The sequence below is a fragment of the Pseudomonas sp. P1.31 genome (assembly GCF_001269815.1).
Classification (GTDB): domain Bacteria; phylum Pseudomonadota; class Gammaproteobacteria; order Pseudomonadales; family Pseudomonadaceae; genus Aquipseudomonas; species Aquipseudomonas rustica.
In genome coordinates this window covers 1-57,671 of sequence record NZ_LHVN01000032.1, presented here as the reverse complement: position 1 = coordinate 57,671, position 57,671 = coordinate 1, and the positions used below count along the sequence as shown (strand labels likewise).

49 protein-coding genes (1 of these 49 running past the window's edge) are annotated in these 57,671 nt (G+C 57.4%); 36 read left to right on the top strand and 13 right to left on the bottom strand.

Annotated elements, in window-relative coordinates:
• On the top strand, positions 1–305 hold the 3' end of the coding sequence (locus tag AD669_RS18935; protein WP_053122512.1) for an LTA synthase family protein. It extends 1,789 nt beyond the left edge of the window; 305 of the gene's 2,094 nt are visible here — the last part of the coding sequence; its start codon lies beyond the left edge, outside the window; it ends in the stop codon at positions 303–305.
• 74 nt (positions 306–379) lie between these two features.
• Here AD669_RS18935 and AD669_RS28205 read toward each other — a convergent pair whose 3' ends face one another.
• A complete protein-coding gene (locus AD669_RS28205) occupies positions 380–538 on the bottom strand; it encodes a DUF3309 family protein (protein ID WP_169432680.1) in 159 nt (52 codons plus the stop codon).
• A gap of 324 nt (positions 539–862) precedes the next feature.
• Here AD669_RS28205 and AD669_RS18930 point away from each other — a divergent pair, with 324 nt between their 5' ends.
• From AD669_RS18930 to csrA, 3 genes are all read left to right on the top strand, one after another.
• The gene (locus AD669_RS18930; RefSeq protein WP_053122510.1) at positions 863–1,678 is read left to right on the top strand and encodes an SDR family oxidoreductase; all 816 of its coding nucleotides are present in this window, start codon (positions 863–865) and stop codon (positions 1,676–1,678) included.
• 63 nt (positions 1,679–1,741) lie between these two features.
• Positions 1,742–2,074, top strand: a complete 333-nt coding sequence (locus AD669_RS18925) for a YnfA family protein (RefSeq protein WP_053122508.1) — start codon at positions 1,742–1,744, stop codon at positions 2,072–2,074.
• A gap of 138 nt (positions 2,075–2,212) precedes the next feature.
• The gene (gene csrA / locus AD669_RS18920) at positions 2,213–2,398 is read left to right on the top strand and encodes a carbon storage regulator CsrA (protein ID WP_053122506.1); all 186 of its coding nucleotides are present in this window, start codon (positions 2,213–2,215) and stop codon (positions 2,396–2,398) included.
• A 5-nt stretch (positions 2,399–2,403) separates the two neighbouring features.
• Here csrA and AD669_RS18915 read toward each other — a convergent pair whose 3' ends face one another.
• The 4 genes from AD669_RS18915 to AD669_RS18900 all read right to left on the bottom strand — a co-directional run bounded on the left by AD669_RS18915 (position 2,404) and on the right by AD669_RS18900 (position 7,647).
• On the bottom strand, positions 2,404–2,631 hold the full coding sequence (locus AD669_RS18915) for a YheU family protein (protein WP_003192759.1): 228 nt from the start codon (positions 2,629–2,631) through the stop codon (positions 2,404–2,406).
• A 164-nt stretch (positions 2,632–2,795) separates the two neighbouring features.
• Positions 2,796–3,986, bottom strand: coding sequence for an osmoprotectant NAGGN system M42 family peptidase (locus AD669_RS18910; protein WP_053122504.1), 1,191 nt, complete (start codon positions 3,984–3,986; stop codon positions 2,796–2,798).
• Between the two features lie 139 nt (positions 3,987–4,125).
• Positions 4,126–5,871, bottom strand: coding sequence for an N-acetylglutaminylglutamine synthetase (gene ngg / locus AD669_RS18905; RefSeq protein WP_053122502.1), 1,746 nt, complete (start codon positions 5,869–5,871; stop codon positions 4,126–4,128).
• 3 nt (positions 5,872–5,874) lie between these two features.
• Positions 5,875–7,647 carry an N-acetylglutaminylglutamine amidotransferase gene (locus AD669_RS18900; protein ID WP_053122500.1) on the bottom strand — a complete coding sequence of 591 codons (1,773 nt, stop codon included), beginning with the start codon at positions 7,645–7,647 and terminating at the stop codon, positions 5,875–5,877.
• A gap of 315 nt (positions 7,648–7,962) precedes the next feature.
• On the opposite strand from AD669_RS18900, the gene AD669_RS18895 reads away from it, so the two are divergent.
• Complete coding sequence (locus AD669_RS18895) at positions 7,963–12,783, top strand: NEL-type E3 ubiquitin ligase domain-containing protein (protein WP_053122498.1); 4,821 nt, start codon at positions 7,963–7,965, stop codon at positions 12,781–12,783.
• Positions 12,784–12,786: 3 nt separating this feature from the next.
• On the opposite strand, the gene mnmC is transcribed toward AD669_RS18895, so the two are convergent.
• Complete coding sequence (gene mnmC, locus AD669_RS18890) at positions 12,787–14,766, bottom strand: bifunctional tRNA (5-methylaminomethyl-2-thiouridine)(34)-methyltransferase MnmD/FAD-dependent 5-carboxymethylaminomethyl-2-thiouridine(34) oxidoreductase MnmC (protein WP_053122496.1); 1,980 nt, start codon at positions 14,764–14,766, stop codon at positions 12,787–12,789.
• 227 nt (positions 14,767–14,993) lie between these two features.
• Between mnmC and pap the strand changes: the two genes are divergently transcribed.
• Entirely contained in the window at positions 14,994–16,508 is a 1,515-nt protein-coding gene (gene pap / locus AD669_RS18885; protein ID WP_053122494.1) for a polyphosphate:AMP phosphotransferase, read from the top strand.
• 102 nt (positions 16,509–16,610) lie between these two features.
• Entirely contained in the window at positions 16,611–17,795 is a 1,185-nt protein-coding gene (locus AD669_RS18880) for a thiolase family protein (RefSeq protein ID WP_053122493.1), read from the top strand.
• A 138-nt stretch (positions 17,796–17,933) separates the two neighbouring features.
• On the opposite strand, the gene AD669_RS18875 is transcribed toward AD669_RS18880, so the two are convergent.
• Complete coding sequence (locus AD669_RS18875; RefSeq protein WP_053122491.1) at positions 17,934–18,128, bottom strand: DUF6316 family protein; 195 nt, start codon at positions 18,126–18,128, stop codon at positions 17,934–17,936.
• Between the two features lie 211 nt (positions 18,129–18,339).
• Between AD669_RS18875 and AD669_RS18870 the strand changes: the two genes are divergently transcribed.
• Positions 18,340–19,293 carry a DMT family transporter gene (locus AD669_RS18870; RefSeq protein ID WP_053122489.1) on the top strand — a complete coding sequence of 318 codons (954 nt, stop codon included), beginning with the start codon at positions 18,340–18,342 and terminating at the stop codon, positions 19,291–19,293.
• Positions 19,294–19,377: 84 nt separating this feature from the next.
• Here AD669_RS18870 and AD669_RS18865 read toward each other — a convergent pair whose 3' ends face one another.
• Complete coding sequence (locus tag AD669_RS18865) at positions 19,378–20,772, bottom strand: class II fumarate hydratase (protein WP_053122487.1); 1,395 nt, start codon at positions 20,770–20,772, stop codon at positions 19,378–19,380.
• Between the two features lie 194 nt (positions 20,773–20,966).
• On the opposite strand from AD669_RS18865, the gene AD669_RS18860 reads away from it, so the two are divergent.
• The 7 genes from AD669_RS18860 (at position 20,967) to AD669_RS18830 (ending at position 28,890) form a co-directional block, all read left to right on the top strand.
• Positions 20,967–21,488, top strand: coding sequence for a DUF2059 domain-containing protein (locus tag AD669_RS18860; RefSeq protein WP_053122485.1), 522 nt, complete (start codon positions 20,967–20,969; stop codon positions 21,486–21,488).
• 12 nt (positions 21,489–21,500) lie between these two features.
• Positions 21,501–21,800: a BolA family transcriptional regulator gene (locus AD669_RS18855; protein ID WP_008079766.1), complete on the top strand. Its 300-nt coding sequence runs from the start codon at positions 21,501–21,503 to the stop codon at positions 21,798–21,800.
• Between the two features lie 296 nt (positions 21,801–22,096).
• Entirely contained in the window at positions 22,097–23,038 is a 942-nt protein-coding gene (locus tag AD669_RS18850; RefSeq protein ID WP_053122483.1) for a rhodanese-related sulfurtransferase, read from the top strand.
• Positions 23,039–23,073: 35 nt separating this feature from the next.
• Entirely contained in the window at positions 23,074–23,676 is a 603-nt protein-coding gene (locus AD669_RS18845; RefSeq protein ID WP_172680145.1) for a DsbA family protein, read from the top strand.
• On the top strand, positions 23,669–25,486 hold the full coding sequence (locus tag AD669_RS18840; protein ID WP_053122479.1) for an ABC transporter ATP-binding protein: 1,818 nt from the start codon (positions 23,669–23,671) through the stop codon (positions 25,484–25,486). Before AD669_RS18845 ends, AD669_RS18840 begins: the two co-directional genes overlap by 8 nt.
• 103 nt (positions 25,487–25,589) lie before the next feature.
• Positions 25,590–28,049, top strand: coding sequence for an EAL domain-containing protein (locus AD669_RS18835; protein WP_053122477.1), 2,460 nt, complete (start codon positions 25,590–25,592; stop codon positions 28,047–28,049).
• Between the two features lie 79 nt (positions 28,050–28,128).
• The gene (locus AD669_RS18830) at positions 28,129–28,890 is read left to right on the top strand and encodes a TenA family transcriptional regulator (RefSeq protein ID WP_218959131.1); all 762 of its coding nucleotides are present in this window, start codon (positions 28,129–28,131) and stop codon (positions 28,888–28,890) included.
• A gap of 166 nt (positions 28,891–29,056) precedes the next feature.
• Here AD669_RS18830 and AD669_RS18825 read toward each other — a convergent pair whose 3' ends face one another.
• The 5 genes from AD669_RS18825 to AD669_RS18805 all read right to left on the bottom strand — a co-directional run bounded on the left by AD669_RS18825 (position 29,057) and on the right by AD669_RS18805 (position 33,958).
• Positions 29,057–29,983: a GGDEF domain-containing protein gene (locus tag AD669_RS18825; RefSeq protein WP_053122473.1), complete on the bottom strand. Its 927-nt coding sequence runs from the start codon at positions 29,981–29,983 to the stop codon at positions 29,057–29,059.
• 360 nt (positions 29,984–30,343) lie between these two features.
• Positions 30,344–31,084, bottom strand: coding sequence for a YciK family oxidoreductase (locus AD669_RS18820; protein WP_053122471.1), 741 nt, complete (start codon positions 31,082–31,084; stop codon positions 30,344–30,346).
• Between the two features lie 108 nt (positions 31,085–31,192).
• Positions 31,193–31,864 carry an N-acetylmuramic acid 6-phosphate phosphatase MupP gene (gene mupP, locus AD669_RS18815; RefSeq protein WP_038364376.1) on the bottom strand — a complete coding sequence of 224 codons (672 nt, stop codon included), beginning with the start codon at positions 31,862–31,864 and terminating at the stop codon, positions 31,193–31,195.
• A gap of 4 nt (positions 31,865–31,868) precedes the next feature.
• Complete coding sequence (ubiG, locus tag AD669_RS18810) at positions 31,869–32,567, bottom strand: bifunctional 2-polyprenyl-6-hydroxyphenol methylase/3-demethylubiquinol 3-O-methyltransferase UbiG (RefSeq protein ID WP_008079776.1); 699 nt, start codon at positions 32,565–32,567, stop codon at positions 31,869–31,871.
• 56 nt (positions 32,568–32,623) lie between these two features.
• Positions 32,624–33,958 carry a TRZ/ATZ family hydrolase gene (locus AD669_RS18805; protein WP_053122469.1) on the bottom strand — a complete coding sequence of 445 codons (1,335 nt, stop codon included), beginning with the start codon at positions 33,956–33,958 and terminating at the stop codon, positions 32,624–32,626.
• A 108-nt stretch (positions 33,959–34,066) separates the two neighbouring features.
• Between AD669_RS18805 and mtnA the strand changes: the two genes are divergently transcribed.
• From mtnA to AD669_RS18700, 21 genes are all read left to right on the top strand, one after another.
• On the top strand, positions 34,067–35,143 hold the full coding sequence (gene mtnA / locus AD669_RS18800) for an S-methyl-5-thioribose-1-phosphate isomerase (protein WP_053122467.1): 1,077 nt from the start codon (positions 34,067–34,069) through the stop codon (positions 35,141–35,143).
• 434 nt (positions 35,144–35,577) lie between these two features.
• Positions 35,578–38,352, top strand: a complete 2,775-nt coding sequence (gene gyrA, locus AD669_RS18795; RefSeq protein ID WP_053122466.1) for a DNA gyrase subunit A — start codon at positions 35,578–35,580, stop codon at positions 38,350–38,352.
• A 229-nt stretch (positions 38,353–38,581) separates the two neighbouring features.
• Positions 38,582–39,667 carry a 3-phosphoserine/phosphohydroxythreonine transaminase gene (gene serC / locus AD669_RS18790; protein WP_053122464.1) on the top strand — a complete coding sequence of 362 codons (1,086 nt, stop codon included), beginning with the start codon at positions 38,582–38,584 and terminating at the stop codon, positions 39,665–39,667.
• On the top strand, positions 39,667–40,761 hold the full coding sequence (pheA, locus tag AD669_RS18785; RefSeq protein ID WP_007908404.1) for a prephenate dehydratase: 1,095 nt from the start codon (positions 39,667–39,669) through the stop codon (positions 40,759–40,761). The genes serC and pheA overlap by 1 nt, the downstream gene beginning before the upstream one ends.
• Before the next feature lie 13 nt (positions 40,762–40,774).
• A complete protein-coding gene (gene hisC, locus AD669_RS18780) occupies positions 40,775–41,887 on the top strand; it encodes a histidinol-phosphate transaminase (RefSeq protein ID WP_053122462.1) in 1,113 nt (370 codons plus the stop codon).
• Positions 41,888–41,915: 28 nt separating this feature from the next.
• On the top strand, positions 41,916–44,123 hold the full coding sequence (locus AD669_RS18775; protein ID WP_053123303.1) for a bifunctional prephenate dehydrogenase/3-phosphoshikimate 1-carboxyvinyltransferase: 2,208 nt from the start codon (positions 41,916–41,918) through the stop codon (positions 44,121–44,123).
• Complete coding sequence (gene cmk / locus AD669_RS18770) at positions 44,120–44,809, top strand: (d)CMP kinase (protein ID WP_053122460.1); 690 nt, start codon at positions 44,120–44,122, stop codon at positions 44,807–44,809. Before AD669_RS18775 ends, cmk begins: the two co-directional genes overlap by 4 nt.
• A gap of 119 nt (positions 44,810–44,928) precedes the next feature.
• Positions 44,929–46,611, top strand: a complete 1,683-nt coding sequence (gene rpsA, locus AD669_RS18765) for a 30S ribosomal protein S1 (protein ID WP_053122458.1) — start codon at positions 44,929–44,931, stop codon at positions 46,609–46,611.
• 197 nt (positions 46,612–46,808) lie between these two features.
• Positions 46,809–47,087, top strand: a complete 279-nt coding sequence (locus AD669_RS18760) for a hypothetical protein (protein ID WP_053122456.1) — start codon at positions 46,809–46,811, stop codon at positions 47,085–47,087.
• A 145-nt stretch (positions 47,088–47,232) separates the two neighbouring features.
• A complete protein-coding gene (gene ihfB, locus AD669_RS18755) occupies positions 47,233–47,529 on the top strand; it encodes an integration host factor subunit beta (protein WP_003189779.1) in 297 nt (98 codons plus the stop codon).
• A gap of 31 nt (positions 47,530–47,560) precedes the next feature.
• Positions 47,561–47,788, top strand: coding sequence for a lipopolysaccharide assembly protein LapA domain-containing protein (locus AD669_RS18750; RefSeq protein ID WP_053122455.1), 228 nt, complete (start codon positions 47,561–47,563; stop codon positions 47,786–47,788).
• 227 nt (positions 47,789–48,015) lie between these two features.
• Positions 48,016–49,098: an LPS O-antigen chain length determinant protein WzzB gene (locus tag AD669_RS18745; protein ID WP_053122453.1), complete on the top strand. Its 1,083-nt coding sequence runs from the start codon at positions 48,016–48,018 to the stop codon at positions 49,096–49,098.
• A gap of 285 nt (positions 49,099–49,383) precedes the next feature.
• Positions 49,384–50,448: a dTDP-glucose 4,6-dehydratase gene (rfbB, locus tag AD669_RS18740; RefSeq protein WP_082341485.1), complete on the top strand. Its 1,065-nt coding sequence runs from the start codon at positions 49,384–49,386 to the stop codon at positions 50,446–50,448.
• Positions 50,449–50,454: 6 nt separating this feature from the next.
• On the top strand, positions 50,455–51,348 hold the full coding sequence (rfbD, locus tag AD669_RS18735; RefSeq protein ID WP_053122449.1) for a dTDP-4-dehydrorhamnose reductase: 894 nt from the start codon (positions 50,455–50,457) through the stop codon (positions 51,346–51,348).
• Complete coding sequence (gene rfbA, locus AD669_RS18730; protein ID WP_053122448.1) at positions 51,345–52,238, top strand: glucose-1-phosphate thymidylyltransferase RfbA; 894 nt, start codon at positions 51,345–51,347, stop codon at positions 52,236–52,238. Before rfbD ends, rfbA begins: the two co-directional genes overlap by 4 nt.
• Positions 52,235–52,798, top strand: coding sequence for a dTDP-4-dehydrorhamnose 3,5-epimerase (gene rfbC, locus AD669_RS18725; RefSeq protein WP_053122447.1), 564 nt, complete (start codon positions 52,235–52,237; stop codon positions 52,796–52,798). Before rfbA ends, rfbC begins: the two co-directional genes overlap by 4 nt.
• Positions 52,798–53,202: an FdtA/QdtA family cupin domain-containing protein gene (locus AD669_RS18720; protein ID WP_082341467.1), complete on the top strand. Its 405-nt coding sequence runs from the start codon at positions 52,798–52,800 to the stop codon at positions 53,200–53,202. Before rfbC ends, AD669_RS18720 begins: the two co-directional genes overlap by 1 nt.
• The gene (locus AD669_RS18715; RefSeq protein ID WP_053122446.1) at positions 53,195–53,659 is read left to right on the top strand and encodes an acyltransferase; all 465 of its coding nucleotides are present in this window, start codon (positions 53,195–53,197) and stop codon (positions 53,657–53,659) included. The genes AD669_RS18720 and AD669_RS18715 overlap by 8 nt, the downstream gene beginning before the upstream one ends.
• On the top strand, positions 53,656–54,783 hold the full coding sequence (locus tag AD669_RS18710; protein ID WP_053122445.1) for a DegT/DnrJ/EryC1/StrS aminotransferase family protein: 1,128 nt from the start codon (positions 53,656–53,658) through the stop codon (positions 54,781–54,783). The genes AD669_RS18715 and AD669_RS18710 overlap by 4 nt, the downstream gene beginning before the upstream one ends.
• Positions 54,780–56,057 carry an O-antigen translocase gene (locus AD669_RS18705; RefSeq protein ID WP_053122443.1) on the top strand — a complete coding sequence of 426 codons (1,278 nt, stop codon included), beginning with the start codon at positions 54,780–54,782 and terminating at the stop codon, positions 56,055–56,057. Before AD669_RS18710 ends, AD669_RS18705 begins: the two co-directional genes overlap by 4 nt.
• Complete coding sequence (locus AD669_RS18700) at positions 56,054–57,499, top strand: hypothetical protein (protein ID WP_053122441.1); 1,446 nt, start codon at positions 56,054–56,056, stop codon at positions 57,497–57,499. The genes AD669_RS18705 and AD669_RS18700 overlap by 4 nt, the downstream gene beginning before the upstream one ends.
• Positions 57,500–57,671: the final 172 nt, after the last annotated feature.

Sequence of the window (57,671 nt, the reverse complement as noted above, 5' to 3'; positions counted from 1 at the left end):
AGTGCTGGGGCCGTGACCTGCTCAACCTGCCGGAAGGCGACACCGGTTTCGGTGTGATCAAACCGTCGGGCAGCGAGCAGACTACTGCCATCGTCACCGCAGACCAGATTCTGGTACTGCCGAAAGACAAGGACATGTCGGCGAAGGTCTATCAGTACCAACTGGGCGCCACCCCAAGTGCCGAGGTTATTCCGGATGCACCACGCGCTGCCGAGTTGAAACACAAACTCGAAGCGTTCCTGCAAACGGCGACCAAGAGCCTGATGGACAACACCGCCGGTGTGATTAACGGCAAGCCGGACTAAGCGCTGTAAAGTAAAAGTCCGCGCAATAAAAAAGAGGCCCTGAAAAGGGCCTCTTTTTTTTGCCGGCTAGAGGGTTATATCCGACCCAGTAGCAACAGCACCAACAGCACGACCAGCACCACACCGATGATGCCCGACGGACCATAACCCCAACTTCTGGAGTGCGGGAAGACCGGCAGACCACCGATCAGCAACAGGATCAGGATAATGATAAGAATTGTGCCCATGTCGATTTCCTTGTTGAGAGAGTTCGAGAAGTCTTGGTGTTCAAGGGGCGACTGGAGACTAAGTAATTCCAGACGGCTTACAAAATCCGACTGGTGCGAATGAAAGAAAATTCAATGTTTTTTTAATGTATTTGGATTAGTGGCTTATTTCCTTTGACGCAAAAAGATCGCAGCCTCGTTTCACTCGACAGCTCCTACACAAATCCATGTAGGAGCTGCCGAAGGCTGCGATCTTTTGACCTTGTATTCAGCAACTTGATGGAGCGTGGGCGCACACACAACCTTCGCTACACTCCGCGCATCTTCCCCAGAACAACAAGGCTGTCTGCTATGCAAAATCGCATGATGATCACTGGCGCGGGCTCAGGCCTGGGTCGCGAAATCGCGCTGCGCTGGGCGCGTGAAGGCTGGCAACTGGCCTTGTCCGACGTCAGCGAACCCGGCCTGCAGGAAACCCTGAAAATGGTGCGCGAGGCGGGCGGCGACGGCTTCATCCAGCGCTGCGATGTGCGTGATTACAGCCAACTCACAGCCTTCGCACAGGCTTGCGAAGAAAAACTTGGCGGCATCGACATCATCGTTAATAACGCCGGCGTCGCGTCAGGCGGTTTCTTCAGCGAACTGTCGCTGGAAGACTGGGACTGGCAGATCGCGATCAACCTGATGGGTGTGGTCAAGGGCTGCAAAGCGTTCCTGCCGCTGCTCGAACAAAGCAAAGGCAAGATCATCAACATTGCCTCGATGGCCGCGCTGATGCAGGGCCCGGCAATGAGCAACTACAACGTCGCCAAGGCTGGTGTCGTGGCGCTTTCGGAAAGTCTGTTGATTGAACTGGCGCAACAGGAAGTCGGCGTGCATGTGGTCTGTCCATCGTTCTTTCAGACCAACTTGCTTGATTCTTTCCGTGGCCCGACCCCGGCAATGAAGGCGGCGGTCGGCAAGTTGCTAGAGAGTTCGCCGATTACCGCCGCGGACATTGCCGATTACATTTACCAGCAAGTCGCTGCCGGCGAATTCATGATCCTGCCTCACGAACAAGGGCGCATGGCGTGGGCGATCAAGCAGAAAAACCCGCAACTGCTCTACAACGAAATGACCTCGATGGCGGAGAAAATGCGCGCCAAGGCCAAACAGAACAACGGCTGACCTTGCCCGTAGCGGATTGCGTCGTTAGGGTGGCCGCAATGGTCACCCTGTCGAGACGCGTCAATGCTCAATTACTTGTGGTTCTTCCTCGCGGCGCTGTTTGAAATCGCCGGTTGCTACGCTTTCTTCATGTGGCTGCGTCAGGGCAAAAGTGCGTTGTGGGTGATCCCGGCGTTGCTCAGCCTGACGTTGTTCGCATTGTTGTTGACCCGTGTTGAAGCCAACTATGCCGGTCGCGCCTACGCCGCTTATGGCGGGATCTACATCGTCGCGTCGATTGGCTGGCTGATGGTGGTCGAGCGCGTGCGCCCGTTGGGTTCGGACTGGATCGGCGTGGCGCTGTGCGTGATCGGCGCCAGCGTGATTCTGTTCGGGCCGCGGTTTTCGGCTGCCTGAATCATCGATTTGTCGGAAGCGTCTGACAGCCAAGGGCTTGCCAAGCTGTAGGGCAAGACTGAATTGCCGGCCACACATTGTGGCGCGCCGGCAAGCCGCGCATCTTCAGGGTTTGCCACCCCCTGAAGGACGAACCTCATGCTTGTACTCAGCCGTGTTGTCGGTGAGTTGATTTCCATCGGCGACGATATTTCCCTGCGCGTGCTGTCCGTCAACGGCTCCAGCGTGCGCTTTGGCGTCGAAGCGCCGAAGAAGGTCAATGTGCACCGCGCCGAGGTCTATGAACGAATCCAGCGCAAGCAGGCCCGCGAAGGGGCCCGCTGAGGATTTCAGTCGAATAGATGCTTGGGCACATCGTGCTTGAGCATCAACTGGCACTGCTCGCTTTCCGGGTCGAAGACGATCAACGCCTGGCCTTTGGTCAGCGCCTGACGCACGCGCAGCACGCGGGTTTCCAGCGGCGTGTCATCGCCGTTGTCGGTGCCGTCGCGGGTGACGAAATCTTCGATGAGGCGGGTGAGGGTGTCGACTTCAAGAGCGTCGTAAGGGATGAGCATGGGCACCTCGGCTGAATCAATGTCGGGATGCTACGGCGATTGCCGGTTGGCTGCCAGTTTTGTGTAGTCAGTACCGGCCTCATCGCGAGCAAGCTCAGCTCCTACAGGAAACGCGGTCAACTGTAGGAGCCGAGCTTGCTCGCGAAGGCGGCCTAATGGTCACATTAATTGTCGGAACGCTGCCCCACCAGGCTATCCACCGGCGGCACCCGCGTTTCGCTCTCCATCTGCGTGTCATGTTCAATCTGATGACTGAAGCGATCCAGCGAAGCATTCGCCGGCGCCGCATCACTGGCAAACACCGGCGGGCTCAAAATGTACGCGCCCAACAATCGGCTCAGCGCGGCCAGACTGTCGATGTGCGTACGCTCATAACCATGGGTCGCATCGCAACCAAACGCCAGCAGCGCGGTACGAATATCGTGCCCGGCCGTCACCGCCGAATGCGCATCGCTGAAGTAATAACGGAACAGATCACGGCGCACCGGCAGCTCGTTTTCAGCGGCCAGCCGCAGCAAATGCCGCGACAGATGATAGTCATACGGCCCGCCGGAATCCTGCATCGCCACACTCACTGCGTGTTCGCTGGAATGCTGTCCCGGCGCGACCGGCGCAATGTCGATGCCGACAAATTCACTGACGTCCCACGGCAATGCCGCCGCCGCGCCACTGCCGGTTTCTTCGGTGATGGTGAACAGCGGATGGCAATCGATCATCAGTTCCTGACCGCTGTCGACGATGGCTTTCAGCGACGCCAGAAGCGCAGCAACGCCAGCCTTGTCATCGAGGTGACGGGCGCTGATGTGGCCACTTTCGGTGAACTCCGGCAGCGGGTCAAACGCCACCACGTCGCCGACGCTGATACCCAGCGAATCGCAATCGGCCTTGGTCGCGCAGTAGGCGTCCAGACGCAATTCGACGTGATCCCAACTGATCGGCATCTCATCCACCGCGGTGTTGAACGCATGCCCGGACGCCATCAACGGCAACACGCTGCCGCGAATCACGCCGTTGTCGGTGAACAGGCTGACACGGCTGCCCTCGGCAAAACGGCTCGACCAGCAACCAACCGGGGCGAGGGTCAGACGACCGTTGTCTTTCACCGCGCGGACGGCGGCGCCGATGGTGTCGAGGTGCGCCGAAACCGCGCGGTCAGGGCTGTTTTTCTTGCCCTTGAGCGTGGCGCGAATGGTGCCGCGTCGGGTCATTTCGAACGGGATGCCGAGTTCTTCAAGGCGCTCGGCGACGTAACGCACGATGGTGTCGGTGAAGCCGGTCGGGCTGGGAATGGCGAGCATTTCCAGGAGGACTTTTTGCAGGTAGTTGAGATCCGGTTCGGGGATTTGTGGGGTCATGGAAACTCCTGATGGGTTGAGCACTGATCGTTCCCACGCTCTGCGTGGGAATGCAGCCCGGGACGCTCTGCGTCCCAAATGGACGCGGAGCGTCCGGTGAGGCGTTCCCACGCAGAGCGTGGGAACGATCAGGAAGGGGTTATATGGCCGGCTGACTGTGCGGAAACAACAAATCAACAAACCGCTCAGCCGTCGGCTGCGGTTCATGATTGGCCAACCCGGCGCGCTCGTTGGCCTCGATAAACACGTACTCCGGCTGATCCGCCGCCGGCACCATCAAATCGAGGCCAACCATGGGAATGTCCAGCGCCCGCGCCGCACGCACCGCCGCGTCGACCAGCGTCGGATGCAGAATCGCCGTCACATCCTCCAGCGTGCCACCGGTGTGCAGATTCGCGGTACGGCGCACAAACAAATGCTCACCCGCCGGCAGAATGCTGCTGTAGTCATACCCGGCCGCATGCAAGGTGCGCTGGGTTTCGTGATCCAGCGGAATTTTGCTCTCGCCACTGGTGGCCGCTTGCCGGCGTCGACTTTGCGCCTCAATCAACGCGCCAATCGAATGCTGACCATCGCCAACCACTTCCGCCGGCTTACGAATCGCTGCTGCGACCACTTCAAAACCGATCACCAGAATTCGCAGATCAAGGCCTTCGTGGAAGCTCTCCAACAGCACTCGGCTATCAAATTGTTTCGCCGCTTCGATGGCCTGCTGCAGCTCTTCGATGTTCTGCAGATCCACGGCCACGCCTTGACCCTGTTCACCGTCGAGCGGCTTGACCACCACCCGTTGATGCTCATCGAGAAAGGCCAGATTGTCGTCGGCATTGCCCGCCAGTTGCTGCGACGGCAGATTCAGACCGGCCGCTTTCAGTACTTTGTGCGTCAGGCTTTTGTCCTGACACAGGCTCATGCTGATCGCGCTGGTCAGGTCGCTCAGCGATTCACGGCAACGCACGCGACGGCCGCCATGGCTGAGCGTAAACAACCCGGCGTCGGCGTCGTCGACCTGCACGTCAATGCCGCGCCGATGCGCCTCTTCAACGATGATCCGCGCATACGGATTGAACTGCGCTTCCGGGCCCGGGCCAAGAAACAGCGGCTGATTGATGCCGTTTTTGCGCTTGATCGCGAAGGTCGACAGGTTGCGAAAACCGAGCTTGGCGTAGAGGTTTTTCGCCTGACGGTTGTCGTGCAACACCGACAGATCGAGATAGCTCAACCCGCGACTCATAAAATGCTCGACCAGATGACGCACCAGCACTTCGCCGACACCCGGCCGCGAGCACTGCGGATCAACCGCCAGGCACCACAGGCTGCTGCCGTTTTCCGGGTCGTTGAACGCTTTGTGATGATTAAGGCCCATGACGCTGCCGATCACCGCGCCGCTGTCCTCATCCTCGGCCAGCCAATACACCGGGCCGCCCTGATGGTGCGGGGTGAGCAGGGTGGAGTCGATCGGCAACATGCCGCGCGCCTGATACAACAGATTGATCGCCTGCCAGTCCGCCTCGTTCTGCGCGCGGCGAATGCGGAAGCCGCGAAACACGCGGGTGGCCTGACGGTAATCGCTGAACCACAAACGCAACGTGTCGGACGGATCGAGAAACAGCTGCGTCGGTTCCAGCCCGAGAATCTGCTGCGGCGCAGCCACGTACAGCGCGATATCGCGTTCGCCGGGCTGCTCGTTGAGCAGTTCCTGCGCCAGTGAAGCCGGGTCAGGAAAGGTGTGGCCGATCAGCAACCGGCCCCAACCGCAATGCACCGCGATCGGCTCGGCGGCCAGCGCGCTGCCGTCTTCAGCCAAACGTGCCTGCAATCGTTCATAGGACGGAGTCTGACCGCGAATCAGGCGCTGATTGATGGCCGTGGCATGGGGTTTCATCGATCAGATTCCTTGTTCACTGAGCCACAGGTTCAGGGCCGCCAGTTGCCACAGTTTCGAACCGCGCAACGGCGTCAATTGGCCTTGCGGATCAGTCAGCAGTTTGTCGAGCATGGCCGGGTTGAACAGGCCGCGATCCTGACTCGGATCGAGCAGCAGTTCGCGCACCCAGTTCAGTGTGTCGCCTTGCAAATGCTTGAGGCCAGGCACCGGGAAGTAGCCTTTTTTACGGTCGATCACTTCACTTGGAATGACTCGGCGCGCGGCTTCTTTCAACACTTGCTTGCCACCATCCGGCAGCTTGAATTTGCCGGGCACACGGGCCGACAGTTCAACCAGTCGGTAGTCGAGAAACGGCGTACGCGCTTCCAGGCCCCAGGCCATGGTCATGTTGTCGACACGTTTGACCGGGTCATCGACCAGCATCACCGTGCTGTCCAGACGCAGCGCTTTGTCCACAGCGGCATCTGCGCCGGGCTGTGCGAAATGTTCCTTTACGAAGTCGCCGGCAGCGTCATTCGCGGTCAGCCATTTCGGTTGTACGGTGGCGGCGTAGTCGTCATAACCGCGGTCGAAAAACGCGTTGCGATACGCCGCGTACGGGTCGGCCGCGCCATCGACTTGCGGGTACCAGTGATAACCGGCGAACAACTCATCCGCGCCCTGGCCGCTCTGTACCACCTTGCAGTGCTTGGCCACTTCGCGCGACAGCAGATAGAACGCGATGCAGTCGTGGCTAACCATTGGTTCGCTCATCGCGCGGAACGCGGCGGGCAGTTGCTCGATGATTTCTTTTTCGTCGATGCGCAGCTGATGGTGCTGAGTGCCGTAGTGTTTGGCGATCAGATCCGAATACTGGAACTCGTCACCGCGCTCGCCGCCGGCATCCTGAAAACCGATGGAAAAGGTCGACAGATTCTCCACGCCGACTTCACGCAACAGACCGACCAACATGCTCGAATCGACACCGCCGGACAGCAGCACGCCGACATCGACGGCGGCACGTTGACGAATCGCCACCGCTTCGCGAGTGCTGTCCAGCACGCGGTCGACCCAGTCTTCCAGCGTCAGATTTTTCTCGTCGTCGTGTGGGCCGTAAGGCAGTGTCCACCAGGTTTTCTGCTCGGTGGTGCCATCGGCTTCAACGCGCATCCAGCTCGCTGGCGGCAGCTTTTCGATGCCAGCCAGCAAGGTGCGCGGCGCAGGCACCACGGCGTGAAAATTCAGGTAGTGATTGAGCGCCACCGGATCGAGGATCGGGTTGATGTCGCCGCCCTTGAGCAGCGCCGGCAGGGCCGAGGCGAAACGCAAACGCTGACCGGTACGCGACAGGTACAGCGGCTTCACGCCGAGACGGTCACGGGCGATAAACAGACGCTTGGCATCGCGCTCCCAAATGGCAAAGGCGAACATGCCATTGAGTTTAGGCAGCAGCGCTTCGCCCCAGGCGTGATAGCCCTTGAGCAGCACTTCGGTGTCACCGCCGGAATAGAAGGCATAACCCAGCGCTTCGAGCTCAGCGCGCAATTCCGGGAAGTTATAGATCGCGCCGTTGAAGGCCAGCGACAGGCCGAGTTGACTGTCGACCATCGGCTGCGCCGAACCGTCCGACAAGTCCATGATTTTCAGGCGACGATGGCCAAGGGCAATCGGCCCTTGAGCATGAAAGCCCCACGCGTCAGGGCCGCGAGGCGCCAGGTGATGGGTGATTCGCTCGATGGCTGCAAGGTCTGCAGGTTGTTGATCAAAACGTAACTCGCCAGCTAATCCGCACATAAAGTCCTTACCGGTTTTTCCGTTGGGGAGGGTATTTCTTCAGCGGCCGACATGGCCGGTACTCAGAAACTGACCCGGTGCGGTTGTGGGAGTTTTAGAACGATGAGTTATAAGCGCGTGTATCCGACAGCGCGTAATGACCAAGCAGCGCCGCACCACTTAACAAATGATCGAATTCAAATGGCGGTATATAGATATTTTATCGGTGCAAAAAACTGTTGAATAACCCCGGTTTCAGCCGTTTTTTTAGGTTTTTTATTTTTCCTCGGTGTTGATATGGTCGTCGTTCGAACCCGCAATAAAGGACTATTGCAGATGCCGACCACAGAAATAAAAACGCAGTCTCAAGATCTGACTTTGAACACGTTGCTCGACGCCACTGGCGATCTGGACAGCGCCGAAGCCTTGCAAAAAAACCTGCCCGCTTTTTTGCTGAAATGTTCAGCCAGCCAACTCGCGGCGATTGATCGAACCACTCGAGAGTTGCATGCCGTTCAACTGACAGTCGAAAAGGAGCTGGCCACGCTCAAGCCGTTGCACTCCTTTTGTATCGATGAACTGAACGTTGCGCTGCGCCAGAAATGGCCGGTGGATTTCGACGTAGAAAAGGATTTTCTGAGCCTGCCCGGTGCCGATTGCGGCTGCGAGCCGATATCGACAGATGAAAACGGCGTAAAAACCTTTCCGGCGGCCACGCAGACGTTGCTACAGGCCGCCATGCAGAATTTCACCGAAGAGGAAGCCGCCGGCGGTTTTCCCGTCGGCAGTCAGGTCGTCGTACAAAGCACTCCGGGCGGCGTAAGCGGTTTGACTGTGGCAGCCTTTGCCGGGCTATGCCGTGAGCTGGATCTTGGTAAACGCTATCAGGCGCATTTTCAGCAGGTTTTCGGGCCTTTGGAGGGTGACGACAAGGCCGTGGTGCGCAACGCCATGGTTCACGACATAGCGAACATGAAAAAGCTGTCGTTGCAATTGGACACCCAACTCGCCGCCATCAAAAATCACATCACCCCTGCCGGTTTGCAGACTGTGCAACGGCTTATTGATGCCGAGGGTGTGGTGTCGGCGGCAACGCTGCTCTACAAAAAACAGACACTGACGATGCAAGGCCTGGAGATTTTCGACAGCTGCGTCTGGGGTGTCGTGGTGTTTTGCGCCCATTCGTTCGAATCGCATCCTCAGGAACCGTGCCTGGTGTATATGGCGGGAGAGCCCGAGCGCGCGTTGTACGAGTACCCGAGCTTCAATGCGTTCAAACAGTACCTGACGCAAAAGTTGAAGGATCGGCGCTACAAGGATTACTTCGCCAACAGCATTGATGAAGATGACAAGGCAGATTTTTTCAAGGCTGTAGCCGATTCCGCTGAGTTGGGATCCATCAAGTCGTTGCCGATCACGGTGCCGCTGTTCGAGTTCATGGTGCAAAGTCACGTAGGCAAAATGCAGGTTGATGCACGCAAACTGGCGGTGCCGACCGCCGACATTGATGACGATGCACGCCGCAAACGTCTGCTGGATTTTCTCCAGCTCGGTGTCACCGTCGCCTCCGTAGCAGGATTTTTTGTACCGGTGCTTGGCCAACTGATGATGGGCGTTGCGGTAGGGCAATTGCTTGGCGAGGTGTATGAAGGCATCGAGGACTGGCAGCGGGGCGACCAGCAGGAAGCGCTGTCACACCTGCTCAGCGTGGCGGAAAATATTGCACTGATGGGCGTGTTCGCGGGTGGCCAGAAAGTCGTTGGCACGCTCGGACGCCATCTGGTGCGTTCACATCCGGCGTTCTTCGGCCAGTTCACCGCGATTTACAATCAGGCCGGCAAACCACGCCTGTGGAAACCTGATTTAAGCCCTTACGAGCATGACCTTCCGCGCGGATTCACGCTGGCTGAAGGAACCGAAGAACTGCATCAGATCGGCAGCACGGAGTACGGCCGCGTCGGGCACCGGATCCTTGCGGGCACTTTCGATTCGACATCGCGTACCTGGCGCCTGCAACACCCTGGACGCCCTGAAGCGTTCTCCCCTGTACTTGAACGTCACGTCGAAGGTGGCTGGCGCACTCCGGCCGAAGACACAGAACAGTGGCGCAGCGCGGCGTATACCCTCAAACGCATCGATCCACAGCTGTGTGATTTTACCGATGCCGAACTGGACATGATGCGCAGGATCAGCGGCGACCGCTACGAAGCGTTGCAGCGTGCCTTGCACGACAATCTGCCGCTGTCATCCCGGCTGCGCGACAGCGTGGAGCGACTGCGTACGGAGCGACGGTTACGCGTGCTCATCGCCGAGCTTGAGCGGGGCGAAACCCACTCAGGGCAACCTGTGCATGAACAGTTGCGTGCGTTGTCGAAGCTGCCCGGCTGGCCCACAGACCGTTACATCGCGGTCACCGATGCCGCGGGCGAAGTCACCGCAACCTATCCTCTCACTGCGGTGCGCGACGATCGTCTCAGTGTGGTGATCACTGAAGACCAATTGGCCGAAGGTCAATTGCTGCAAACGGTGATCGATGGTTTGTATCAGAAGGAAGTCGATGCCTTGCTGGGGGGCAATCCCGGTCGTCAGAACGAGCGCGAGATTCTCGCCAAAAAACTCGGCTCACGCCTCAAGGCTGATCGTCCGGCGGTGTTCCAGCGAATGTATGAACGCTACGACCGGATCGAGGCTGACGATGTGCAGAAGCTGCGCAATACGTTCGTCGAGCTGCCGGCGCGCCATGCGCAGCGTCTTATCGATCAGGCGCCGAGCGTCGAGCGTCTGCACCTGCGTTCTACCGGTCGAGTGCCTGTCGGTCTGGCGCAGAAGGTCAGGGCCGCGACCCATCAGGTACGTGTTGATCGTGCGCTGATCGGGCTTCATTTGCCGGCAATGGCCAACCCGGACACTGAAAAACTGGCCATACAGTTACTGCCCCGTCTGAGCGGCTGGGATGCACAACTGCGGCTTGAGGTACGAGAAAAAACCCTGAAAGGGCCTTTGCTGGAAGCGATTGGTGTCGCGCCGGCGACGCCCTTGAACACCCGCACTTTGGTTAAATCCAATGGCGGGTATGAGGTGTTTGATGGCGACAGCAAATCGCTGGGACGGGTTGAGGCGGGGGCTGACGAGCGCTATCAAGCCATTCTCAAGGCGCTGACTCCTGCGCAACGTGCCGCCGCCGGTTTCCCCGATCCGGTGCCTGCTGATGGGGCTCGACTACGCAACAAGCTGCTTGAAACTGCACTGGACGAGCGCGAGGTGACTGCGCGGATGTTGATCTCCGGCAAGTCTGAGCCGGTTGTTTTCGAGCCGGCTTGTGTGCAGGCCGATCAGGTGATGGCGACGACTCATCCGCGAGCATTGCTGCGCAAAGTCTTGAGGCTTTTCCCCAGCTACACCGAGACCCAGGCCAGCCAATTGATCGATCAGTTGGGCAACGACCCGCTGACCCGGGCAACCGGTGTTAAAGCGTTGCGTGAGGATCTGCGCAGCCTGCGCGACGCACTGGAACTCTGGAGCGAGGATGAGCCCGCGATAAGGGCGCTCGGCGGGGATGGGCAAGAGGTGCGTCATAGTCGCAAAGCCACCGCTGAACTGATTGAGGACAGTTTTCGGCGACTCTTATGGGTCAGAGACGCCAATGGCCAACCCGTTTGTACCTTGAATCTGGACGGCATGCGAGTCGGCAAACTGCCCACCCTGCCACCTGGTCTGAAGTTCGACCACATCAAACGATTGTCGTTGAGGAACATGGAGCAAGGCGACGATATCGCGTATTTCCTTCGCTCGTTCAAGCAAGTTGAAACGCTGGAGCTTGATCGCAATAAGCTCACTCGGCTGCCGGAAATTCTGTCGTTCATGCCTGATCTTGGTCGGTTGAGCCTGGCGGGTAACCAGATCAGGCTGACCGAGCAGACGCTGTTGAAGCTGAGCCAGTTGCGTACGCTTCACAGTTTGAATCTGAGCGGCAATCCGCTGGGGGCAACCCCGGATGTCAGTCATATGTTGAAATTGCGCTCTCTGGCACTGCGCGAGACCGGTGCTACGGAATTGCCCAAAGGTCTGGCACGCTTGCCGGATCCGGACTGGGTGGATTTGCGCAACAACGAAATAAAGGTATTGCCGGATTGGCTCTTCACAACCCCGCGCCGTTTCAGTGAGGCACTTAACCTGCGATTCAATCCATTGTCCGACGTCAGCAGCACGTACCTGTCGAATTACCGGGAAAACATCGGCGTCGGCATGGGCTATCTGGATAACGATAATGCCCGCCTCGACGAAAACCAGGCGCGATCGCTCTGGTTCACTGACGGCGCGGGGGAGGACTGGAATCGTCGTAACCGAATCTGGACGGCATTCAAGGATGATCCGAGGGCCGAAGGATTATTCCATCTGCTGGCGGAACTCAGTCATACCGCCGATTCCGAGAAAGCGACCAAAGACATGCATCGGCGGGTTTGGGCAGTACTCGAGGCGGCGGAGCAGCGAGCGCCGTTGTACGAACAGATTCTCGATCTGGCGGCCAATCCGATCAACTGTACGGACAGTGCAGCGATAAACTTCAGTCATCTGGAAATCGCCGTTGAAGTCGACAGGGTGATCAGCCCTGCTGAAGGTCGGGTAAATGGTGCCAAACCCCTGATCAAACTCGGCCGTGGTCTGTTCCGTCTGGATCAGTTGAACCAGATCGCTCAAGAACATGCCGACAAGAATCCGACCGCCGATCCTTTGGAGGTCAACCTCGCGTATCGCACCGGTCTCGCCGATGACCTGGATCTGCCGGGGCAGCCGCGGTTCATGCGTTATGCATTACTGGGCGGTGTGACCCGTGCTGATCTGGACATTGCGAAGAACAGGATCATTACGGCTGAAGCTTCAGCGCAGTGGGTGACGTTCCTGCAACGCCAGTCATTCTGGTGCGATTACCTCAAACGCACGTTCAGTCGCCAGTTCTCCAACATTGACGAGACGTTTTCACCGCAGCTGGATGCCGTATTTGAACAGGCGAGCACACTCAGTTCCGCCGATTATCTCAGTCAGATGGATGCGATCAGGTTCCAGCGCGAGCTGGCTGAGGAAGCTGTGCTGACACGCCTGACCGACGATGCGATACGTTTGGTTAATCTGGGGATCTGCGCCTTGCCCCAAGGGTAATAGCTACTTGCCGCGAATCAGACGGCGCAGCGCAAAGCGATTGGGATGGCACGCCTCAGCGACACTTCGCGGCAGCGGCAACGGTTCGTTGTCGAGCCAGGCAGCGAGCAATTCACCCGACAGCGGTGCGGTGATCAGACCGCGAGAGCCGTGACCGCTGTTGACGTAGAGCCCGTCAAGCCACGGGCAGGCCACGTCCGGAACCTGGCGGGCATCTTTGGCTAACGTGGCGTATGCCTGATTGAACGCTTCGCGGTCGGCGAGGGGGCCGACGATCGGCAAATAGTCGGGGCTGGTGCAGCGGAAGGCAGCGCGGCCCTGAAGGTTTTCGACAGGCTGTTCGCTGATGTGCAGACGCGACACGAGGTCGCTGGAGATTTCTTCGAGCATCGCCAGATTGCCTTCGTGTTCGGCGATGGTCGGGGTCAGGTCGTCGCTGTTGAAATCGAAGCTCGCACCGAGGGTGTGTTCGCCCAAACGTGCCGGGGCGACGTAGCCTTCGGCGCAAACCACGGTGGTCAGGGCCTGGCTTTCTGCGGTCTCGGCAAGGCGAGTGATTTGTCCGCGAATGCGCTTGAGCGGCAGCTCGGCACTTTGCGCAAAACGTTTGATCTCGGCGGCGCCGGCCAGCACCACGACCGGTGCGCTGGCCAGTAAGTGGTCACCGTCGAAGGCTTGCCACTGATCGTCGACTTTGCGCAGTTCCAGTACATCACGATGGCTGAGCAGTTCGATGTTCGGCTGCGCGGCTTGCGCCTGACACAGCGCCGGTGGATGCACCCAGCCGCCCTCGGGATAGTACAAACCGCCGTGGGCCAGACCGATGCCGGCGCGGTGTTGCGCTTCGGGTTGATCGAGCCATTGCAGTAAATCTTCGGGGAAGGCTGCGGCCAATTGCGCGTGGCGCTCGGCTTCCTTGGCATTGAACGCCAGTTGCAGCACGCCGCAATCGTCCCAATCGGTGCCGCGTTGCAGGGTTTCCAGCAAGCGACGGGTGTAGCCGAAACCGCTGACGATCAATTGCGATAACGCGGTGCCGTGGGCGGAGAGCTTCAGATACAGCACGCCCTGCGGATTGCCCGAGGCTTCTTGCGCCACGCCATCGTGGCGCTCCAGCAAGCTCACTTGCCAACCGCGCGCTGCGAGGCTGGAAGCGGTGGCGCAACCGGCCAGTCCGGCGCCGATTACCAGTGCACGACGTTCGCCTGTCACTGGGGCAGGGCGGGCGAACCAGGGTTTTTCCGCGGCGGGCGGTGCAACCTCTGACGGCCAGCCGAGAAACTCGCCGCGCAGTATTTCCCATTTGTGGCCAATGCCCGGCGTGCGCTTCATCTTGAACCCGGCGGCGTTGAGCAAGCGTCGCACCCAGCCGGTACTGGTGAAGGTGCTGATGGTCGAGCCGGGTGCCGCCAGTCGCGCCAGTTCGACGAACAGTTCGGCGGTCCACATGTCGGGGTTTTTCGCCGGGGCGAAACCGTCGAGAAACCACGCGTCGATCTGCGCATCGAGTTGCGGCAGTTGTTCCAGTGCATCGCCGATCAGCAGGGTCAGCGTCACGCGACCGTCGGCCAAGGTGATGCGCTGAAAGCCTTGATGGATGGCTACGTAATGCTTGAGTAACTGATCGGCCAGCGGTTTGAGTTCTGGCCACAAGGCCAATGCCCGTTGCAGATCGGCCGGGCTCAACGGGTATTTTTCGACGCTGACAAAATGCAGCCGCGCCCCGGCCACGGCGTGTTGTTCGAACAACTGCCAGGCACAGAGAAAATTCAGCCCGGTGCCAAAACCGGTTTCGCCGATAACCAGGCGACCGCTTGCCGGCAGCGCAGCAAAACGCTCGGCCAGGCGGTTTTGTTCGAGGAACACATAACGGGTTTCATCCAGACCGGACTTGTCGGAAAAATACACGTCATCAAACACTCGCGAACGCGGGCGTCCCTGTTCATCCCAATCGAGTTGGGCATGGGGCAATACGGGTTTCATGGCAGGCTCGGCAACGTCAAGGCGGCCATTCTAGCCGATCGGGCGAGGGGTGCTTGATCCAAGGCAAGGTCTGATCCAGGGGGCCATGGAAAATGTCAAAAGACCGCAGCCTTCGGCAGCTCCTACAGGGTGGATTGCATTCCAGTGTAGGAGCTGCCGCAGGCTGCGATCTGTTCAGAGGTTGTCATCATCCGCTAGTCTTGCTGAACCCTGGAAGGAGCCGTCCAATGTTTGAATCCGCTGAAATCGGTCACGCCATCGACAAAGACACCTACGAGGCCGCCGTCCCGGCATTGCGTGAAGCGCTGCTGGAAGCCCAGTTCGAGTTGCAGCAACAGAAGCGTTTCCCGGTGATCATTTTGATCAACGGCATCGAAGGCGCGGGCAAGGGCGAGACGGTCAAGTTGCTCAACGAGTGGATGGATCCGCGCCTGATCGAGGTGCGCACTTTCGACCAACAGAGCGACGAAGAACTCTCGCGGCCACCGGCCTGGCGTTACTGGCGGATGCTCCCGGCCAAAGGGCGGATGGGGATTTTCTTTGGCAACTGGTACAGCCAGATGCTCCAGGGGCGGGTGCACGGTTTGTTCAAGGATCCACGCCTGGATCAAGCGATCGCTGGCGCCGAGCGTCTGGAAAAGATGCTCTGCGATGAAGGCGCGCTGATCTTCAAATTCTGGTTTCACCTGTCGAAGAAGCAGATGAAAGCGCGACTCAAAGCGTTGGCCGACGATCCGTTGCACAGCTGGCGCATCAGCACGCTCGACTGGCAGCAATCGGAGACCTACGACAAATTCGTCAAATACGGCGAGCGCGTGCTGCGCCGCACCAGTCGCGATTACGCGCCGTGGCATGTGATCGAAGGCATGGACGCCAACTACCGCAGTCTGGCCGTCGGCAAGATTCTCCTTGAAGGTTTGCAAAGCGCATTGAAGCGCCCGGACGTGCATCCCCATGATGTCAGCGCCGCGCCGCTGGGCACACCCGTTGATCATCTGAACCTGCTCGACAGCCTCGACCTGACCCAGCGTCTGGACAAGAAAGATTACGAAGAGCAACTGATCACCGAACAGGCGCGCCTGTCCGGGCTGATGCGCGACAAACGCATGCGTCGCCATGCACTGGTCGCGGTGTTCGAAGGCAACGATGCGGCGGGCAAGGGCGGGGCGATCCGTCGGGTCGCGGCGGCGCTCGATCCGCGCCAATACAACATCGTGCCGATTGCCGCGCCGACCGAAGAGGAGCGTGCGCAACCGTACCTTTGGCGTTTCTGGCGACATATTCCGGCGCGCGGCAAATTCACCGTGTTCGACCGTTCGTGGTACGGCCGAGTGCTGGTGGAGCGCATTGAAGGTTTCTGCACACCGGCGGACTGGCTGCGTGCGTATGGCGAGATCAATGACTTCGAGGAGCAGCTGGCCGACGCCGGGGTGATCGTCGTCAAGTTCTGGCTGGCGATCGACAAGGACACGCAGATGGAGCGTTTCCAGGAGCGTGAAGAGATCCCGTTCAAGCGCTTCAAGATCACCGAGGACGACTGGCGCAACCGCGACAAGTGGGACGATTACCGTGCCGCCGTCGGCGATATGGTCGATCGCACCAGTTCCGAGATCGCGCCGTGGACGTTGGTTGAGGCCAATGACAAGCGCTGGGCGCGAGTGAAAGTGCTGCGCACGATCAACCGCGCACTCGAAGACGCGTTCGAGAAATCCGACAAGCACGCGAAAAAGCACAAGGACTGAACCGATGGACACGCATACGCGGGGTGAATGATTGTCGCGGTCGGCAATGGGGTGGACTTATGCTCGGTTCACTCTCAACCGACAACAACAATGAGGTATGCCATGCGTGAAGTGGTGATCGTCGACAGCGTACGGACTGGCCTGGCCAAATCCTTTCGCGGCAAGTTCAACCAGACCCGCCCCGATGACATGGCGGCACACTGCGTCAACGCGCTGCTGACGCGCAATGACATCGACCCGGCCAGCGTCGAGGATTGCATCGTCGGCGCCGGCTCCAACGAAGGCGCGCAGGGCTACAACATCGGCCGCAACGTCGCGGTGCTTTCGCGTCTGGGCACCGGCACCGCCGGCATGACCCTCAACCGTTTCTGCTCGTCGGGCTTGCAAGCGATTGCGATTGCCGCCAACCAGATCGCCTCGGGTTGCAGCGACATCATCGTCGCCGGCGGCGTCGAGTCGATCAGCCTGACGATGAAAAGCGTCAACACCGATCACCTGATCAACCCGCTGCTCAAGCAACAGTCGCCGGGCATCTATTACACGATGGGTCAGACTGCCGAAGTGGTTGCGCGACGTTATGGCGTCAGCCGTGAGGCGCAGGATCGCTATTCATTGCAGAGCCAGATCCGCACCGCGCAGGCGCAGGCGGCCGGGCTGTTCAACGATGAAATCGTGCCGATGTCGGTGAAGTATCGCGTTGAAGACAAGAACACTGGCGAAGTGCAAATTCTCGACGGCGTGGTTGATCGCGATGACTGCAACCGTCCGGACACCACCTATGAAAGCCTCGCCGGGTTGAAGCCGGTGTTCGCTGAAGACGGTTCGGTGACGGCGGGCAACTCGTCGCAATTGTCGGATGGCGCGTCGATGACGCTGGTGATGAGTCTGGAAAAAGCCCTGCAGCTGGGGCTGAAGCCGAAAGCGTTTTTCCGTGGGTTTACCGTGGCCGGTTGCGAGCCGGACGAGATGGGCATCGGCCCGGTGTTCTCGGTGCCAAAACTGCTTAAGGCGAAAGGTTTGCAGGTGGCGGACATTGATCTGTGGGAACTCAATGAGGCGTTCGCTTCGCAGTGCCTGTACAGCCGTGATCGGCTGGAGATCGATAACGACAAGTACAACGTCAACGGTGGCTCGATTTCGATTGGTCACCCGTTCGGCATGACCGGGTCGCGGCAGGTCGGGCATCTGGTGCGGGAGTTGCAGCGGCGTAATTTGCGTTACGGGATTGTGACGATGTGCGTGGGCGGCGGGATGGGTGCGACGGGGTTGTTTGAAGCGGTGCGCTAAGCCACAAACTTTGGGTGTCTGTTCAGCCCTCTTCGCGAGCAAGCTCGCTCCCACAGTAGATCTTCAGTGAACACTGATTTTGTGTACACCAGAGATCCAATGTGGGAGCGAGCTTGCTCGCGAACGGATCGACCGGGTCTAGCGGTTGGAATCCTGTACCTGCATCCGCGCAATATAAGCCTGAATTTCCTTCTCAATCTGCTCGGCACTCTCAAACGGCCCTTCAAGGGTATTTTCCCGAGTGCTGAAATACAGTTCGCCATTGACCCGGCACACGCGGTCGCTGCGAAAGTGCGTGGCGGGGGCGTTGTCTTGGGCGCGCATGCCTAACATGAGCGGTCTCCTTGGCTGAGGCGCTGGACGGGATCCAATCAGCTTATGCCTGAAGCACTTAACCCGCGCGGCCAGCCGATCAACGGCAGCGCGTCAATTTAATGCTGCGACCTGCACAGTTTCATTCACGTCCTGGCCCCAACTGTCCCTGTGTCGCGCCCGGCGGCACGCCTAGAATGAGCGCACTCGTCAGCAGGCTTTTGGGGTTCGCATGCACATTTCATCCGGTCGCTGGGTTTACGGCTTGTTCCTGGCGCTGCTGACCGCATTTCTGTGGGGCATCCTGCCGATCAAACTCAAACAGGTGTTGCTGGTGATGGATCCCGTCACGGTGACCTGGTTTCGCTTGATGGTGTCCGGCAGCTGCCTGTTCATTTATCTGGCCGCGGTCAAACGCCTGCCGAGCCGCAAAGTGCTGGGGCCCAAGGGTGGCTGGCTGGTGCTGATGGCGGTGCTTGGCCTGGTCGGCAACTACGTGCTGTATCTGATGGGCCTTAATCTGCTGAGCCCCGGCACCGCGCAACTGGTGGTGCAGATGGGGCCGATCATGTTGCTGATCGCCAGTCTGTTTGTGTTCAAGGAGCGTTTCAGCATTGGCCAGGGCATCGGGTTGTTGGTGCTGTTGATCGGTTTTGTGCTGTTCTTTAATCAGCGTCTGGCGGAGTTGCTGACCTCGCTGTCGGATTACACCGCCGGCGTGCTGCTGGTGTTGTTGGCGTCGACGGTCTGGACGTTTTATGCGCTGGGTCAGAAGCAATTGCTCACGGTGTGGAATTCGTTGCAGGTGATGATGGTGATTTACCTGTTCTGCGCGTTGTTGCTGACGCCGTGGGTACACCCGCTCGAAGCGCTGGAGCTGAGCCCGTTGCAAGGCTGGTTGCTGCTGGCGTGCTGCATGAACACGTTGATTGCCTATGGCGCGTTTGCCGAAGCGCTGGCGCACTGGGAGGCGTCGCGGGTCAGTGCAACGCTGGCGATTACGCCGTTGGTAACGTTTGGCGCGGTGGCGATTGCGGCGGGGATCTGGCCGGAGTACGTGCATGCCGAGCAGATCAATGGGCTTGGGTATGGCGGGGCGGTGCTGGTGGTATTGGGCTCGGCGCTGGTGGCGCTGGGGCCGTCGTTGATTGCCGGGCTCAAGGCGCGGCGGATGCGTATGGCCTGAAGATCAAAAGATCGCAGCCTGCGGCAGCTCCTACATTGGAATGCGTTCTCTGTAGGAGCTGCCGCAGGCTGCGATCTTTTGTTTTTAGCCCTTGGCCCCAGCCTCAATCATATTCTCCGGCCGCACCCACGCATCAAACTCTTCATCCGTCAGGTAGCCCAACGCCAACGCCGCCTCACGCAACGTCAGCCCCTCGCTGTAAGCCTTCTTGGCGATTTCCGCCGACTTGTCATAACCAATGTGCGGGTTCAACGCCGTCACCAGCATCAACCCACGCTCCAGATGCCGCGCCATGACTTCCGCATCCGGCTCCAGCCCGGCAATGCAGTGCTGCTGGAAGTTGCTGCAGCCATCGCCAAGCAGGCGGATCGATTGCAGCAGGTTGTGGATGATCACCGGTTTGTACACGTTCAATTGCAAGTGCCCCTGACTGGCGGCAATGCCGATCGTCACGTCGTTGCCCAGCACCTGACAGGCCAGCATCGACAGTGCCTCGCATTGGGTCGGATTGACCTTGCCCGGCATGATCGAGCTGCCCGGCTCATTCGCGGGTAGACGCACTTCGGCAAAACCGGCGCGTGGGCCGGAGCCGAGCAAGCGCAAATCGTTGGCGATTTTCATCAGCGCCACGGCGAGGGTTTTCAGCGCGCCGGAGAGGCTGGTCAGCGGCTCATGGCCGGCGAGGGCGGCAAACTTGTTCGGTGCGGTGACGAAGGGTAGGCCCGACAGCGCCGCCAGTTCGGCAGCAATCGCTTCACCAAAACCGTGCGGCGAGTTCAGCCCGGTGCCGACGGCAGTACCGCCCTGCGCCAATTCACACACCGCCGGCAGCGCGGCACGGATCGCCCGTTCGGCGTAATCCAGCTGCGCGATAAAACCGGACAATTCCTGACCGAAGGTGATCGGCGTTGCGTCCATCATGTGCGTGCGCCCGGTTTTCACCAGTTTCATATGGCGCGCGGCGAGTTCGGCGAGACCGCCGGACAGCTCGGCAATCGCCGGCAGCAGTTGTTCCTGCACGGCTTGCGCGGTGGCGATGCTCATGGCGGTGGGGAAACAGTCGTTGGAACTTTGCGAGCGGTTGACGTGGTCGTTCGGGTGCACCGGCGTCTTGCCGCCGCGCGGATTGCCGGCCAGTTCGTTGGCGCGACCGGCGATCACCTCGTTGACGTTCATGTTGCTCTGGGTGCCGCTGCCGGTCTGCCAAACGACGAGCGGGAACTGGTCGTCATGCTGGCCGTCGAGGACTTCGTCGGCGGCCTGTTCGATCAGGCGGGCGATGTCGGCGGGCAGGTCGCCGTTGCGGTCGTTGACCCGTGCCGCGGCTTTCTTGATCAGGGCCAGGGCGTGCAGTACCGGCAGCGGCATGCGTTCCTGACCGATGGCGAAGTTGATCAGCGAGCGTTGCGTCTGAGCCCCCCAGTAAGCATCGTCCGGGACGTCGATCTGGCCCAGGCTGTCGGTTTCGATACGGCTCATCGTGCACACTCCTGTTGGTCTGTTTGCGCAGTTTAGGCCGGGTTCGGCTCGGGTGGTTCCATCGAATCGATTGTTGACCGGTAAAACCCCGCCAATCAAGCGCGGCAAGGCTTGGGGGGTTGAGCCGCAGCGATTTTTAGGCGCAGAATGGTCGCCCTTGGGGTTTTACCTCGCTTTGCTTAAAAGGAAACTCGATGACTCGTCTTCGTGCCATCTGTACCGCGGTTGCACTGGTTTGCGCCAGCGGCCAGGTGCTTGCCGATACCGCCAGCCACAACGCCAGTGCCGAAGCTTTCCTGACACTGGCCCACGCTGACAAACTGGGCACTCCGGTGTACATGCAAGTGCAGCAAATGTTCGCTCAGCGCTTTGAGCAGACCAAAGCCCCTGAAGCTAAAAAAGCCGTGCTGGAAACCTATCAGGCCAAGGCCAACGCCGCGCTGGATCAGGCCATTGGCTGGAACAAGCTGAAGCCGGACATGGTCAAGCTGTACACCACCAACTTCAGCGAATCCGAGCTGAAAGACCTGGTCGCGTTCTACCAGTCGCCACTGGGTAAAAAAGTCCTGGAAAAAATGCCGCAGCTGACTCAGCAATCGGCCCAGATGACCCAGGCCAAACTGGAAAGCGCGGTACCGGTAGTCAACAAGCTGCTGGAAGACATGACCAACGAGCTGGCCCCGAAAGGCGCTGCTCCGGCCAAGAAAAAGCCGTAAGCGGAGTTCGTGATGAGCATGCAACAACGCATCGAATCTACGCTGGGCCTGTTACAGCCTGAGCATCTGCAAGTGCTGGATGAAAGCCACATGCACAGTCGCGGGTTGCAGACCCACTTCAAGGCAGTGGTGGTCAGCGCGCAGTTCGAAGGCCTGAACCGGGTCAAGCGCCACCAGAAAGTCTACGGCACGCTCGGCGAGCTGATGGGCGAGTTCCATGCGTTGGCGCTGCACACCTACACCCCGCAGGAATGGGCAGAGACCGGCGCCGCCCCGGCGTCGCCGACCTGTGCCGGCGGAAGCAAACACTGATTTTGGATGTGGCGGGATTTTTGTGGCGAGGGGATTTATCCCCGATGGGTTGCGAAGCAGCCCCAAAAGCCACAGAACCCAATCTCCCTGAAAGACCGCATTCTCAGGGTTTGGGGCCGCTTCGCAGCCCATCGGGGATAAATCCCCTCGCCACAGGTTTTGTGTTGTCACAGAAGACTCAGTACATCCAAAACACATCGTGTTTTTGCTAGAATCCGCAACGCGCCGCTCACCCGGCGCGTTTTTTTTTGAATCCGGTTCACCCTTTGCGAGGGTAGCCACCTGGAGAAATACCCATGACACAACCGATTGTCGTGGCGGCACTGTATAAGTTCGTCACCCTCGAAGATTACGTCAACCTGCGCGAGCCTCTGCTGCAAGCGATGGTCGACAACCAGATCAAAGGCACCCTGCTGATCGCCGAAGAAGGCATCAACGGCACGGTGTCCGGCACTCGCGAAGGCATCGACGGCCTGCTCGCCTGGCTCAAGAACGACCCACGCATGATCGACATCGATCACAAAGAGTCGTACTGCGACGAGCAGCCGTTCTATCGCACCAAAGTCAAACTGAAGAAAGAGATCGTCACCCTCGGTGTCGAAGGCGTCGATCCGAACAAAAAGGTCGGCACCTACGTTGATCCGCAAGACTGGAACGCGTTGATCAGCGACCCTGAAGTGCTGTTGATCGATACGCGCAACGATTACGAAGTGTCGATCGGCACCTTCGAAGGCGCCATTGATCCGAAAACCACCAGTTTTCGCGAATTCCCTGACTACATCAAAGAACACTTCAACCCGGCCGTGCACAAGAAAGTCGCGATGTTCTGCACCGGCGGTATTCGCTGCGAGAAAGCCTCGAGCTACATGCTCAGCGAGGGCTACGAAGAGGTTTACCACCTCAAGGGCGGCATTCTGAAGTACCTCGAAGAGGTGCCGCAGGAAGAAACCAAGTGGCAGGGTGACTGCTTCGTGTTCGACAACCGCGTGACCGTGCGCCACGACCTCAGCGAAGGCGACTACGATCAATGTCATGCCTGCCGCACACCGGTCAGCGTTGAAGATCGCGCCAGCGAGCATTACGTCGCCGGCATCAGTTGCCCGCATTGCTGGGACAAGCTGAGCGAGAAGACCCGCCGCAGCGCCATCGACCGGCAGAAGCAGATCGAACTGGCCAAGGCGCGCAACCAGCCGCACCCGATCGGCTACAACTATAAGCAAGCATCCACCGAGGCTTAATCATGTCTGCACGCCTGCTCTATGTGATGGACCCGATGTGTTCGTGGTGCTGGGGTTTTGCTCCGGTGGCCAAGGCATTGGTGGAGCAGGCGCAGGCAGCCGGGGTCGAGCTGCATCTGGTGGTCGGCGGTTTGCGCACCGGCAGCGGCTCGGCGTTGGAGCCAACCACGCGGCGCTACATCCTTGAACACTGGCAAGCGGTCACCGAGGCTACTGGCCAGCCGTTCAGATTCGACGGCGCGTTGCCCGACGGTTTTGTTTACGACACAGAGCCGGCCTGTCGCGCGATCGTCACCGCGCGCAGCCTGGCGCCGGATTGCGCGTGGACACTGGTCGGACTGATCCAGCAGGCCTTCTACGCCGAAGGTCGTGATGTCACCCAAGCCAGCGTGCTGGTGGAACTGGCCGAGCAGGCCGGCGTGCCGCGTATCGAATTCGCTGCGCTGTTCGACCGTGCCGATCAGCACGAAGCCACGTTGGCTGATTTCAATTGGGTGCAGGATCTCGGCATCGCTGGGTTCCCGACCTTGCTCGCCGAGCGTAACGGTCAACTGGCGCTACTGACCAATGGCTATCAACCGCTCAGCGAACTGTCGCCGTTGCTCGGCCGCTGGCTGGAGCGCGCTGCCTGTGCATGATCCGGCCGATGACACGCCAGCCGTAAAGCGTGTCGACCGGCTGAGCTGGGCAGAAGTCCGGCGATTGGCTCTCACACACAAAAAATCCCTGTGGATCGCTAACGGCGTGGCTGTTCTGGCGACGCTGTGCAGCGTGCCGATTCCTCTGCTGCTGCCGTTGCTGGTCGATGAAGTCTTGCTCGGCCACGGCGATGCGGCACTGAAAGTCATGAACCATGTGTTGCCCAGCATGTGGCAGCAAGCGGCAGGCTACATCGGCCTGATGCTGGTGGTGACGCTGACTCTGCGTTGCAGCTCGCTGTGTTTTGGCGTGTTGCAGTCGCGGCTGTTTGCGCGACTGGCCAAGGACATCGTTTACCGCATCCGCGTGCGCCTGATCGAGCGGCTCAAGCGGATTTCCCTCGGCGAATACGAAAGTCTCGGCAGCGGCACGGTGACCACGCACCTGGTCACCGATCTCGATACCCTCGACAAATTTGTCGGCGAAACCCTTAGCCGTTTTCTCGTGGCGATGCTGACTCTGGTCGGCACCGCGAGCATCCTTATGTGGATGCACTGGAAGCTGGCGCTGCTGATTTTGCTGTTCAACCCGCTGGTGATTTACGCCACGGTGCAGTTGGGCAAACGCGTCAAACACCTGAAGAAACTCGAGAACGACAGCACCGCGCGCTTCACTCAGGCGCTGAGTGAAACCCTCGATGCGATTCAGGAAATTCGCGCCGGCAACCGTCAGGGCTTTTTCCTTGGAAGGCTTGGGCTGCGGGCGCAGGAAGTGCGCAATTACGCGGTCAACTCGCAGTGGAAGACCGACGCCTCCAACCGCGCCAGTGGTTTGTTGTTCCAGTTTGGCATCGATATTTTCCGCGCGGCGGCGATGCTCACCGTGCTGTTTTCCGACCTGTCGATCGGCCAGATGCTCGCGGTGTTCAGTTACCTGTGGTTCATGATCGGCCCGGTCGAACAACTGCTCAACCTGCAATACGCCTACTACGCGGCGGGCGGTGCGCTGACACGCATCAACGAGTTGCTGGCGCGCGCCGACGAGCCGCAATATCCCGGCGGCGTCGATCCGTTCAAGGGGCGCGACACCGTCGGTATTCAGGTGCAAGGGTTGAGCTTCGGTTACGGCGATGAACTGGTGCTCGATCAGCTCGATCTGTCGATTGCTCCCGGTGAGAAAGTCGCGATTGTTGGTGCCAGTGGCGGCGGCAAAAGTACTCTGGTGCAATTGCTGCTCGGGTTGTACACGCCGCTGTCCGGCACCATTCGTTTCGGCGGTTCGACCCAGCAGGAAATCGGCCTCGAAACGGTTCGCGAGAACGTCGCGGTGGTGTTGCAACACCCGGCGCTGTTCAACGACACCGTGCGCGCCAACCTGACCATGGGCCGCACGCGCGACGACGAAGCCTGTTGGCAGGCGCTGGAAATCGCCCAGCTCGAAGCGACCATCCGCGCCTTGCCGGATGGCCTCGACAGCATCGTCGGCCGCTCCGGCGTGCGCCTCTCCGGTGGTCAGCGCCAACGTTTGGCGATTGCGCGGATGATCCTCGCCGAGCCAAAAGTGGTGATTCTCGACGAAGCCACCTCGGCCCTCGATGCCGCCACCGAATACAACCTGCATCAGGCCATGGCGCGTTTTCTCAACGGCCGCACCACGCTGATCATTGCCCACCGTTTGTCAGCGGTGAAGCAGGCCGATCGCGTGTTGGTGTTCGATGGCGGGCAAGTGGCTGAAGACGGCGACCATCAACAACTGATCGCCGATGGTGGTTTGTACGCCAAGCTCTACGGGCATCTGCAACGCCACTGAGTTATCGGCATCCATGCCGCTTGCCGTGAGCCCAAACGCCTCCTAGTCTAGGAAGGTGGTCTGATCGGAAGGGATGATCAGGCAGTGCCATACAAGGGATCCCATGAAGCAAAAACGGACGCTCGGAACGCCACGTTTGTTGGGCATCGTCTGGCCTTTCATTGCCGTCGTGTTGTTTCAGGCGTTATTGGGCGGTGTGAGTCTTTATGTCCTGTCGGCCGTGCGTGGTTACGTGGCGGGCGAGAGCCTGTGGTCGAAAGGTCAGAAAGACGCCATTTATTACCTCAACCTGTACGCCGACAGTCGTGACGAGGCGATCTTCCTCAAGTATCAGGACGCCATTGCCGTGCCGCAGGGCGGTCATCAATTGCGCGTCGCCCTGGATCGTCAGCCGCCGGATCTGGAATCGGCGCGTGAAGGCATTCTCAAGGGTGGCAACCACCCGGATGACGTCTCCAGCCTGATCTGGCTGTACCTCAATTTTCGTCATTTCAGTTATCTGGAAAGGGCGATCGACCGCTGGACGGTGGGCGATGCCTATCTGGTGGAGCTGGATAACGTGGCTCGCGAGATGCACCGCAGCATCACCGAGAACACCGCGTCCGATGCGGATGTTCGCCTCTGGAAAGCGCAGATTTTTGATATCAACGACGGCGTGACGCCGGCGGCCAAAGCGTTCAGTGATGCTTTGGGTGAAGGCTCGCGGGTGATTCTGCGGCTGTTGCTGTTCACCAACCTCGCCACCGCGCTGGGGTTGATCGTGCTGGCGCTGTTGCGCACACGTAAGTTGCTCAAACAGCGCCACGCGTTTGCCGAAGCCCTGCAACTGGAAAAAGATCGTGCGCATGTCACGCTGCATTCGATTGGCGACGGCGTGATCACAACGGATGTCGACGGCGCTATCGACTATATGAACCCGGCTGCCGAGGCACTGACCCACTGGAAAGCCGAGCAGGCTGCCGGCTTGCCGTTGGCGGCATTGTTCAATTTGCTCGATGACAACGCGCAGGCCGAAGGGCTGACGCTGATTGAACACATTCTCAGCGGCCAACTCAGTGGTGGCAGCGAACATTCCAAACTGATTCAGCGACTCGACGGCAGCACGGTGTCGGTGACGCTGGTCGGCGCGCCAATCCGTAATGCCGGCAAAGTCAGCGGCACGGTGCTGGTGTTGCACGACATGACTCAGGAGCGGCAATACATCGCCAATCTGTCGTGGCAGGCAACCCACGATGCGCTGACCGGGCTGGCCAACCGCCGCGAGTTCGAATATCGCCTGGAGCAAGCGCTGCACAACCTCACGCGGCAGGGCGGGCGACATGCGCTGATGTTCCTCGATCTTGACCAGTTCAAACTGGTCAACGACACCTGCGGTCACGCGGCGGGCGATGAGTTGTTGCGGCATATCTGCGCGTTGCTGCAATCAGGCCTGCGCGAGGGCGACACCCTGGCGCGGCTGGGTGGTGATGAGTTCGGGATCTTGCTGGAGAACTGCGCGCTGGAGGCAGCGGAGAAGATTGCCGACAGCCTGCGCCAGACCGTGCAGAACTTGCATTTCGTCTGGAAGGGCCGGCCATTTCTGACCACCGTCAGTATCGGCCTGGTGCATGTCGGTCAGACGCCGACCACCCTCGAAGCGTCGCTGCGCGCCGCCGACATGGCCTGCTACATGGCCAAGGAAAAGGGCCGCAATCGGGTGCAGGTCTATCACGCCGACGATTCGGAGCTGTCCCTGCGCTTCGGCGAGATGGCCTGGGTGCAACGCTTGCACATGGCCCTGGAGGAAAACCGCTTCTGCCTGTACGCCCAGGAAATCGCCCCGCTGGGCGGCATTCAGGATGGCCGCGCGCACATCGAAATTTTGCTGCGCCTGCATGATGAATCCGGCCGGATGATTCTTCCGGACAGTTTCATTCCGGCCGCTGAACGTTATGGATTGATGAGTCAGTTAGATCGTTGGGTTGTGCAAAACGTATTTAAGGTTATTGCTCAATGTATTGCAGAAGAACATGAAGGCCCGTTGGCGATGTGTGCGATTAATCTGTCAGGCATTACTATAGGAGATGACGCGTTTTTGCACTTCCTGAGGGAACAGTTTGTTAACTATGCCATCCCGCCTGAAATGATTTGTTTTGAAATTACAGAAACCAGTGCTATTTCAAATTTAGGCAGTGCAATACGTTTTATTAATGAACTCAAAGGCTTAGGTTGTTACTTTTCGCTGGATGACTTTTGTGCCGGAATGTCTTCATTCGCTTACTTGAAACATTTACCTGTAGACTTCCTGAAGATCGACGGGAGTTTCGTAAAGGATATGCTGGACGACCCGATTAACCGCGCAATGGTCGAAGTGATCAATCACATCGGGCATGTCATGGGTAAGCAGACAATTGCCGAATTTGTTGAAACAACCCAGATCGAACAAGCCTTGCTTGAGATCGGAGTTGATTACGCTCAGGGTTACGTTATTGAGCGTCCGCAGTTGTTTACCTGTGACAGTTTGCAAAGTCGGCCCGCCAGACCGCAGCCGCTGTTATTCAAAGCGCCTGGCACGTTCCGTTGAAATCTCTTGCCGATCCTTATAATCACAAATCAAAAGGAGCCGAACAGTGATCGACACATTCAACCGAACCGGACCACTCATGGAAGCTGCAAGTTATCCTGCCTGGGCACAACAGCTCATTGAGGATTGCAGCGAGAGCAAGCGCCGGGTTGTCGAACATGAGTTATATCTGCGCATGCGTGATAACAAGCTCAGCGCAAAAACCATGCGTCAGTACCTTGTCGGGGGCTGGCCGGTAGTTGAGCAGTTCGCGTTGTACATGGCGCAGAACCTGACCAAAACCAAGTTCGCCCGCCACCCGGGTGAAGACATGGCGCGGCGCTGGTTGATGCGCAATATCCGCGTCGAACTCAACCACGCCGATTATTGGGTGCACTGGAGTCGCGCGCACGGTGTCAGTCTCGAAGACCTGCAAGCACAACAAGTGCCGCCGGAACTGCATGCCTTGAGTCATTGGTGCTGGCACACCAGTTCCGCCGATTCGCTGATCGTGGCCATTGCCGCCACTAACTATGCAATTGAAGGCGCAACGGGTGAGTGGTCGGCGGTGGTGTGCTCCACGGGCGTCTACGCCGCCGCGTTTCCCGAAGAGGATCGCAAGCGCGCGATGAAGTGGCTGAAGATGCATGCGCAGTACGATGATGCGCATCCATGGGAAGCGCTGGAGATCATCTGCACGCTGGCGGGGATGAACCCAAGCAAGGCCTTGCAGACCGAGCTGCGTCAGGCGGTGTGCAAGAGCTACGACTATATGTACCTGTTCCTCGAACGGTGCATGCAACTGGAAACGTCCGAGCGTTTGCTGGTAAGCCGTGAGCGCAGGGCGGTAGTTACGCAATAAAAATGTGGGAGCGGGCTTGTGTGGCGAGGGGATTTATCCCCGATCGAGTGCGAAGCAGTCGAAAACCAGCGAATTTGGTTTTGGGGCAGCTACGCTACCCATCGGGGATAAATCCCCTCACCACACAAGCCCGCTCCCACAGTTGTTTTGTGGTGTATGGGAGGTATTAACCCGCCATTGCCAAACGGTTACGACCTTCGCGCTTGGCCACATACAGCGCACTGTCCGCGCGGCGCAACAGGCTCTCCGCCGATTCCCCCGGCAGCAGCGTCGAACAACCCAGACTCACCGTCAACTCGATCAACTGGCCATCGGCGTAATACTCGGCAGCCTGCGCCGCATAACGCAGTCGCTCGCCAACCATCGCCGCCGCCTCGCGGCTGGTGTTGGACAGCAGAATCAAAAACTCTTCGCCGCCATAACGAAAGACCATGTCGACGTTGCGCAGCTGACCCTTGATCGACGCCGCCACGGCTTTGAGCACGTCATCACCGGCGCTGTGCCCATGGCTGTCGTTGACGCGTTTGAAGTGGTCGATATCCAGCATCAACACAGACAGTGGCTGCCCGTGCCGGCGCGACATGTCGATCTCGCGTTGCAGGGTCTGCTCCATGGCAATGCGGTTGCCGGCGCCGGTCAGCGGATCTCGCAGAGCACTTTGCGTCGCGGCGCGGTAGAGCAGGGCGTTGCGCATCGGGTACAGCAGCGACGACAGCAGTGATTCGAGGTTGCCCTGATCCTGTTCGTTGAAACGCTGATTGCGGCGGAACACCAGTTCGCCCATGTGCTCGCCTTCGTGGCTCAAGCTGTAGCTGACCGAATGGTGACCGCGAGCGCCGAACTCCAGCCGCAGGTCGCTGCCCTGATGCACGTAGCTCAAGGCGTCCAGCGGCACGAGGCGTTGAACCTCACGGAAAAACAGCCCGAGGATACGCTGCGGTTCAAGACTGGTTTGCAGTTGCAGGCTCAGTTGCTGGCGCAGCTGCGCAAGACTGGTCGGTCGCTCCAGCAAGGGAGGCAGTTGACCGAAGCCCAGGCGTTGCAATTTGGCGCTATCGAAGTCAATTGCATTGGTCTGGGAGGGTGATTTCATATGGCGTGAACCCTTAGCAGTAAGTCTGTCTTACAGGCTGGGTGAGAGCGGCTATGGGCTGCGCGTCATACTGATCCATCAGTCCCGTAGGACGTTTGGCGTAAGTTTAGTCTGCCTGATGACGATTAGTAAGCTATCGAAATCGGCCTCGCCTCATTGCCTTCACGCGGCTTGCTTTGAGGAAAATTAGAGCGAAAGTCGTGCCATTCGGTTCATATTTGTTAAAACCGTTTTTATTCAATGGCTTGCGAGCTTGCAGGGAAAATTCGCGCTGGATAATTGACTAAATTGTGACGGTCGCGAGCGGCAAATGTTGGCCGCGACGGGAATCCGCCGCGGCAACAAAGCCGACGTATGGCACTACTGAGCGTTGAAAGCCTGGCCGTTGATGCCGGTGCTGTCCGGGCCCATCAGATACAGATAGACCGGCATGATCTCCTCTGGCGTCGGGTTGTTCAGCGGGTTTTCCCCCGGATACGCCTGAGCACGCATGCTGGTGCGAGTGGCGCCGGGGTTGATGCTGTTGGAGCGCACCGGCGCCACGGTTTCGACTTCATCGGCGAGGGTTTGCATCAAACCTTCGGTGGCGAACTTCGACACCCCGTAAGCGCCCCAGTAAGCACGGCCCTTGCGGCCAACGCTGCTGGAGGTGAACACCACCGAAGCATCCTGCGACAGCTTGAGCAGCGGCAGCAGGGTGCTGGTCAGCATGAACATGGCGTTGACGTTGATCTGCATGACGCGCATGAAATTCTCGCCGGACAACTGCTCGATCGGCGTGCGCGGGCCGATGATCGAGGCGTTGTGCAGCAGACCGTCGAGGTGGCCGAATTCAGCTTCGATCATCGCTGCCAGTTCATCGTACTGATGGGGCAGGGCGGTTTCGAGGTTGAACGGAATCACCGCCGGCTGCGGATGGCCCGCCGCTTCGATGTCGTCGTAGACCTGCGTCAGATTGGCTTCGGTCTTGCCCAACAGCAACACGGTCGCGCCGTGAGCGGCGTAGGTTTTCGCCGCAGCCGCGCCAATGCCACGACCGGCACCGGTGACCAGAATGACCCGATCCTTGAGCAATTCGGGGCGAGCGGAGTAATCAAACATAAAAACCTCACAATCCATTAATAGCTAAAAGATCGCAGCCTGCGGCAGCTCCTACAGGACAGTAAATATCTGTAGGAGCTGCCGCAGGCTGCGATCTTTTGACCTTGATCAGCAACTGCAAAGCGCGCTATCGAGCACCTTGCGCAGCTCCGACGGATGATCCACCACCACGTCCGCTCCCCAATGCCGCGGGTTGTCGTCCGGGTGGATGTAGCCAAACGTCACCGCCGCGGTTTTCGTGCCGGCGTCGCGCCCCGATTCGATATCGCGCAGATCATCGCCCACAAACAGAACGGTCGACGGATCCAGATCAAGCATCTTGCACGCGAGGATCAATGGCTCCGGATCCGGCTTGCTGTTTTTCACGTGATCCGGACAGATCAGTAGCGCCGAACGTTCTGCCAGCCCCAACTGCTGCATGATCGGCTCGGCAAAGCGCAGCGGCTTGTTGGTCACCACGCCCCAGATCAGGTTGGCCTTTTCGATGTCGGCGAGCAGTTCGCCCATGCCGTCGAACAGCTTGCTGTGCACCGCGCAGCCGACCAGATAGCGCTCAAGGAACTCAAGGCGCAATTCCTCGAAGCCCGGCGATTCCGGATCCATCGAGAACGTCACCGCGACCATGGCTTTGGCGCCGCCGGAAATCTCGTCGCGAATGTGCTTGTCGTTGATCGGCGGCAGGCCGCGATCGGCGCGCATTGCCTGGCAGATGGCGATGAAGTCCGGCGCCGTGTCGAGCAGGGTGCCGTCCATGTCGAAGAGAACCGCTCTGATGGCCATCGGCTTACTCCTCGCGCAGGGTCTGGATCATGTAGTTGACGTCAACGTCGCTGGCCAGTTTGTAGTGCTTGGTCAGCGGGTTGTAGGTCAGGCCGATGATGTCCTTGACGGTCAGACCGGCCATGCGGCTCCAAGCGCCGAGCTCGGACGGGCGGATGAATTTCTTGAAGTCGTGGGTGCCGCGCGGCAGCAACTTCATGATGTATTCAGCGCCGACGATGGCGAACAGGTACGCCTTCGGATTACGGTTGATGGTCGAGAAGAACACCTGGCCGCCCGGTTTGACCATGCGGAAGCAGGCACGGATCACCGAGGATGGATCCGGTACGTGCTCAAGCATTTCAAGGCAGGTCACCACGTCGAACTGCTCAGGCATTTCTTCTGCGAGGTCTTCGGCAGTGATCTGGCGGTATTCGACGTTGACGCCAGATTCCAGCTGATGCAGTTGCGCGACCGCCAGCGGCGCTTCGCCCATGTCGATGCCCATCACGGTGGCGCCACGTTGGGCCATGGCTTCACTGAGGATGCCGCCGCCACAACCGACGTCGAGGACTTTCTTGCCGGCCAGATTGACCCGCTCGTCGATCCAGTTGACGCGCAGCGGGTTGATGTCGTGCAGCGGTTTGAATTCGCTTTCACGATCCCACCAGCGATGGGCCAGGGCTTCGAATTTGGCGATTTCGGCGTGGTCGACGTTGCTCATGTTAAATCCTCTAAAACTTGAAAAAGGCTGTAGCCCCGGTGTGTGTTCCGGGGTTTTTACGATTCTTTGTGGCCGGTGATGCGCTGGCCCCAGGCCCGGGCGGTGGCGCCCAGTTGTGCTTCGTCCAGTCGCGTCAGGCGGCGGTCGTCGAGCAGTTGTTTGCCGGCGACCCACAAATGCTTCACGCAGTCGCGGCCGGTGGCGTATATAAGCTGCGACACCGGGTCGTAGACCGGTTGCTGCGCCAGGCCGGACAGATCGAAAGCGACGATGTCGGCGGCTTTGCCGATTTCCAGCGAGCCGACTTGCGCCTCGATGCCCAGCGCGCGTGCGCCGTTCAAGGTGGCCATGCGCAGCGCACGATGGGCGTCCAGCGCGGTGGCGGAACCTGCGACGGCTTTCGCCAGCAGCGCTGCGGTGCGGGTTTCGCCGAGCAAATCCAGATCATTGTTGCTCGCCGCGCCATCGGTGCCGACCGCAACGTTCACCCCAGCCTGCCACAAACGCTCGACCGGGCAGAAGCCGCTGGCCAGTTTGAGGTTGGATTCCGGGCAATGGATCACGCTGGTGTTGCTTTCTACCAGCAACGCCAGGTCATCATCGCTGATCTGGGTCATGTGCACGGCCTGGAAACGCGGGCCGAGCAAGCCTAGGCGGCCGAGGCGGGCGAGCGGACGTTCGCCGAGCTTCTCCAATGACTGCTGAACTTCGAACGCGGTTTCGTGCACATGCATATGAATCGATGCATCGAGCTCCTCCGCGATCACGCGGATTTTTTCCAGATTCTCGTCGCCGACGGTGTACGGTGCATGAGGGCCGAAGGTGATCTTGATGCGTTCGTGATGCTTCAAGTCGCCGAACAATTCGACGCCCTGACGAATGGCTTCATCGGCACTGCTCGCGCCCGGGATCGGGAAATCAAGGATCGGAATGGCGATCTGTGCACGGATGCCGCTGTTGTGCACACGCTCGCTGGCGACTTTCGGGAAGAAGTACATGTCCGAGAAGCAAGTGATGCCACCCTTGATCTGCTCGGCGATGGCCAGATCGGTGCCGTCGCGGACGAATTCTTCATCGACCCATTTCGCTTCGGCCGGCCAGATGTGGTTTTCCAGCCAGGTCATCAGCGGCAGATCATCGGCCAGGCCGCGGAACAGCGTCATCGCCGCGTGGCCGTGGGCATTGATCAGGCCGGGGGCGAGCAGCACATCCGGCAACTCGCGGATTTCCGTGGCGTTACACTTCAATGCTTCGGCGCGCGGGCCGATAAACACGATGCGACCGTCGCGGATGCCCAGGCCATGCTCTTTGAGCACAACGCCTGCAGGTTCGACGGGTACCAGCCAGGTCGGCAGCAATAATAAGTCGAGCGCAATGGCAGGTTTCGGCATCGAGGGTCGGTTCCAGTGCTTTTGTAAAGGATGGCGAAGTATACCCGAGCGTCTTCGCGGGGGGATCGCTATAATCGGCGGCTTTTGTTCATGAGTGCGGGGTGTGGGATGCGCGATCGACTGTTGGCTGCGGAGAAAGTGAAGGCCATCGATTGGCGAGACGGCGCGCTGCACCTGCTGGATCAGCGTATTTTGCCGTTCGAAGAAACGTGGATTGCCTACACCAGCGCCGCCGGCGTGGCCGAGGCGATTCGCTCGATGGTGGTGCGTGGCGCGCCGGCCATCGGCATCAGTGCGGCCTACGGCATCGTGCTCGCCGCGCGCGCGCGGATCGCTGAAGGTGGCGACTGGTACGCGGCGCTGGAAGAGGATTTTGCCTTGCTGGCCGATTCCCGTCCGACTGCGGTCAATTTGTTCTGGGCGCTGGGTCGTATGCATGATCGACTGGATCGCCTGAAAGAAAACGCCGATCCGCTGGCGGCGCTGGAGGCCGAGGCGATCGCCATTCATGAAAGCGACCGCGAAGCCAACCTGACCATGGCGCAGCTCGGCGTCGACTTGATCCGCAAGCATCAGGGCAATGCTCAGGCGATTCTGACCCATTGCAACACTGGCGCGCTGGCCACAGGCGGTTTCGGTACCGCGCTGGGTGTGATTCGCGCAGCCTTTATTGAAGGCATGGTCGAGCGCGTTTACGCCGACGAAACCCGTCCGTGGCTGCAAGGCTCGCGTCTGACCGCGTGGGAACTGGCCAATGAAGGCATTCCGGTGACCCTGAATGCCGACTCTGCTGCTGCACACATCATGAAAACCAAGGGCGTGACCTGGGTCATCGTCGGCGCCGACCGCATCACTGCCAATGGTGACGTGGCGAACAAGATCGGCACCTATCAACTGGCGGTCAACGCCATGCACCACGGTGTGCGTTTCATGGTGGTGGCGCCGAGTTCAACCATCGACATGAACCTGGCCAGCGGCGACGACATCCCGATCGAAGAACGCGATGGCGCCGAGTTGCTGGAAGTCGGCGGCAAGCGCGTCGGTGCCGACGTTGAAGCGTTCAACCCGGTGTTTGACGTGACGCCGGCGGATCTGATCGACGCGATCGTCACCGAGAAGGGCATCGTCGAGCGCCCGGATACCGCGAAAATGGCCCAGTTAATGTGCCGCAAACGCCTGCATTGATGCGGTGACACTCAATGTAGGAGCTGCCGAAGGCTGCGATCTTTTGATCTTGATTTTTAGAGGCCAGGATCAAAAGATCGCAGCCTTCGGCAGCTCCTACAGGTGTGCGCACCCCAAAAAGTCAATAAACATCGCTAATCCACAGTACAAATCTGCATTCAAAGAAGCTCTAAGCCTCTCTCGTCCCCGTTAAGCCTGTCACCGGTCAACTAACTATGCTCCATGCGCATCTGGGGGATAGGTGCGTGGCGGCCTTTGTGATAACATCCGGCGTTTTCCGAGGCAGCTTCACGAAGCTGTCTTCACTGCGCAAATCCACGCTCCAATGTTGATTTGTCGTAAGTCGGCGCATGGCACTCGGCCGGCCCCGACGAGCTTCGTTGGTCCCATATGGATATGACGAAGTTTCACCAGAAAAAGGAATCAGGCTTCTCATGGGCGAACTGGCCAAAGAAATCCTCCCGGTCAATATCGAAGACGAGCTGAAGCAGTCCTACCTCGACTACGCGATGAGCGTAATCGTCGGCCGTGCACTGCCGGATGCGCGCGATGGCCTCAAGCCCGTGCACCGTCGCGTACTGTTCGCGATGAGCGAGCTGGGTAACGACTACAACAAGCCGTACAAGAAATCTGCCCGTGTTGTCGGCGACGTGATCGGTAAGTATCACCCGCACGGTGATACCGCGGTGTACGACACCATCGTTCGTATGGCCCAGCCTTTCTCCCTGCGCTACCTGCTGGTAGACGGTCAGGGCAACTTCGGTTCGGTCGACGGCGACAACGCTGCGGCGATGCGATACACCGAAGTGCGCATGACCAAGCTGGCGCACGAGCTGCTGGCTGACCTGCACAAAGAAACCGTGGACTGGGTGCCGAACTACGACGGCACCGAAATGATCCCGGCGGTCATGCCGACCCGTATCCCCAACCTGCTGGTCAACGGCTCCAGCGGTATCGCCGTGGGCATGGCGACCAACATCCCGCCGCACAACCTCGGTGAAGTCATCGACGGTTGCCTGGCGCTCATCGACAACCCTGAGCTGACCGTCGATGAGCTGATGCAATACATCCCCGGTCCGGACTTCCCGACCGCCGCGATCATCAACGGTCGCGCCGGTATCATCGAAGCCTACCGCACCGGTCGCGGGCGTATTTACATGCGCGCCCGCTCGATCATTGAAGACATCGACAAGGTCGGTGGCCGTCAGCAGATCGTTATTACCGAACTCCCTTACCAGTTGAACAAGGCGCGTCTGATCGAGAAGATCGCCGAGCTGGTTAAAGAGAAGAAGCTGGAAGGCATCACCGAACTGCGCGACGAGTCCGACAAGGACGGTATGCGCGTCGTGATCGAACTGCGTCGCGGCGAAGTGCCTGAGGTGATCCTCAACAACCTCTACGCCCAGACCCAGCTGCAATCGGTATTCGGCATCAACATCGTTGCGCTGATCGACGGCCGCCCACGCATTCTGAACCTCAAGGATCTGCTAGAAGCCTTCGTCCGTCACCGTCGCGAAGTGGTTACCCGTCGTACCGTGTTCGAACTGCGCAAAGCGCGCGAGCGTGGTCACATCCTCGAAGGTCAGGCCGTTGCCCTGTCGAACATCGACCCGGTTATCGCCCTGATTAAAGCCTCGCCGACCCCGTCGGAAGCTAAAGAAGCGCTGATCAGCACGCCGTGGGAATCCTCGGCCGTGGTCGCGATGGTTGAACGTGCCGGTGCCGATTCGTGCCGTCCGGAAAACCTCGATCCGCAATACGGTCTGCGCGAAGGCAAATACTTCCTGTCGCCAGAACAGGCGCAAGCCATTCTGGAACTGCGTCTGCACCGTCTGACTGGTCTGGAACACGAAAAACTGCTGGCCGAGTATCAAGAGATCCTCAACCAGATCGGCGAGCTGATCCGCATCCTCAACAGCGCTGTGCGCCTGATGGAAGTGATCCGCGAAGAGCTGGAAGTGATTCGTGCCGAATACGGCGACGTGCGCCGCACCGAAATTCTCGATGCCCGTCTCGATCTGACCCTGGGCGACATGATCCCGGAAGAAGAGCGCGTCGTGACCATCTCCCACGGTGGCTACGCCAAGACTCAGCCATTGGCTGCGTACCAGGCTCAGCGTCGTGGCGGCAAAGGCAAATCGGCGACCGGCGTCAAGGATGAGGACTACATCGCTCACCTGCTCGTTGCCAACAGCCACACCACGCTGCTGCTGTTCTCCAGCAAAGGCAAGGTGTACTGGCTCAAGACCTACGAGATTCCGGAAGCGTCCCGCGCTGCCCGTGGTCGTCCGCTGGTCAACCTTCTGCCATTGAGCGAAGGCGAATACATCACCACCATGCTGCCGGTCGATCTCGAAGCCATGAAGCGTCAGGCTGAAGAAGAAGAGGCTGAAGGCGTTGAGGTTGATGTAGAAGAAATCGAAAACAGCAACGAGACCGACGAAGAGCGTCGTGCCCGTATCAAGGCTGCTGATCGTAAAAAAGCGCCGTTCATCTTCATGTCGACCGCCAACGGTACGGTCAAGAAGACGCCGCTGGTGGCCTTCAGCCGTCAGCGCAGCGTTGGTCTGATCGCGCTGGAACTGGACGAAGGCGACATCCTGATCTCCGCGGCTGTCACCGACGGCGAGCAGGAAATCATGCTGTTCTCCGACGGCGGCAAGGTAACGCGCTTCAAGGAATCCGAAGTTCGCGCCATGGGCCGTACCGCCCGCGGTGTGCGTGGCATGCGTCTGCCAGAAGGGCAGAAGCTGATCTCCATGCTGATTCCAGAAGAAGGCAGCGAAATTCTCACTGCTTCGGCGCGCGGCTACGGCAAGCGTACGGCGATCACCGAGTTCCCTGAGTACAAGCGTGGCGGTCAGGGCGTTATCGCCATGGTCAGCAACGAGCGTAACGGCCGTCTGGTCGGTGCGGTTCAGGTGCAGGACGGTGAAGAGATCATGCTGATCTCCGATCAGGGCACCCTGGTGCGTACCCGTGTCGACGAAGTGTCGAGCCTGGGTCGTAACACGCAAGGTGTGACGCTGATCAAACTGGCCAAGGATGAAACCCTGGTCGGTCTGGAGCGGGTTCAGGAACCTTCGGAAGTCGAAGGCGAAGAGCTTGAAGGGGAAGAGGGCGAGGAATTCGAAGGCACTGTCGTCAACGACGATGCCGGTGAAGACCAGCAACTCGACGCCGCAGCAGACGAAGAACCGCAAGAATAAGCGGACAAGCAAGGGGGCGGATGAGAATTCGCCCCCTTGTTATTTGTCCTGTTTGAAAATTTGCAACACTGTACGGGATCGTTCCCACGCTCTGCGTGGGAATGCCGCTCGGGACGCTCCGCGTCCCATGACGCAGAGCGTCATTGGATGCATCCCCACGCAGAGCGTGGGAACGATCATCCGCAGACCAAAAGATTTAAGTGACCACCAAATCAGAGCGAGATTGGATGTGAGCAAGCGAGCCTATAACTTCTGCGCCGGTCCTGCGGCGCTTCCTGAAGCTGTCCTGCAGCGCGCCCAGGGTGAACTCCTTGATTGGCACGGCAAGGGTCTGTCGGTCATGGAAATGAGCCATCGCAGCGATGAGTTCGTGTCCATTGCCACCCAGGCCGAGCAGGATCTGCGTGACCTGCTGAATATCCCGTCGAACTACAAAGTGCTGTTTCTGCAAGGTGGCGCCAGCCAGCAATTCGCGCAGATTCCACTGAACCTGTTGCCTGAAGGCGGTTCTGCCGACTATATCGACACCGGTATCTGGTCGCAGAAAGCCATCGAAGAAGCCTCGCGCTACGGCCACGTCAACGTCGCCGCCACCGCCAAGCCTTACGACTATTTCGCCATCCCGGGCCAGAACGAGTGGAACCTGTCGAAAGACGCCGCTTACGTTCACTACGCGCCGAACGAAACCATCGGCGGTCTGGAATTCCAGTGGATCCCGGAAGTCGGTGACGTGCCGCTGGTGGCTGACATGTCTTCCGACATTCTGTCGCGCCCGGTCGATATCTCGCGTTTCGGCATGATCTACGCCGGCGCCCAGAAGAACATCGGCCCGAGTGGCATCGTCGTCAACATCATCCGCGAAGACCTGCTCGGCAAGGCGCGTGCGCTGTGCCCGACCATGCTCGACTACAAAGTCGCGGCGGATAACGGCTCGATGTACAACACCCCGCCGACCCTGGCCTGGTACCTGTCCGGTCTGGTGTTCCAGTGGCTGAAAGAGCAGGGCGGCGTTGACGCGATCGCCAAACTCAACGACGTCAAACAGCGCACGCTGTACGACTTCATCGACGCCAGCGGCCTCTACAGCAACCCGATCAACAAATCGGATCGGTCGTGGATGAACGTGCCATTCCGTCTGGCCGATGATCGTCTGGACAAGCCGTTCCTGGTCGGTGCCGAAGCGCGCGGTCTGCTCAACCTCAAGGGTCACCGCTCCGTGGGCGGCATGCGCGCCTCCATCTATAACGCTGTCGACATCACTGCGGTCAACGCGCTGGTGGCGTACATGGCTGAATTCGAGAAGGAACACGGCTGATGTCCGAGCAAGAACTCAAGGCGCTGCGCGTTCGCATTGACGCTCTGGACACCAAAGTCATGGAGCTGATCAGTGAGCGTGCGCGTTGCGCCCAGGAAGTCGCGCGAGTAAAGATGGCCTCGCTGGCCGAAGGCGAAGTGCCGGTGTTCTATCGTCCTGAGCGCGAAGCTCAGGTGCTCAAGCGTGTGATGGAGCGCAATCAGGGGCCGCTGGGCAACGAGGAGATGGCGCGGTTGTTTCGTGAAATCATGTCGTCGTGCCTGGCGCTCGAGCAGCCGCTGAAAGTGGCTTACCTCGGCCCTGAAGGCACTTTCACCCAGGCCGCGGCGATGAAGCACTTCGGCCACGCGGTGATCAGCAAGCCAATGGCGGCGATCGACGAAGTGTTCCGTGAAGTGGCAGCCGGTGCGGTGAATTTTGGCGTGGTGCCGGTGGAAAACTCCACCGAAGGCGCGGTCAATCACACGCTCGACAGCTTCCTCGAACACGACATGGTCATCTGTGGCGAAGTCGAGCTGCGCATTCACCATCACCTGTTGGTCGGTGAAAACACCAAGACCGACAGCATCAGCCGCATCTATTCCCACGCACAGTCGCTGGCCCAGTGCCGCAAGTGGCTGGACGCGCACTACCCGAATGTCGAGCGCGTCGCGGTGTCGAGCAACGCTGAAGCCGCCAAGCGGGTTAAAGGTGAGTGGAATTCGGCGGCGATTGCCGGTGACATGGCGGCCGGTCTGTATGGTCTGACCCGTCTGGCCGAGAAGATCGAAGATCGTCCGGACAACTCGACGCGCTTCCTGATGATTGGTAACCAGGAAGTGCCGCCGACCGGCGACGACAAGACTTCAATCATCGTGTCGATGAGCAACAAACCCGGCGCGCTCCACGAGCTGCTGGTGCCGTTCCACGACAACGGGATCGACCTGACCCGCATCGAAACCCGTCCATCGCGCAGCGGTAAATGGACCTACGTGTTCTTCATCGACTTCGTCGGCCACCACCGTGATCCGTTGATCAAAGGTGTGCTGGAAAAGATCAGTCAGGAAGCAGTAGCACTCAAAGTGCTGGGTTCCTACCCGAAAGCAGTTCTCTAAGGGGCGGTAGCAAATGAGTGGCAACTTCCTCGCTCTGGCACAGCCGGGCGTGCAACAACTTTCGCCGTACGTTCCGGGCAAGCCTGTGGACGAACTGGCGCGCGAGCTGGATCTGGATCCGGCAAAAATCGTCAAACTGGCGAGCAATGAAAATCCGCTGGGCGCCAGTCCAAAAGCCTTGGCGGCGATCCGCGAAGAGCTGGCCGAGCTGACCCGTTATCCGGATGGCAACGGTTTCGCATTGAAATCGTTGCTGGCCGAACAGTGCCGCGTCGAGCTGAATCAGGTCACGCTGGGCAACGGTTCCAACGACATTCTTGAGTTGGTCGCGCGCGCGTATCTGGCGCCGGGCCTCAACGCGGTGTTCAGTGAGCACGCGTTTGCGGTATACCCGATCGCCACTCAAGCGGTCGGCGCGCAGGCCAAAGTGGTGCCGGCGAAAGATTGGGGGCATGACCTGCCTGCAATGCTCGCGGCCATCGACGCCAACACCCGCGTGGTGTTCATCGCCAACCCGAACAACCCGACCGGCACCTGGTTCGGCGCTGAAGCGCTGGACGAGTTCCTGCAGGATGTTCCGGAGCATGTGCTGGTGGTGCTGGACGAGGCTTACATCGAATACGCCGAAGGCAGTGATTTGCCGGACGGTCTGGATTTCCTCGCCGCTTACCCGAACCTGCTGGTGTCGCGCACTTTCTCCAAGGCTTACGGCTTGGCGGCATTGCGCGTTGGTTACGGTCTGTCGACTCCGGTTGTTGCTGACGTGCTGAACCGCGTTCGTCAGCCCTTCAACGTCAACAGTCTGGCCCTCGCGGCAGCCTGCGCAGCGTTGAAGGACGAAGAATATCTGGCGCAAAGCCGTCAGCTCAACGAGGCGGGCATGCAGCAGCTGCAAGCAGGTTTCCGTGAGCTGGGTCTGAACTGGATCGAATCCAAGGGCAATTTCATCTGCGTCGATCTCGCACAAGTTGCAGCCCCTGTATTCCAGGGTTTGCTGAGCGAAGGCGTGATCGTGCGTCCAGTAGCCAATTACGGCATGCCGAACCACCTGCGGGTGACCATCGGTCTGCCAGCGGAAAACAGCCGCTTCCTCGAAGCGTTGCGCAAGGTTCTGGCTCGTGGGTGATGTCACTGCACTGCAATCTGCTGCACCTATGATCGGTCGCCTTGTGGTGGTCGGTCTGGGGTTGATCGGTGGTTCGTTTGCCAAAGGCTTGCGTGAAAGCGGCGTATGCCGTGAAGTGGTCGGGGTCGATCTCGATCCGCAATCGCGCAAGCTCGCGGTCGAGTTGGGTGTGGTCGATCGTTGTGAGGATGACTTGGCCGCTGCATGCCAGGGCGCTGACGTGATTCAACTGGCGGTGCCGATTCTGGCCATGGAAAAAGTGCTCGCGCGTCTGGCGAGCATGGATCTCGGGCAGGCGATTCTGACTGATGTCGGTAGCGCCAAAGGCAATGTGGTGCGCGCGGCAACCGAAGCGTTTGGCGCGATGCCGCCGCGTTTCGTGCCGGGCCATCCGATTGCCGGTTCCGAGCAGAGCGGGGTGGAAGCCTCCAATGCCGAACTGTTCCGTCGTCACAAAGTGATTCTCACGCCGCTCGAGCAAACCGATCCGGCCGCATTGGCTGTGGTTGATCGTCTGTGGCGCGAATTGGGCGCCGACGTCGAGCACATGCAGGTCGAACGTCACGATGAAGTGCTGGCCGCGACCAGCCATCTGCCGCACCTGTTGGCGTTCGGTCTGGTCGATTCGTTGGCCAAGCGCAATGAAAACCTTGAGATCTTCCGTTACGCTGCCGGTGGTTTTCGCGATTTCACAAGAATCGCCGGAAGCGACCCGGTGATGTGGCACGACATCTTCCTCGCTAACCGCGAGGCTGTTCTGCGCACACTCGATACATTTCGCAGCGACCTCGACGCCTTGCGCGACGCGGTCGATGCAGGGGATGGGCACCAATTGTTGGGCGTCTTCACGCGCGCCCGGGTTGCCCGCGAGCATTTCAGTAAAATCCTGGCCCGCAGGGCCTATGTGGACGCTATGAATTCCAACGATCTGATCTTCCTGGCTCAACCTGGTGGCCGCCTGTCCGGTCGGATTCGCGTACCGGGCGACAAATCCATTTCCCACCGTTCGATCATGCTCGGTTCGCTGGCCGAAGGCGTCACCGAAGTCGAAGGCTTCCTTGAGGGCGAAGACGCCCTGGCGACCTTGCAGGCGTTCCGCGACATGGGCGTGGTCATCGAAGGCCCGCACCACGGCCGCGTGACCATTCACGGTGTCGGCCTGCACGGTCTGAAACCGGCGCCGGGCCCGATCTATCTGGGCAACTCCGGTACCTCGATGCGTCTGCTCTCCGGCCTGTTGGCTGCGCAGAACTTCGACAGCACTTTGACCGGCGATGCCTCGCTGTCCAAGCGTCCGATGAATCGCGTGGCCAATCCACTGCGTGAAATGGGCGCCGTGATTGAAACCGCTGCTGAAGGTCGTCCACCGATGACGATTCGTGGCGGTCACAAGCTCAAAGGCCTGACCTACACCATGCCGATGGCCAGTGCTCAGGTGAAATCCTGCCTGCTGCTCGCCGGTCTGTACGCTGAAGGCAAGACCACTGTGACCGAACCCGCTCCGACTCGCGACCACACCGAGCGCATGCTGCGCGGCTTCGGCTACCCGGTCAGCGTTGAAGGCGCTACGGCTTCGGTTGAATCCGGCGGCAAACTGACGGCGACCCACATTGAAGTCCCGGGCGACATCTCGTCGTCGGCGTTCTTCCTTGTGGCGGCCTCGATTGCTGAAGGTTCGGAGCTGGTGCTTGAGCACGTCGGCATCAACCCGACCCGTACTGGCGTTATCGACATCCTGCGCCTGATGGGTGCTGACATCACGCTGGAAAACCAGCGTGAAGTCGGCGGCGAGCCTGTGGCTGACCTGCGCGTGCGAGCAGCTAAACTCAAGGGCATCGAGATTCCGGAAGAACTGGTTCCACTGGCGATCGACGAATTCCCGGTGCTGTTTGTTGCTGCGGCCTGTGCCGAAGGGCGCACCGTACTGACCGGCGCTGAAGAGTTGCGGGTCAAGGAATCGGATCGCATTCAGGTCATGGCGGACGGTTTGCTGGCGCTGGGCGTCAAGTGCGAACCGACCCCGGACGGCATCATCATCGACGGCGGCCAGATCGGCGGCGGCGAAGTGCATGGTCACGGCGATCACCGTATTGCCATGGCTTTCAGCGTGGCCTCGCTGCGCGCCACTGCACCGATCCGCATCCATGATTGCGCCAACGTCGCGACATCGTTCCCGAACTTCCTCGCTTTGTGCGGGCAGGTCGGTATTCGTGTGGCACAAGAGGCTCAGTCGTGAACAACATTGCACCGGTCATCACCATTGATGGGCCAAGCGGCTCGGGCAAAGGCACCGTAGCCGGGATTCTGGCCAAGCGTCTGGGCTGGAACCTGCTGGATTCCGGTGCGCTGTACCGTTTGCTGGCATTTGCTGCGCACAACCATGGTGTTGATCTGACCAATGAAGAGCTGCTGAAGAAACTCGCCGCTCATCTGGATGTTCAGTTTATTGCGGCGACCGACGGTCAGTTGCAGCGCATCATTCTGGAAGGTGATGAAGTCAGCGATGTCATCCGCACTGAAAGCGTCGGTTCCGGTGCTTCTCAAGTGGCTGCATTGCCGGCCGTACGCGAGGCGCTGCTGCAGCGCCAGCGGGCTTTCCAGGAAGCGCCGGGCCTTGTCGCGGATGGTCGCGACATGGGCACCGTGGTTTTTCCAGGCGCGCCGCTGAAGATTTTCCTGACCGCCAGTGCCGAGGAGAGAGCGCGCCGTCGATATTTGCAGTTGAAGGGCAAAGTCGAGGGTGTTAGTCTGTCGAGTCTGCTAGATGAGATCCGTGCACGCGACGAGCGTGACACCCAGCGAGCGGTAGCCCCGCTTAAGCCGGCGGCTGACGCCATACAGCTGGATTCCACGGAGTTGTCCATCGATCAGGTGCTTGAACGCATCATGAGCGAGATCGCCATTCGCGATATCGCCGGGTGACCAAGAAGGCCACAGGGGACCAGTCATAGTCCTGCGGCGCTTCTTCTATATGAAACTAACCCACACCGTCTGGGGTGTGGAGATGGGCGTATCCTTCGCCCTCATTTACAGGAATTAAAATGAGCGAAAGCTTTGCGGAACTCTTTGAAGAAAGCCTAAAAACCCTGAACCTTCAGGCAGGCTCCATCATCACCGGTGTTATCGTTGATATCGATTACCAAGCTCGCTGGGTAACCGTTCACGCTGGCCTGAAGTCTGAAGCACTCATCCCGCTTGAGCAGTTCTACAACGACGCTGGCGATCTGACTATCAATGTCGGTGACGAAGTTCACGTTGCTCTGGACTCGGTTGAAGACGGTTTCGGTGAAACCAAGCTGTCCCGTGAAAAAGCCAAGCGCGCTGAGTGCTGGATCGTTCTGGAAGCAGCCTTCGCAGCTGAGGAAGTGGTCAAGGGCGTTATCAACGGTAAGGTTAAAGGCGGCTTCACTGTCGACGTTAACGGCATCCGTGCGTTCCTGCCAGGTTCCCTGGTTGACGTCCGTCCAGTGCGCGACACCACGCACCTGGAAGGCAAAGAGCTGGAATTCAAGGTCATCAAGCTGGACCAGAAGCGCAACAACGTTGTCGTTTCCCGTCGCAGCGTCCTGGAAGCCGAGAACTCCGCCGAGCGTGAAGCTCTGCTGGAATCCTTGCAGGAAGGCCAGCAAGTCAAAGGTATCGTCAAAAACCTCACCGATTACGGCGCATTCGTCGATCTGGGTGGCGTGGACGGCCTGCTGCACATCACCGACATGGCCTGGAAGCGCATCAAGCATCCTTCCGAGATCGTCAACGTTGGTGACGAAATCGACGTTAAGGTTCTGAAATACGATCGCGAACGCAACCGTGTTTCCCTGGGCCTGAAGCAACTGGGCGAAGATCCATGGGTTGCTATCAAAGCCCGTTACCCAGAAAGCACTCGCGTTACCGCTCGTGTAACCAACCTGACCGACTACGGCTGCTTCGCTGAGCTGGAAGAAGGCGTTGAAGGTCTGGTACACGTTTCGGAAATGGACTGGACCAACAAGAACATCCACCCTTCGAAAGTCGTACAAGTCGGCGACGAAGTGGAAGTTATGGTTCTGGACATCGACGAAGAGCGTCGTCGTATCTCCCTGGGCATCAAGCAGTGCAAATCTAACCCATGGGAAGATTTCTCTGGCCAGTTCAACAAGGGCGATAAAATCTCCGGCACCATCAAGTCGATCACCGATTTCGGTATCTTCATTGGTCTGGACGGCGGCATCGACGGTCTGGTTCACCTGTCCGACATCTCCTGGAACGAAGTTGGCGAAGAAGCTGTTCGTCGTTTCAAGAAGGGCGACGAGCTGGACACCGTTATCCTGTCGGTTGACCCAGAGCGCGAGCGCATCTCCCTGGGTATCAAGCAACTGGAAAGCGATCCGTTCTCCGAGTACGTTCAAGAGAACGACAAAGGCGCCATCGTTAAAGGCACTGTGAAAGAAGTTGACGCCAAAGGCGCCATCATCGTTCTGGCCGACGATATCGAAGCGACTCTGAAAGCCTCCGAAATCAGCCGTGACCGCGTTGAAGACGCGCGCAACGTTCTGAAAGAAGGCCAGGAAGTAGAAGCCAAGATCATCAGCGTTGATCGCAAGAGCCGCGTAATCCAGCTCTCCATCAAGTCGAAAGACGATGCTGAAGAGAAAGAAGCTATCCAAAGCCTGAAGGCTGAAGAAGCTCCTACTGGCGACACCACCATGGCGGCACTGCTGCGCCAGGCAATGGCCAAACAGAACTAAGTTCTGCTTGATCATTAAAAAGGGCGACTTCGGTCGCCCTTTTTTGTGCCTGCGATTTGGTGGAGAGGCACCTCTCGCGTGAAACCAATCTTGTTACTCAATTGTCTGTTTCTTTATTCGGATCAATCGTCTATTCGCGACTAGGCTTAGGCTGAAGATCGCAGTAGTCGGGCAGATTGCCTGGCATAAGGAAGTGAATGAACAAGTTTATCGTGTTGGTCGGTGTGCTGATGTTGGCGGGCTGCGCCACGAGCGCCAAGACGCATGTGGTGCGCGGCGTGAGCGGCATCGAGGTCGATTGCTCGGGATTGGGCTCGAGTTGGGAGAAGTGTCAAAAGCGCGCCACAAAAGAATGCAAAGGCGCAGGCTACAAGGTCATTACCAGATCCGATGATGCCAAGGATGATGATCAGTATCCCTTCGGTTTCAATCCTGCTGGCTATCTGACACGCACGATGTTAGTGATCTGCCGATAGGGTGGCGGTTTATAGAGCTTGTGCCCTGAAAACGGGCGTTTCAATGAGCAGGAAGATATGTCAATCCCTGGGCTGTTCAAAATCTTCCGGGCGTGCTAAAACCTTTCAAGCGCTGATCTAGCTGCTTGAAAAAGAAGGGAAAAATATGACGAAGTCGGAGTTGATCGAACGAATTGTCACCCATCAAGGGCTGCTCTCATCCAAGGATGTAGAGCTGGCCATCAAGACCATGCTTGAACAAATGTCCCAGTGTCTGGCTACCGGTGATCGCATCGAGATCCGTGGCTTTGGCAGCTTCTCCCTGCACTACCGCGCCCCGCGCGTAGGGCGCAATCCAAAAACCGGCCAGTCGGTGAGTCTGGACGGAAAATTCGTTCCGCATTTCAAACCGGGCAAGGAGTTGCGTGATCGGGTGAATGAGGAAGAGGAGGAGGGGGTTTGATCCTCGTCAACGATTATCGAGGAGGGCGCTGATGCGTAATCTTAAGCGCGTGCTTTCCAGTATTTTTATTCTATTGGTTGTGTTGGTAACCCTGGCGTTTGTGCTGGAAAATCAGCAATCGATTTCACTGGTATTCCTGGGTTGGTCGTCCCCGCAAATACCGATAGCTGCCTGTGTCCTTTTGGCTTTGCTTACAGGCATGGTGTTTGGGCCGCTTTTGGCTTTGCTCTTCGGTCGCAAAGCGATTCGGCGAGTCTAACGGGTTACTGGTCAGAACAGGTTGTTTCTGCTCAGGAAAACCAGCGATGTCCATGTTATTATTTCGAGCTGTCTGCAGACTCGGCTTCTTGTCGTTTTTCCCGTCCGGCGTGGTTAGAGGGTGTGCGTCCGCAAATCCTTTTTGTGGTAAGAAAAACTCGCCAGGCAGCGCAATAATTTCTATTAAGCAAGTAATAGATAGTATTAATTGAAGGGCTAAATAATCTTATGCAAAACAGTAATAGCACAGTTAACTCTTCAGTTGAGCTCGATCTTTTTGAAATTTTTGGCGCTATCTGGGTAAGAAAGTGGCTGGTTGCCACTATTGCGCTGGCTTGCGGATTCATGGGCGCCGCTTATGCTTTTTGGTCCACGCCTGTTTACGAGTCAAAATATTACATATCTCCGCCTACCCTTAACGACATTGCCAATCTTAACTACGGACGTGGCACAGGTTCAGAATTGAAACCTTTTACGGTCAATCAGGTTTATAAGGTTTTTTTAAGTAATCTTCAGTCAGAATCGCAGCGTCGACAGTTTTTTGAGTCGACATATCTGCCTGCTTCCGGCGGTGAACCATCGGCTCTGTCCAGTGGTGTGCTGTACGGTGTGTTTTCTAAAACCATCGCGGTGGCTCAGGTAGACAAAGAAGAGGACGGACGTTGGTCTGTATCGCTGCAAGATAGCAATCCTGAGCGCTCCGTTGAGTGGGTTACCGCCTATGTTAACCAGGTCGGTGAGAGCACCGCTCGCGAGCTTGCCCAGAACGCAAAGAAAGAGGTTTTAGTGCTTGGTCGCAACCGCGTGCTGGAAATCGAGACGTTGCGAGATTCCGCTCGCAAGACCCGGAATGACAACATCGCGAAAATTCGTGAAGCGCTGCTAGTTGCTCAATCAAGCGGTCTGGAAAATACAGTTGTTTTTTCCGGGAGGGGTACCGAAAAGTTGGCTGGCAATATGTTTGAAGATAATACCTACATGCGCGGTAGCAAGGCGCTGGAGGCTGAGCTTAAAAATCTCGAAAATCGTCAGTCTGAAGATCCTTTCATTCCGGGGCTGCGTAATCTTCAGAAAGATGTCGAATTTTTCCAGAAAGTCGAATCTGAAAATTTCGAAATTGCAGCCTATCGCCATGATGGCGTTTTGGATCTACCAAGTTCCCCGATCAAGCCGAAAAAGGCGTTGATCATTCTTTTGGGTCTTTTGGTTGGCGGGCTCTTGGGTTGTGCTGTCGCATTGTTGAACCATTTTATTGCCAAGCGTAGAGAGGCTGAAAATAGCGTTGTTCAGGCGGCTGATCCACGTTTGTAAGCCTATATGTTCCAGTGAGAGAAAGTCAGGTGGTTCGTAATCCATCAAATAACAGCAGTCGAACGATGAATTCAGCGTTGCCTGTCGGAATTTCGATTCGTAGTCTGCGCCTTGCGGCCTCTTGCGCCGAACGCGTGTAAACTGGGCCCTGGCGTCCAAGGCTGGCCTGCTGATCGCGGTGCACAACACGTAGCGCTGGGAGATATCAGCGTTTCGACGCAGGCATTACGCAAGCATCAATGACGATTAGTGTATAGAGCGTTACTCGAGTTTAAGGAGATGATGTTGAAAATATTAGTAACCGGTGGCGCTGGTTTTATTGGCTCGGCAGTGGTCCGTCATATCATCGCCAATACCAAGGATTCGGTGGTCAATCTTGATAAATTGACCTATGCCGGTAACCTCGAGTCTCTGGGTGAAAGCGCCAAGAGTGACCGATATGCCTTTGAGCGTGTCGATATTTGCAATGGAAAAGATTTGGAACGAGTGTTTGCTGAGCATCGCCCTGATGCGGTAATGCATCTGGCAGCAGAGTCTCATGTTGATCGCTCGATCAGTGGTCCATCGGATTTCATCCAGACTAATATTGTCGGTACGTACACCCTGCTGGAGGCAGTTCGCCATTATTGGAACGGCCTGGACGCAACTGCTCAACAGAATTTCCGGTTTCACCACATTTCCACTGACGAAGTGTATGGCGATCTCGATGGCCCTGAAGAACTGTTCACAGAACAGACGCCGTATCAGCCCAGCTCCCCTTATTCGGCGAGCAAGGCGAGCTCCGATCATCTGGTCAGGGCGTGGAGCAGAACGTACGGCCTGCCAGCTGTCGTGACCAACTGCTCTAACAATTACGGCCCATGCCACTTTCCGGAAAAACTGATTCCGCTTGTTATTCTGAACGCCCTGGAAGGTAAGGCTCTGCCTATCTACGGAAAAGGCGACCAGGTTCGTGACTGGTTGTATGTCGAAGATCATGCTCGTGCGCTTTATAAGGTTGTTACCGAGGGCGAGATTGGCGAGACCTACAATATCGGTGGTCACAACGAGAAGAAAAACCTCGAAGTGGTTCACACGGTTTGCGCTTTACTCGATGAATTGTGCCCGGATTCGCCGCATCGTCCGCACGCACAACTGATTACTTATGTTCAGGATCGACCGGGCCACGACCAGCGTTACGCGATTGACGCCAGCAAAATTCAACGTGATTTGGCTTGGGTGCCGGAAGAAACGTTCGATTCCGGTATCCGCAAAACTGTTGAGTGGTACCTGAATAATCAGCTTTGGGTAGAGCACGTAAAAAGCGGCAGCTACCAGCAATGGATCGACCAGAACTATTCTGAGCGGTAAGCCGATATGAAGCTTTTATTGCTGGGTAAAAATGGACAGGTAGGCTGGGAGCTTCAACGCTCCCTGGCAACTTTGGGTGAAGTGGTCGCTCTGGATCGCAATGCCGAGGATGGTTTATGCGGTGATCTCACCGACGTCGCGCAATTACAGGCGACTATCCAGCGAGTTGCGCCAGATATCATCGTCAATGCTGCCGCTTATACTGCTGTGGACAAAGCGGAATCGGACAAGGATCTGGCCCTTCAGGTTAATGCCACCGCGGTACAGGTTATCGCTGAAGAAGCTGCCAAACTGGGTAGCTGGTTTGTGCACTTTTCCACGGATTACGTGTTCGACGGAGCTGGCTCGGAAGCCTGGCATGAACGTGATGCTGTTGCTCCCGTCAACTACTACGGCATGACCAAGTTGCTAGGGGAGCAGGCGATTGCTTCGGCAGGCTGCAAATACTTGATCATGCGTACCTCTTGGGTTTACGGCGCGCGTGGAAACAATTTCGCTAAAACCATGCTGCGCCTCGCTGCAGATCGCGATGAGCTCAATGTCATCGCCGATCAAGTCGGAGCGCCTACCGGTGCTGATTTGATCGCAGATGTCACTGCGTCCATGATCCGCCAGGCGCTTGTTGATCCAGAGGTCGCAGGTGTATATCACTTGGCGGCTTCAGGATTCACTTCCTGGCATGAATACGCAAGTCTTGTCATTGCCCATGGCAAGGCAAGCGGTCTTCCGTTGAAAGTGCAAACGCTGAATCCGATTCCGACCACGCAATTCCCGACGCCTGCGCGCCGTCCATTGAATTCTCGGCTTAGTACCGAGAAGCTGCGCAAGACTTTTTCCATCCACTTGCCCGATTGGCGTAGTGGAGTGACCCGGATGTTAAAGGAAGTGTTAGAAAAATGACCGTCATCAAACGCAAAGGCATCATTCTGGCAGGCGGGTCTGGTACGCGCCTGCATCCATTGACGTTGGGCGTGTCGAAACAGATGCTTCCTATCTTCGACAAGCCGATGATTTTCTACCCGCTTTCCGTGTTGATGCTGGCCGGGATGCGCGAAATTCTGATCATTTCTACGCCAGAAGACTTGCCCTGCTTTAAAAAACTTCTGGGTGATGGCAGTCAGTACGGTATTCAATTGACCTACGCTGAGCAACCAAGCCCGGATGGCTTGGCCCAGGCATTCATCATTGGCGAAGAATTTATCGGCAAGGATCCTTGCTGCTTGATTCTCGGCGACAACATTTTCTATGGTCAGCACTTTTCCGATAACTTGCGTTCGGCCATGTCTCAGGCTTCCGGGGCAACCGTGTTTGGTTATCACGTATCTGATCCTGAGCGTTTCGGTGTGGTTGAATTCGATAGCACTGGCCGCGCCCTCAGCATTGAAGAAAAGCCGAGCCAACCCAAGTCCAACTATGCAGTAACCGGACTGTATTTTTATGACAATCGCGTCGTGGAAATCGCCAAAAACATCAAGCCTTCGCCTCGTGGCGAGTTGGAGATCACTGATGTCAACAAAGCGTATCTCGACGACAAATCTCTGACCGTCGAAATGCTCGGTCGTGGTTTTGCCTGGCTTGATACCGGTACTCACGAGTCGCTGCTGGAAGCGAGCCACTTTGTTCATACCATTGAACATCGACAAGGCCTTAAAGTCGCTTGCCTGGAAGAGATTGCGTTTCATAGTGGCTGGATCACTCCAGAGCAACTCAGCGTACAAGCTGAAAAGCTCAAGAAGACCGGCTATGGCCAATATCTACAGAAGCTTCTTTTAGAGGCTGTTGGCAAATGAAATTGATTCAGACCTCTATACCCGAAGTGGTAATCGTCGAACCTGCGGTTTATGGCGACGATCGTGGCTGGTTCATGGAGAGCTTTAACCAGGAAAAATTTCACGCCGCGTTGACAGATCTGGGCCTGTCCGTTCCTCGCGCCTTCGTCCAGGATAATCACTCCTGTTCATCCAAGGGTGTGTTGCGGGGGCTGCATTTCCAGCGCTCGCCACATGCTCAGGGCAAACTGGTGCGTGTTGTTCAGGGTTCGGCGTACGATGTTGCAGTGGATATTCGGCCGGACTCGGCAACTTACCTGCAGTGGGTAGGAATCGAGCTCTCCAGCACCAACCATAAAATGTTATGGATTCCAGAAGGCTTCGCGCACGGGTTCGTTGCGCTGGAAGACAACACTCATTTTCTTTACAAGACCACGGACTACTACGACAAAGCATCCGAGGGCGCCCTGCATTGGAGCGACCCTCAGTTGGGCATCGATTGGCCGGGCTCTGATCACTACATTATCAGTGAAAAAGACGAGCAAGCACCGGGTGTTGCCAGTTTGTCGGTGACCCAGTGATGAGCTTGTTAAAGTTTCTCGACATCAGGACATTGGGTGATGAGCGAGGTCAACTTATAGCGCTTGAAAACGATATAAGCGTTCCATTCGCGATTAAGCGCGTTTACTACTTGACCAACACTCTGCCTGGAGTACCTCGGGGTTTTCATGCTCATAAGGAACTGACGCAAGTGGCTGTCTGTGTCTCAGGACGTTGCCTGATGAAACTGGACGATGGTCATTTACAAGAAGAAGTCTGGCTGGATGCTCCTGACAAAGCGATCGTCATCGACAAAATGATTTGGCATGAAATGCATGATTTCAGCTCGGATTGTGTGCTCGTGGTACTCGCCAGTGATTTTTACGATGAGCAAGATTACATCAGGAACTACGAAGCATTCTTGGAGCTGGTAAAGCATGCCTAAAATCCATCCTCTCGCTGATGTGAAAAGTACGAATATCGGCAAAGATACTCGGGTCTGGCAATTTGCCGTGATTTTTGACGGAGCCGCGATCGGTGAAAACTGCAATATTTGTGCTCACACATTAGTTGAAAACGGTGTGACCGTGGGTAACAACGTCACGGTTAAATCTGGCGTGTTCCTCTGGGAAGGCACTGTGATTGCCGACAATGTATTTATTGGCCCGAATGCTACGTTCACCAATGACGTCATGCCGCGCTCGAAGGTTTATCCGGAAGTTTTTTCAGGCATTACCGTCAAGCAAGGTGCCAGCATCGGGGCCAACGCTACGATTTTGCCAGGTGTAACCGTTGGTGAAGGGGCGATGATTGGTGCAGGGGCGGTTGTTGTTGCAGATGTGCCGGATCGCGCTGTTGTTGTAGGCAACCCAGCAAAAGTTATTAGGTATTTGACCAAATGATTAGTTTCCTTGACCTGAAGTCCATAAACCAGGCCTGCCGCGAAGAGCTGATTGAAGCGTGCACGCGCGTGATCGATTCCGGCTGGTACATAGGCGGCAGCGAACTTCAACAGTTCGAAAGCAGCTATGCAGAATACTGTGGAACCAAGCATTGCATTGGTGTAGCTAACGGGCTGGATGCTCTGGTGCTGGTCATCAGAGCCTGGAAAGAACTGGGTTACCTTCAAGAAGGTGACGAGATTTTGGTTCCTTCTAATACCTACATCGCGAGCATTCTTGCGATATCAGAAAACGGCTTGGTGCCTGTTCTGGTAGAACCTGATCTGACCACATTCAATATTTGCCCGGTCAAAGCCGAAGCTGCCATTACCGCCAAAACCAAAGCTATTCTCCCAGTACATCTTTATGGTCGGATCGCCGATATGCCTGCGATTATGGCGTTGGCAGAACGCACGGGATTACTCGTCCTTGAAGATTCCGCGCAATCCCACGGAGCGAGCATAGACGGGGTGAAAGCGGGCGCATGGGGACACGCTTCCGGGTTTAGTTTTTACCCTGGCAAAAACCTGGGTGCCCTTGGGGATGCCGGTGCGATAACCACCAATGACGATATTTTAGCTTCTACGCTTCGAGCCTTGCGCAACTACGGCTCGCACGAAAAGTACAAGAATCTTTACCGTGGGATGAATAGTCGGCTGGACGAGATTCAGGCGGCCATGCTGTCAGTAAAATTGAAGTATCTTGACGAGCAAACTGCTCATCGGCGTCAGATTGCGAGCTTATACACAGCTGAAATTCAAAATCCCGCGATCAGAACACCGGTGCCTTCCAGCTTTGACTCCGTCGGCGATTTAAGTCACGTGTGGCATGTGTATACCGTACTTTGTGCGGATCGGGATGCATTGCAGAAGCATTTGCTGGCGAACGATGTTCAAACGCTTATTCATTATCCGATTCCGCCGCATCACCAGCAGGCCTACTCTGAGTTGGCAGATTGTTCTTTGCCAGTATCGGAACAGATCCATCGTCAAATACTCAGCTTGCCAATGGGCCCGGATTTATCCCTTGAAGATGCGCGTGCCGTAGTAGCTGCCTGTAATAGTTTTCAGTCAGGCAGGACATGAATCTAGTTAGAACCAGTCTGCTAAATGGCATAGCAGTCATTATCAAGATGTTGACCTTGTTGGGACTCAATAAGGTGCTTGCTGTGTATGTCGGGCCTGCCGGTTATGCTGCAATCGGGCAGTTTCAGAATGCAGTGCAGATGATCACGACTTTTACAGGCGGGGCTATCAGTAACGGCGTGGTGAAGTATACCGCGCAATTTCACGATAGTCCTGAACAGCAGATCCGGCTGTGGAGAACAGCCGGTACAATTACGGTCGTGGGCAGCCTGTTGGTAGGTGTTCTGGTTGCCCTGTTTCATCGGCAACTCGCCTCGATGTTTTTAAAAGATGAGAATCTTGGCGACGTGTTCCTCTGGTTCGCCGGCGGTGTGCTGTTTTTTTCGCTAAACGCTCTGTTATTGGCCATTTTAAATGGCAGGAAAGAAATCCTGCTTTATGTGGCTGCCAATATTGTTGGAAGCCTTTTATCGTTTTTTGTTACTTTGTATCTGGCAACTCAATTTGGGTTGTACGGCGCGCTGATAGCATTAGTTATCTATCAGTCGGTTAGTTTTGCCGTTACGCTGCTGTTATGTCTCAAGACAGAGTGGTTCAAGATCAGTTCGCTAATCGGTCGAGTCGATCAAGACACGTTGCGTAATTTGTCTGGTTATTTCTTGATGGCGGTCGTATCTGCGGCCTGTGTTCCCTTGGGGCAGATGCTGGTGCGTAACCATTTGGCCAATACATTCGGCCTAGAAGTTGCCGGTTATTGGGAGGCGATGTGGAGACTAAGCGCAGCTTATTTGTTGTTGGTGACAACAACATTGAGCGTCTATTATCTGCCCCGACTCTCAGAGTTGAAATCGGGAGGTGAAATAAAGAAAGAGGTTCTCGACGGCTATAAACTGATTTTACCTGTCGCTGTAGTTGCCGGGTTACTTATGTATCTGCTCCGGGATCTCGTCGTCTCTGTGCTGTTTACTTCGGAATTTTATCCTGTCCGAGATTTTTTCTCCGGTCAGGTTATCGGTGATAGCTTGAAAATATGCAGCTGGATCATGGCGTATGTGATGCTCAGCAAGGCCATGGTTAAACTGTTTGTGATCACTGAAATCTTGTCTTGTGCCAGTTTTTATTTTCTGTCTGTCGCCTTTACGGATATGTGGGGTATGACGGCGGTCACATGGGCTTATGCTGCAAATTATGCTTTGTATAGCGTGATCATGTATGTGTTCGTCTATCGCAAGTTGCATGATCGTTCCGATTTGCATTCGAGCCAGGCAATATGAAAAAGTTGATGGCTGATATACAGTCCCGAATATTTTCTGAAGTTGATCTTGATCGGTCGCTGGATATCGCGACTCAGTATGGCAACCTTTTGTGGTTTGCCGATATTGGTATCTATGACGCACCGGCAATCGAACGATATTTAATTGACCGCTGCCTCGGTCAGTTAAATGGCTGCACATTTGAGCGACAGGATAATTGTGCGTCAGTCGTCCATGTCATCAGCGAACCATTACTGACAGGTGGCCACACCAGGCTGATGGAAAAGCTTGCTGGAATGCATGAGGATGCCGTAGACCTCATTATTTCTCGCAGCGCATCAGCTCGAGCAGAGTCGCGTGTTAAAGGATTTTTCTCGAAGACTTCGAAGGTCTCCACCGATCGGCCGCTTGAGGTGGTCGTAGAGCTCGTGAAGTTACTATTTTCCTACGAGAAAATTGTTTTACATATACATCCTGATGATATATGTACGGTTGTGGCGTGCGGTGTCGTCAAACGCCTTTTCAATAGACAAGTGTTTTTCGTCAATCATGCCGATCACGTTTTCTCATACGGAACATCTGTCGCGGACTACTATTTTGAACTGAGTAGTTATGGCAGTCGGCTGGATCAGAAAAAAAATATCTGCGGTAAAAAGTCGTTCTTGGGCATACCCGTAGTAACAAGTAAGGCGTCGAGGCATCCAGATTTAACGCCAACCAAGGATCAGGAACTGCTTTTTGTCTCTGCGGGTTCAGACATCAAATACAAACCTAACAAAGGTAGAGATCTTTTCGCGCTCGTCACTCACATTCTTGATGTATACCGGTCGGCCAGATTTCTGATCATCGGAACCAACCTGAAATCGTCTTTTTGGTGGTGGCCACTGAAAATAAAGTACCGAGGACGGTTGGTAATTCGCGCTCATCTTGAATTTGATGAATATAGCAAAGCCGTTGCGGACGCTGACTACTACGTCGACAGCCATCCTATCCCTGGCGGCACTGCATTCGCTGAACAGTATTTAAGTGGGCAGCGTTGTGTCGGATTAGTGTCGCCAATTCAAGGTTATTCCCCGGCGGATAAGTTGAAACGCATGAATGTTCAGGAAGTACTTTCCTGCATCAATCACTACCAGCACTCCGATTCGATTTTCTCTGAAATAGAAACTGTCAATGGCATCGAGAATGTTAAGCAGCGTTACCTGTCCTGTTTATTTAGAGGCCAGACAACCGAGAATATGCTGAATGCCTCGAATGAATGGACGGGGGATGTCACGTTCTTCAAAAAGGACGAAGGCCGGGCTGACGTTGATATATCTGCGAAATCATTCATGTCAGTCTACCGTCTAGGTGATGGTTTGGCATTGCGCTTGCTCCGTGCGTTAACTATTAATAAAAGTTTAAAATTGTTGGCTAAAGTTTTCATTTCGGCGGTCAGGTTTAACAAGAAGGTTTCGGTGTAGTGGATCTCAATCGAACGGTTTCCTATAAAAATGGTGCTGCGACTTTTTTGATAATGATTTACTGTTTGTCGACAGTCTTGGTGCCCGTTTTTTTACTTAATAAATTAATATTTGCACCGCTGTTTCTGGTGTCCATCGGGTTTTTGGTTTTTCGGCCAGCAATCACATTTGC

Excerpts from the sequence above, each read along its gene's own strand:
- mtnA (WP_053122467.1), top strand. The coding sequence starts at position 34,067 with ATGCGCGATCGACTGTTGGCTGCGGAGAAAGTGAAGGCCATCGATTGG.
- AD669_RS18865 (WP_053122487.1), bottom strand. The coding sequence starts at position 20,772 with ATGAGCCGTATCGAAACCGACAGCCTGGGCCAGATCGACGTCCCGGAC.
- AD669_RS18745 (WP_053122453.1), top strand. The coding sequence starts at position 48,016 with ATGCAAAACAGTAATAGCACAGTTAACTCTTCAGTTGAGCTCGATCTT.
- ihfB (WP_003189779.1), top strand. The coding sequence starts at position 47,233 with ATGACGAAGTCGGAGTTGATCGAACGAATTGTCACCCATCAAGGGCTG.
- AD669_RS18705 (WP_053122443.1), top strand. The coding sequence starts at position 54,780 with ATGAATCTAGTTAGAACCAGTCTGCTAAATGGCATAGCAGTCATTATC.
- mnmC (WP_053122496.1), bottom strand. The coding sequence starts at position 14,766 with ATGAAACCCGTATTGCCCCATGCCCAACTCGATTGGGATGAACAGGGA.
- AD669_RS18845 (WP_172680145.1), top strand. The coding sequence starts at position 23,074 with ATGTGTTCGTGGTGCTGGGGTTTTGCTCCGGTGGCCAAGGCATTGGTG.
- rpsA (WP_053122458.1), top strand. The coding sequence starts at position 44,929 with ATGAGCGAAAGCTTTGCGGAACTCTTTGAAGAAAGCCTAAAAACCCTG.
- rfbA (WP_053122448.1), top strand. The coding sequence starts at position 51,345 with ATGACCGTCATCAAACGCAAAGGCATCATTCTGGCAGGCGGGTCTGGT.
- AD669_RS18835 (WP_053122477.1), top strand. The coding sequence starts at position 25,590 with ATGAAGCAAAAACGGACGCTCGGAACGCCACGTTTGTTGGGCATCGTC.
- ngg (WP_053122502.1), bottom strand. The coding sequence starts at position 5,871 with ATGAAACCCCATGCCACGGCCATCAATCAGCGCCTGATTCGCGGTCAG.
- AD669_RS18880 (WP_053122493.1), top strand. The coding sequence starts at position 16,611 with ATGCGTGAAGTGGTGATCGTCGACAGCGTACGGACTGGCCTGGCCAAA.
- AD669_RS18830 (WP_218959131.1), top strand. The coding sequence starts at position 28,129 with ATGGAAGCTGCAAGTTATCCTGCCTGGGCACAACAGCTCATTGAGGAT.
- mupP (WP_038364376.1), bottom strand. The coding sequence starts at position 31,864 with ATGGCCATCAGAGCGGTTCTCTTCGACATGGACGGCACCCTGCTCGAC.
- AD669_RS18750 (WP_053122455.1), top strand. The coding sequence starts at position 47,561 with ATGCGTAATCTTAAGCGCGTGCTTTCCAGTATTTTTATTCTATTGGTT.
- AD669_RS18700 (WP_053122441.1), top strand. The coding sequence starts at position 56,054 with ATGAAAAAGTTGATGGCTGATATACAGTCCCGAATATTTTCTGAAGTT.
- AD669_RS18900 (WP_053122500.1), bottom strand. The coding sequence starts at position 7,647 with ATGTGCGGATTAGCTGGCGAGTTACGTTTTGATCAACAACCTGCAGAC.
- AD669_RS18760 (WP_053122456.1), top strand. The coding sequence starts at position 46,809 with ATGAACAAGTTTATCGTGTTGGTCGGTGTGCTGATGTTGGCGGGCTGC.
- AD669_RS18855 (WP_008079766.1), top strand. The coding sequence starts at position 21,501 with ATGAGCATGCAACAACGCATCGAATCTACGCTGGGCCTGTTACAGCCT.
- csrA (WP_053122506.1), top strand. The coding sequence starts at position 2,213 with ATGCTTGTACTCAGCCGTGTTGTCGGTGAGTTGATTTCCATCGGCGAC.
- AD669_RS18910 (WP_053122504.1), bottom strand. The coding sequence starts at position 3,986 with ATGACCCCACAAATCCCCGAACCGGATCTCAACTACCTGCAAAAAGTC.
- AD669_RS18860 (WP_053122485.1), top strand. The coding sequence starts at position 20,967 with ATGACTCGTCTTCGTGCCATCTGTACCGCGGTTGCACTGGTTTGCGCC.
- rfbC (WP_053122447.1), top strand. The coding sequence starts at position 52,235 with ATGAAATTGATTCAGACCTCTATACCCGAAGTGGTAATCGTCGAACCT.
- AD669_RS18805 (WP_053122469.1), bottom strand. The coding sequence starts at position 33,958 with ATGCCGAAACCTGCCATTGCGCTCGACTTATTATTGCTGCCGACCTGG.
- AD669_RS18825 (WP_053122473.1), bottom strand. The coding sequence starts at position 29,983 with ATGAAATCACCCTCCCAGACCAATGCAATTGACTTCGATAGCGCCAAA.
- gyrA (WP_053122466.1), top strand. The coding sequence starts at position 35,578 with ATGGGCGAACTGGCCAAAGAAATCCTCCCGGTCAATATCGAAGACGAG.
- AD669_RS18775 (WP_053123303.1), top strand. The coding sequence starts at position 41,916 with ATGATCGGTCGCCTTGTGGTGGTCGGTCTGGGGTTGATCGGTGGTTCG.
- AD669_RS18850 (WP_053122483.1), top strand. The coding sequence starts at position 22,097 with ATGACACAACCGATTGTCGTGGCGGCACTGTATAAGTTCGTCACCCTC.
- AD669_RS18875 (WP_053122491.1), bottom strand. The coding sequence starts at position 18,128 with ATGTTAGGCATGCGCGCCCAAGACAACGCCCCCGCCACGCACTTTCGC.
- pap (WP_053122494.1), top strand. The coding sequence starts at position 14,994 with ATGTTTGAATCCGCTGAAATCGGTCACGCCATCGACAAAGACACCTAC.
- AD669_RS18715 (WP_053122446.1), top strand. The coding sequence starts at position 53,195 with ATGCCTAAAATCCATCCTCTCGCTGATGTGAAAAGTACGAATATCGGC.
- hisC (WP_053122462.1), top strand. The coding sequence starts at position 40,775 with ATGAGTGGCAACTTCCTCGCTCTGGCACAGCCGGGCGTGCAACAACTT.
- AD669_RS18895 (WP_053122498.1), top strand. The coding sequence starts at position 7,963 with ATGCCGACCACAGAAATAAAAACGCAGTCTCAAGATCTGACTTTGAAC.
- AD669_RS18720 (WP_082341467.1), top strand. The coding sequence starts at position 52,798 with ATGAGCTTGTTAAAGTTTCTCGACATCAGGACATTGGGTGATGAGCGA.
- AD669_RS18925 (WP_053122508.1), top strand. The coding sequence starts at position 1,742 with ATGCTCAATTACTTGTGGTTCTTCCTCGCGGCGCTGTTTGAAATCGCC.
- AD669_RS18870 (WP_053122489.1), top strand. The coding sequence starts at position 18,340 with ATGCACATTTCATCCGGTCGCTGGGTTTACGGCTTGTTCCTGGCGCTG.
- AD669_RS18930 (WP_053122510.1), top strand. The coding sequence starts at position 863 with ATGCAAAATCGCATGATGATCACTGGCGCGGGCTCAGGCCTGGGTCGC.
- rfbD (WP_053122449.1), top strand. The coding sequence starts at position 50,455 with ATGAAGCTTTTATTGCTGGGTAAAAATGGACAGGTAGGCTGGGAGCTT.
- AD669_RS18820 (WP_053122471.1), bottom strand. The coding sequence starts at position 31,084 with ATGTTTGATTACTCCGCTCGCCCCGAATTGCTCAAGGATCGGGTCATT.
- AD669_RS18710 (WP_053122445.1), top strand. The coding sequence starts at position 53,656 with ATGATTAGTTTCCTTGACCTGAAGTCCATAAACCAGGCCTGCCGCGAA.
- AD669_RS18915 (WP_003192759.1), bottom strand. The coding sequence starts at position 2,631 with ATGCTCATCCCTTACGACGCTCTTGAAGTCGACACCCTCACCCGCCTC.
- ubiG (WP_008079776.1), bottom strand. The coding sequence starts at position 32,567 with ATGAGCAACGTCGACCACGCCGAAATCGCCAAATTCGAAGCCCTGGCC.
- pheA (WP_007908404.1), top strand. The coding sequence starts at position 39,667 with ATGTCCGAGCAAGAACTCAAGGCGCTGCGCGTTCGCATTGACGCTCTG.